We start from the raw sequence: 56,973 nt of genomic DNA, 5'->3' as shown, positions 1-56,973 counted from the left end.
GAACGAGCAGGATGTAAGCCTGTTCGAGAAGATCGCCTTCATGATGCGCCGGGAGGGGCGGGGCGGATAGAGGTCTCGGCCGGCCGAGTATGCGAGAGTGCATTCCGACGAGGTGGTCACCGCTGCGTTGAAAGAATGCGCGTCAAAACCGCGAGCGAGAGGCCCCGGTCTGATGCAATCCGGTCGGGTTCGGCTCTAGGATGTGATTGGCTCCCATCATGTCCGGTGCGGAGGAGGGGGCGTTGGCCGCAGTCGAGCGTATGACGGTCGTCTTTCCCGAGCCCATGGCGACGCAGATCCGTGCGGCCGTCGAAGCCGGCGAATATGCGTCGACCAGCGAAGCCGTTCGGGATGCCGTGCGGCTCTGGTCCGACCGCCGCAAGTTCCGGGACATGGAGACCGAGCGGCTTCAGCAGACCTGGGACGCCGGCAAGGCGTCCGGTCGGCACGGTGCGCTGGATTTCGAGGCGCTGCGCCGCGAAGCACGTGCTCGCCTCACTGGACCGGAGGATGAGGACAGTCGTGCCGGCTGAGGTCGTCTGGTCCCGGCTCGCGAGGGCGGACCTCATCGATATCTACGTGAACATCGGAAGCCAGAACCCGGCCGCCGCCGAGCGGCTCTACGACAGGATCGAAGAACGGGCTCGCCAACTCGCCTTGCAGCCTCGGATGGGTCCGCGGCGCCCGGAAATCCGGCCGAGCACGCGGATTCTCGTCGAGACTCCGTTCCTCATCTTGTACGAGACGATACCGGACACCGACGAAGCGCCCGTGCGCGAGGTCGAGATCGTCCGCGGTCTCGACGGACGGCGTGATTTGAGCGTCGTCTTGCACGCCGGAGAAAATCTCGCGGAACGGTGACGATTCGCGCCGACGCCCCAGGTAGACAGCTCCGACCCGCCTCCGCGTGACCGCCCCCATGCAGACAAAAAAGCTCGGCCGCACCGGCCTCGATATCGCGCCCCTCTGTCTCGGCTGCATGACCTACGGCGAGCCGGAGCGGGGCCCGCATCCGTGGACCCTGCGGGAGGAGGAGAGCCGACCGCTGATCAAGCGGGCGCTCGATCTCGGGATCAACTTCTTCGACACGGCGAACTACTATTCCGACGGCACCTCGGAGGAGATCGTCGGCCGGGCGCTCAAGGACTATGCCGACCGCGACAGCATCGTGCTGGCCACCAAGGTCTACTACCCGCTCAAGAGTCAGCCCAATGCGGGCGGCCTTTCGCGCAAGGCGATCTTTTCCGCGATCGACGCGTCGCTGAAGCGGCTCGGCACCGACTACGTCGATCTCTACCAGATCCACCGCTGGGACTACGCCACGCCGATCGAGGTGACGCTGGACGCGCTCCACGATGTCGTGAAGGCCGGCAAGGCCCGGTATATCGGCGCCTCCTCAATGTTCGCGTGGCAATTCGCCAAGGCGCTCTACACCGCCGACCTGAACGGCTGGACGCGGTTTGCCACCATGCAGAACCATCTCAACCTGCTCCACCGGGAGGAGGAGCGCGAGATGATCCCGCTCTGCGCCGACCAGAACATCCCACTGCTGCCCTGGAGCCCGCTCGCCCGCGGCCGGCTGACCCGCGACTTCGACGCGGGGAGCGCCCGGCAGGAGAGCGACCTCGTCGGCAAGAACCTCTACGACGCCACGGTCGATTCCGACCGGCAGGTGGTCGAGGCGGTGGCCGAGGTGGCGCGCAACCGCGGCGTGCCGCGGGCGCAGGTGGCGCTCGCCTGGGTGATCCAGAAGCCGGGCGTGGCCGCCCCGATCATCGGCGCCTCGAAGCCGCAGCATCTCGACGATGCCGCCGCCGCCCTCGACCTGACGCTGACACAGGACGAGATCGCGCGGCTCGAAGCCCCTTACGTTCCGCACACCGTGGTCGGGTTCCAATGATGCGCCGCCTGCTCCTCCTGCGCCACGCCAAATCCGCCTACCCGCAGGGCGTGGCCGATATCGACCGCCCGCTCAATGGGCGCGGGCGGGAGGCCGCCCCGCTGATGGGTGCTTACATCGCCCGCGAATCGTTGGCGCCCGACCATGTCATGGTCTCGCCGGCCCGGCGCACGCAGGAGACCTGGGCGGCGTTGCGGGCCGAGCTTCCCGAGACGCCGATGGAGACGGTGCCCTCGATCTACGAGGCGCCCGCCGCACGCATTCTCGACGCGATCCGCTCCGCCCCGGCGGACGCGGCGACCCTGCTCGTCATCGGCCACAATCCCGGCCTCGGCGATCTCGCCCTGCGGCTCGTGGGGGAGGGGCCGAAGGACCTGCAGAAGGATCTGCGCGAGAAATTCCCGACCGCGGCACTCGCCGTGTTCGCGTTCGAGGGCGAGGGCTGGGAAGACGTCGCCGCGGGCGCCGGGCGCCTCCTGCGGTTCGTGCGCCCGCGCCAGCTCGCGGCGGACATGGACGACGATTGAGCGGTTTTGGCAGCGAGCGCGTCATCTCGAACACGGCCACGACCTTTCGGGACGATGCGCGGGCACCGAACCCTTCGCCGCCTCGCGCCGTTCCCCCCACATGAACAGCCGAGCTGACACCGCGTGAGGGAAGACCGGCGTGCTCCTCGAAACGCTCCTCGCCCTGACGATGCTGCTGCCGCGGATCGAGCCCGCGCTCGACACGGCGCGGGCGCACCTGCCGGCTCTTCCCCGGGCCACCGACGCGCAGCCAGCGCCCGCGCCGAGCTTCAGCCTCGTGGCGCGGGCCGTCTCGAACTGGCGGGAGCAGGCCGGCGAGAACCTCGCACCGGGCTCGCTCGCCTTCGTGGTCCGGCACGCGGCGACCGAGCCCGGCTTCGTCGCCCGCTGCGTGCGGCTCAACAATTACTGGTGCATCAAGCAGGCGCGCTGGAGCGGTGAACTCGGCGGCGATGCGGAGGGCCATACCGGCTTTGCCACCGCCGCCGACGGTGCGGATGCGGCGGTGCAGCTCCTGCGCCGCTACCAGCGTGATTACGGGCGCCGCTCGGCGCTCGCCATCGTGCGCCGCTGGGCGCCCGCCGAGTGCGGCGCGGCCCGCCCGGTGGCCGCAGCGCCCGTCGGGGGAGGGCCGCGGCGGCCGGCACGACAGGCGGCTGTGGCCGCCGTGTCGACGACGACCGCACCGCGAGGCATCGGCGGCACTTTGCGCGCCCGCTTTCTTGCGCGGCATGGGCGGGGCGGCGTGGCGCGGGCGGCGCCGCGCGCCACCGCGGGGCTGCGGGTGCAACCCTGGTCGGCCCGCGCGCGGCTCGCCGGGCATCCCGGCCGGGTGCCCCGCGCCGTGGCAGGGTCGGCCGTCTCCGTGCCGAGGCCCGCCACCGACATCGCGACGGGCCTGACCGAGGCACCGAAGATCGCGGCCAAGGCTCCGCCGGCGGTCGCCCCGACCCGTGCGACCGTCGCCTCCGGCGCGGCCAATCCCGCCGCCCTGCTGGCGCCCGACCGGCTCGCGGCGGAGGCGGCGGCGCTGCCCTCGATCGCGGCCTCCCTGCCGAAGGGCAGCCTGCTCGATCTCAGCCTTCCGGCCCCCGTCTGCGCCAACGACGAGACGCGCATCCGCAACTACGCCGCGCGGATCGCGGGAAGCGTCGGCCTCAAGCCCGACGACGATCTGCGCCTGTTCCGCGACGACGGCCGGCCGAGCGAGAACCTCCTGCCGGTGGTGCTGGCGATGTCCTCGGTCGAACTCGGCACGCTGCACGCCTCGAAGGCGCTGGTGAGCGCGGCGATCGAGCGGCTCGAGGCGCGGCTCTCCGGAACCGCCTCGTCGGAGACGCGGCCGAACTCCGCACTGTAGAACTTCGCCTCGACGAGAACCGGCCTGCCCCGCGCGATGAACCGCGCAGAGTGGAGAAGCACTACTCCCAAGGAGGCAGATGATCGTCGCCGGCCCGCTGGTATGGTCGTGAGAACGTCGCTCGGGGCTTTGCGGAAAACCGGTCGAGACACCGGTCTCCCCACTTCCGGCGACGCGATGACCCTCCTGCTCGTCACGCGAAGGCAGGTGTGCCTCATCGGACGCCCGATCGCCGAGAGCGCCCGGTTCCAACCCGGCGGCGCGGCTGGCGTCCGGTTAGGGACGCCTGGCCTTCGCCGATGAGCCGCACGGCCAGACGAGGATCGGGATGTCCTGCATCGACGGCAAGGCTGTTTTCCACGCGATCCCGGCCGCGTATGCCGCGCCCGGTTCGGGCGGGGAGGGGCGGCCGGTCGTCCCGCTCGCCACGCCGACGCCGGAGGAGTTGCAGACGGTCTTCCGGCATCAGCTCGATGCCGTGTGCCGCGTGGTGGAGGAGCAGCTTCGCACCCTCGCACTGACCATCACAGCCGCGCGGGTGAGCCGGCCCGAGCCGCAGACCTCGCCGGCTCTGCCGGTGGTGGATCGCGGGGCAGAGCGCCCGCTCACCGACGGCGAGGCCGAGATCTGGCTCGCCGCACAGTTCGGCGCCGACGCCAATGCCGCGATGACCGAGATCGTCACCCTGCGGCTCGACGGCCCCCTCGACGCCGAGCGGCTTCTCTCCGTCGCGAGGGCGGTGCTCGCCCGCCACGGTGCCCTGCGCAGCCGCGTCTCGCCGAGCGGCGAGACCGTGTGGGTCGATCCCGCGGGCCTCGTGCCGGTGCAGTGGGCCGATCTCGCGCGCGAATCCGATCCGGAGGCCGCTCTTGCGGCGCATCTTCACGCGCAGGCGGGCCTCTCGTTCGACCCCGTCGCCGGTCCTGTCGCGCGGGCCGATCTCGTGCGCCTCGGCGAGCGCCTTCACGTCCTCGTCCTCTCGGCCCACCACATCGTCTGCGACGGCTGGTCCTTCGCGGTTCTGGCCGATGAGATCGCGAGCGCCTACCGCGCCGCGCCGGAGCGGCTGGCACCGGCCCCGCAGGCCGATGGACATGCTCCATCGGCGGCGGAGGCGAGCCGAGCGCTGGATTACTGGGCCGGGCTCTATGCCAGCTTGCCCGAACCCCTCGACCTGCCGACCGATCATCCGCGGCCGAAGCTGCGCGGCTTTGCCGGCGATACGCGAAGCGCCACCCTGCCTGGGCCGCTCGTCGCCGCGCTCAAGGTCCTTGCGGCGCGCCAGGGGCAGACGCTGAACGCCGCGCTGCTCGCGGGTTTTCAGGTGCTCCTCGCACGGCTCTCGGGGCAGGACGACCTCGTCGTCGGCATGCCGATGGCGGGCCAACCGCGCCTCGGCGAGCCGGGCCTCGTCGGGCACCACGCCGATTTCCTGCCGCTGCGGGCGCGATTCGATCCGGACGAGCCCTTCGCCGCCCATCTCGCCCGCACCGGCGCGGCCCTGGCCGAGGCCACCGCCCACGCCGATTGCACCCTGGGGCGGCTGCTGCGCCATCTCGACCGGCCGCACGATCCAGCGCGCCCGCCGCTGGCGCAGGTTCAGTTCAACTTCCAGCACTTTGCCGATGCGATCGATTTCGGGGCGGGCCTGCGCGGCACCCTCGCCCCCGCGCCAAAGCGCTTCTCGACCTTCGAGTTCACCGTCAGCCTCAGCGAGACGGCGGACGGACTGACCCTTGATGCCACCTACAACAGCGCCCTGTTCGAGCCGGCCACGATCGAACGCTGGATCGGGCACTACCTCACCCTGCTCGGGCATCTCGCCCGGGATCCCGCGCAGCCGGTCGGGCGCGTTACGCTGCTCGATGCGGCCCAGCGGCAGACCATGCTGGTGGACTGGAACGCGACCGAGACCGCCCACCCGCTCGAAGTCGGGGCGATGCGCGCCTTCAGGCTCCACGCCCGGCGCGACCCGGACCGGATCGCGCTTCGCTTCGGCGAAGAGACCGTCTCCTACGGCGCCCTCGACCGCTGGGCCGATCGCGTCGCCGCGGCCTTGCAGGGATGCGCTCTGCCCGCGGGGGCCCGCGTCGGCCTGCTCATGCGCCGCTCGCCCGGCCTCGTCGCGGCGATGCTCGGCGCGCTGCGCGCCGGCATCCCCTACGTCCCGCTCGACCCGGCGATGCCGTCGGCCCGCCGCGCCGGGATCGTCGCCGATGCCGGGATCGGCGCGATGCTCACCCTTGCCGCCGACAGTGCGCTGGTGCCGGAGGGCGGCCCACGGATCATCGAGGTCGATCGTCTCGACGGGCCGGCGCCGACCCGCTTCCCGCGGGTGCCGGCGGACCGGGCCGCCTACCTGATCTACACCTCGAGCACGACCGGCGCGCCCAAGGGCGTCGAGGTGCTGCATCGCGGCCTGTCGAACCTGCTGTTCTCCATGGCGCGGGCACCGGGGATCGCACGCGACGACCGGCTGCTGGCGGTGACGACGGTGACCTTCGACATCGCCGGGCTCGAATTGCTGCTGCCGCTGATCCGCGGCGCCCAGATCGTGATCGCCTCCGCCGAGGAGGCGCGCGACGGACACGCCCTCCTCGCCCGCCTGGAACACAGCGGGGCCACCCTGCTCCAGGCGACGCCGATGACGTGGCGGCTCCTGCTGGAGGCGGGTTTCCGCTCCCGCCCCGGCTTCAAGATGCTGTGCGGCGGCGAGGCCCTGCCGCTCGATCTGGCCCGGCGCCTCACCGAGGGCGGGGGCGAACTCTGGAACCTCTACGGGCCGACCGAGACGACGATCTGGTCCTCGGCCGCGCGGGTCGATCCGGCGGAGGAGACGATCACGGTCGGGCGGCCGATCGACAACACCAGCCTGTTCATCCTCGACGCGCAGGGCGAGCCGGTGCCGGTCGGGGTCACGGGTGAATTGCTGATCGGCGGCCTCGGGCTCGCCCGCGGCTATCTCGGACGGCCGGACCTGACGCAGCGGAGCTTCATCGCGAGCCCCCTGCCGGAATGCGCCGGGGCGCGGCTCTACCGCACCGGCGACCGCGCCCGCTACCGGCCTGACGGACGCGTCGAGATCCTGGGACGGGCCGACCACCAGATCAAGCTGCGCGGCTACCGGATCGAGCCGGGCGAGATCGAGGCGGCGCTGCTGCGCCAGACCGGGCTGCACGCGGTCGTGGTGCTGCGCCCCGACGCGGCGGGTGAGGATCGCCTCGTCTGCTACTTCGTGCGCCCCGAGAGCGAGGCGGCCCCGACCTTGCGGAACCTGCGCGCCGCGCTCGCCCGCGAACTGCCGGATTACATGATCCCCTCGGAATGGGTCCGGCTGTCGGCCCTGCCGCTGACGCCAAGCGGCAAGGTCAACCGCCGGGCGCTGCCGGCCCCCGAGGCCCGGCCCTACAGCCCCGCCGAGCCGACCGCCGCGATCCCGCTGCCGCTCAAGCCCGCTCCGGTCCCGGCATCCGATGACGGCCTGGAAACGACGCTGGCGGCAATCTGGCGGGAGGTGCTGGGCGTTGCTTCCGTCACGCGCGACGACGACCTGATCGCACTCGGAGCCGACTCGCTCAGCGTGTTCCGCATCGTCGCCCGGGCGCGGCGCGAGAACCTGCCGCTCGGCGCCGGCGACCTGTTCCAAGAGCGCACCATCGCCCGGGTCGCGGCCCTGCTGCACGGGCGGCTCGGGGCGGGTGAGGAAACACCGGCCGCCGCACGCGCGCCGATCCCGTCGATCCGGCGCCCGAAGCCCGCCGACCCCGACCGCGCCGCGGTCGGTCAGGCGTGAGGGCGGGCGGGATGCGGCATTTCACGCAAGAATCGCCGGCCGCGGCCGGAGAGGTTCACGGCGACGCCTTCACCGCCCGCTGCTCCCACAGCCAGACGCGGTTCTGGCTGCTCGACCAGTTGCGGCCGGGCGATCCGAGCCTGCATGTGGCCGCCCGCTGGCGCATCGCCGGGCGGCTCGATGCCGAGATCCTGACCCGCGCCTTCCGCCTCCTGCTCGACCGCCACGAGGCGTTGCGCACCGCGATCGTCGGGGAGGGCGGGCGGCCGGTGCAGCGGATCGCCGGAACGGTGCCGCTGGCGTTTTCCGAAATCGACCTCTCCGGCCTGCCCGGCGACCGCCTCGGCGAGGCGCGCGAGATCGCCGCGTCGGAGGCTGGGAAACCCTTCGATCTCGCCCGCGCACCGCTCCTACGGGTGACGCTGCTGCGGCTCGGGCGCGGCGATTCCCTGCTGCTCGTCACCGCCCATCACAGCGTCTGCGACGGCTGGTCGATGGTGGTGCTGGCCCGCGAATTCGTCTCGATCTACGGCGCCCTGATCCGGGGACAGCTGCCGGCTCCGGCGCCGCCGGCGCTGCATTATGCCGACTTCGCGGAATGGGAGGTCTCCCCGGCCCTCGCCGAGGCGGCGGAACGCGACCTCGCCTTCTGGGCGCAATCCTTGCGCGACCTCACCCCGTTCGAGCTGCCGCCGGATCATCCCCGCCGCCCCGGCCGGGAGCGCCGCTTTGCCGCCGAGACCCGCCAGCTCTCCGCCGATCTCGGCGCGCGGATGGAGGCCTGCGCGCGGGCGCGGGGCGCCACCCCCTTCGTCCTCGCCTGCACCCTCCTGTTCGGGCTTCTGAGCGCGCGCACCGGGCGCAGCGACATCGCCATCGGCACGCAGGTACTGGGGCGTGACGAGATCGAACTGGAGGGGGTCGTCGGCACCTTCGTGAACACGCTGGTGCTTCGGACCCATCTCGGAGCGGAGCAGGGCTTCGCCGAGCGGCTGGCGGCGACGCGCCGAACGATCCTCGACGCCTGCGATCACGCCCTCGCCCCGTTCGACCGGGTGGTGCAGGCCCTGGCCCCCTGCCGCGACGGGCTGCGGCCGCCGCCGGTTTCGGTCAACATCCGGATGCGGCCGACGCCCCAGGCGACGCCGTCCGGCGAGGCCTCAATCGGGGAGCCGGCCCCGATCCGCCTCGTCGATCTCGATTACGCCGCCACCGGCAGCTTCTTCGACCTCGATCTCGAACTGGCGCCGGGCGAGGCCGGCTGGCGCCTGATCTGCGAGTACGATGCCGGTCTCTACAAGGTGGAGACCGTTGCCGGCCTGCTCGCGGATTTCGAGCAGGCCGCCCGCGCAGCGGTCGGGGCACGCCTGCCCGATCCGGTTCCCCTGGCGAGCGGCGGGGGCGGGGTCGCGGCCGAGCGTGAAGCGGCCTCCCCGGGAGCGGGTCAGCCGAAGGCGGAGGAGGCCGCCGCGAGCGCGCCAACGGATGCGGCACCTGACGCCGAGACACCCGCCCCCTCGGCGAGTGAGGGGCCTGACGACCTGCTGCCCATGATACGCGCGATCTGGCGGGAGATGCTGGGTCGCCCCGACCTGTCCGACGACGAGGATTTCTTCGCGGCGGGCGGTCACTCGCTCCTGGCCGCCCGCGTCGTCGCGCGGATCGAGGCGGCGACGGGCCGAACCGTTCCGCTCTGGTCGTTTTTCGAAGCGGGCACGGTGGCGCGGCTCTGCGCCCTGCTCGGCGGCGAGGCGGCGGCGGGCGTGCGGCACCGCTCGCTTCAGGAACCGCCGCCGACGGCGCAGGCGCGGCCGGGCTTTACCGCGATCCACCATGCCGCGGCCGATCAGGAGCTCTACCGGCCCCTGTCCGAGGCCCTGGGGGCGGACCATCCCTTCGCGACGCTGCAACTGGAAAGCCGGGTTCCACCCCACGAGGAAACCCTGGAGCGGCTGGCCGGCGCCTATCGCGACGCGATCGATGCCGCGCAGCCGCAAGGGCCGATCCGCCTCGTCGGGTTCTGCCGCTCGGGCGTCCTCGCCTTCGAGATCGCCCGGCAGTTCGCGCAAGGCGGCCGGGACGTCGCCCTCGTCGTCCTCATCGATTGCTGGGAGCCCGGCTATATCAGGCGCTTCACGCCGCGCGCGCGCGTCCGGGTGATGGCGGCCTATAGGCGCGGCCGGCTCGCCGCGCTGATCCGGCACGTCCGCCGCGACGGCCTCGGCTACCTCGGCTCGCGGGCCCATCTCTGGTTCCGCTCGCATCGCTCCTGGCGTGGGTTGCGGCGTGCCCTGAACCGGGTCGGGCTCGCCTCCCCGAGCCCGGAGGACGCGTTCTGGCAATTGACCGACGAACTCGACGCGCTGGCCCTGGCCTACGAGCCGCGCCCCCATTCGGGGCCGGTGCTGATCGTCCGCAGCGAGAGCGTTCCGGTCGGCCCCGCCCTCGACCCGATGCTCGGCTGGCGGGCCTATGCCGAGAACAGTCAAAGCGTCAGCGTTCCGGGTTTCGGCCACGAGGGCGCGTTCTCCCCCGCCGGCTGCCGGGTGATGGCGGCCAAGATCAGCCTGATGGCGTGCCGGTGACCGGGAGACGTCTCCGACCTGATGGCATCAGGCCGGAATCTCTAGACCTCTGAATTATCCCGCATTCCTCCGACGAACCGGCCACCACTTCGTCGGAATGCGCTCCAGCCTGCTGCCCTTCGCCGCACGCACCAGGGGCGCGTCCTGAACCGCTTGCAACCCCTCGTCGGCCGAATGTAATTTATGTTAATAAGAAGCAGACGCTGCGTGGAGGAGCGATGACGGGTCTGTCGTTGGTGATTTGGGGAGCGATCGGCGTCGGATTTCTCGCGATGCTGTTCCTTCTGCACGAACTCAAGAACGCTCCCTACGACGACGGCCTCGAACCCGAGCAGGTGCTGTCCGAACTGGAAAAGCAGAGGTTGCGCTACCGGTCGCTGGATTAGCGAAGCGCTACGCTTGAGGACGGCACCCATGGTGCGGGCACGACGGGATCGCGCCTCATCCGCGGACCTGTTCGTAGCGGAATAAGGCACGCGGCCCTTCGATGGCGCACGGAGCACGACCGAACCCGCTTCACGCGATGGCGCGCCCGTCCCGCATCCGTGCGGCGAGCGCCGTCCGGTAGACCGACATCAGCGTGGCGGTCGTCGCCGTCTCGGTCCAGTCGCGCAGGTAGGCGGCTCGCGCGGCCACGCCCATCCGACGGGCTTCCTCCGGCCGGGCGCGCAGCCGCTCGATGGCCTGCGCAAGCTCGGCCGGATCGCCCGGCGTCACCAACAGACCCGTCACGCCCTCCTCGACGAGGCCGGCGAGCGCACCGATCCGTGAGGCGATGACCGGCGTGCCCGCGGCGTAGGCCTCGGCCACGACCATCGGCAGCCCCTCGTACCAGAGCGAGGGCACGACGAGGGCGACGGCCCGGCCCATCCGCGCCCGCATCTCCGCGCGGGGCAGGGCTCCGAGCAGGTTGAGCCCCGGCGCCCCCTCCAGCATTTCCCGCAGCGGCCCTTCGCCCGCGACATCGACCGGTGCGCTAAGGAGCGCGCCGGCCCCCTTCAGGACCTCGACGCCCTTCTCCGGGCTGAGCCGGCCGGCAAACAGGATGCCCTCGCGCGGGCCCTCCTTCGGTGGCCCCGGATCGGGCAGGCCGTTGGGCTTCACGAAGATGCGGTGCGCCGGCAAACCCGCCGCGATGAAGCGACCGCGGGCGAATTCGGTCAGCGCGACGAAGGCATCGACGTCCCGCGTCCAGGTGCCGGTGCGGCGGTGCCGGTCGATCATCCGCGCCACGGCAAACGTGCCGAGCCGCGAGCCGCGGTAGCAGCCGTGGCGCACGGCCGCGTAGGAGGAGCCGGTGAGGCAGGTCTCGCAGGGGGCGCCGTCGCGCATCAGCATCGCGCCGGCGCAGGCGAGGCGGAAATTGTGCAGCGTCTGCACCGTCACCGGGCCGAGCGCCCGCACCACCCCGTGCATGGCGGGCGAGACCAGCGGAAAGGTGTTGTGGGCGTGGACCACGTCCGGCTGGAAGCGCTCCACCGCCGCGACGACGCGGGCGATGCCGCGCGGCGCGTGCGGTGCCTCGAAGGCCGTGCGCAGGCGGTCGAGCGGCGTGCGGATATCGTCGTTGTGGAAGGCCAGCGTCTCGACGGTGCAGCCGGCCTCGGCGAGAGCCGCGGCCTCGTGCTCCACCACCGCGTCCTCGCCGCCCCGGATCTGGTAGTGGTTGTGGACGATGAGGACGCGCAACGGATGGCTCCTTACGACCGGCGCGGCTCGGGCTGCCGCGCCATCTTCCACAGGAAGACCGGCGCCATGACGAGATAGCGCCGCCACAGCCGCCGAGGCTCGCTCAGGAGCCGGTGCAGCCATTCGAGGGCGAGCACCTGCATGAGTTTCGGCGCGCGCTTGACCGCTCCGGAATGGAAATCGAAGGCGGCGCCGACACCGATCAGCACCATGCCGGGCAAACGGTCGAGGTGATCGTTCATCCAGATGTCTTGCTTGGGCGTGGACATGCCGACCCAGACGATGTGCGGCTCGGCCGCCTTGATCGCATCGGTGAGCTGCGCGTCGAGATCGGGCGCGACCGCGCCGAAGGGCGGGCAGGCGAGGCCGCAGACCTCGCTGCCGGGATATTTGCGGGCGAAATTCGCCGCGACCTCTTCGGCCACGCCCTCCTTGCCGCCGTAGAGATAGTGGCGGATGCCGGTGTTCTGGGTGGCGGCGAACATCTCCTCCATCAGCGAGGGGCCCGGCACGCGGCCGGTGCCGTGCGCGCGGAAGAACCGGCTGATGATGGTGAGCGGCGCGCCGTCCGGGGTGATCATGCTCGCCCGCTCGTGCGCCGCCCTCAGGTCGGGCTGGTCCTGGGCGCACATGATGCCGTGCACGTCGCGCACGCAGATCATGCTGGTGCGCCGCGCCCGCGCCCAGCCGATGATGGTGCGCACGGCGAACGGCATGTCGATGACGCTCACCGGCACGCCGAGGATGCGGGTCGCCGGAAGGCGGTGTGCCGCCGGCCCGTCCGCCTGGACGAGATAGGGATCGTTCCGGTTGATACGGAGCGCGTAGGGCCCGGAGGCCGGGATGGCCATGGCATCGCTCATGGGCAGGCTTCCCTCGATCTCAGCCATGGGCGACATGCTCCTGGAACCACGCATAGGTCGCGGCGATGCCGTCCCGCAGCGGCACCTTCGGCGCCCAGCCGAGGCCGCGCAGCTTGTCCGCCGACATCAGCTTGCGCGGCGTGCCGTCGGGCTTGCTCGGATCGCGAACGATCTCCCCCTCGAACTCGACGACGTCGCAGACGAGGCGGGTCAGGTCGTAGATCGGGATGTCTTCGCCCGAGCCGACATTGACGTGCTCGGACTCGGAATAGGTCTTCATCAGGTGGACGCAGGCATCGGCGCAGTCATCGACGTGCAGGAACTCACGACGCGGCGATCCGGTGCCCCAGATCACCATTTCCTTGGCGCCGGCACGCTTGGCCTCATGCGCCTTGCGGATCAGGGCCGGCAGGACGTGGCTGGAATTGAGGTCGAAATTGTCGCCCGGCCCGTAGAGGTTGGTCGGCATGGCCGAGATGAAGTCGCGGCCATGCTGCTGACGGTAGGCTTGGGCGAGCTTGATCCCGGCGATCTTGGCGACCGCGTACCACTCGTTGGTCGGCTCCAGCGACCCAGTGAGCAGGCTCGACTCGACGATCGGTTGCTCGGCGAATTTCGGATAGATGCAGCTTGAGCCCAGGAACAGCAGCTTGCCGACATCCGCGCGGAACGCCGCCTCGATGACGTTGGCCTCGATCATCAGGTTTTCGTAGAGGAAGTCGGCCGGGTAGGTCGCGTTGGCCAGAATCCCGCCGACCTTGGCCGCGGCCAGGAATACCGCGTCCGGCCTCCGGTCGCGCATCCAGGCCCGCACGGCGGCCTGATCGCACAGGTCGAGTTCCGCGCGGGTGGCGGTGAGGATCTCGCAATCCTCACGTTCCAAGCGCCGCACCAGGGCGCCGCCGACGAGGCCGCGATGTCCGGCGACGAAGACGGTCTTGCCCGCCAAGCTGTGCATCGGTCGGCCCCTACAGAAGCGGGTTGGAATCGGTCGGCGCCGGGTTCTCGCGGTACCACGCGACCGTGCGCTCGATGCCCTGGACCAGGGAAACGCTCGGCGCGTAGCCGATCGCCTGCATCTTGCCGATGTCGGGGCAGCGGCGCGGCGTCGCCCCGGCGGCGGCCGGTCCGGCGATCAGCTCGACGCGGGTGCCGAGCGCTTCGGCAGTGATCCGGGCGAGATCGCGGATTGCGACCTCTTCCATCGAGCCGATATGGTAGACGTTCATGCTCTCGCCGTCGCGCCACATCCGGACGATGCCGTCGACGACATCGCTGACGTAGCAGAAGGCGCGGGTCTCGCTGCCGTCGCCCTGGAGCGTGATCGACCCGCCGTCCCCGGCCGCGACGATCTTCTCGATGAGCTGCGGCACGACATGCTTCCAGCCCATATCCGGCCCGTAGATGTTGTGCGGGCGGAAGACCTGGACCTTGCGCAGCTTGTCGCGGCAATAGTTGAAGGCGATCAGCTCCGAGATCAGCTTCGACCCGCCATAGGAGTAGCGCGGGTTGAGCGAGTCGGGGATGACCATCTCGATGGTTTCGTCCGTCGGCACCACCCGCGGGGTCTGGTAGACCTCGGCCGAGGAGGCGACGACGAGATCGGGCACGCCGGCCTCGATGCAGGCTTCCGACACGGCGAGCGCGCCGCGCACGCCGACATCGAGCACGAGCTGCGGCTGCGTGTAGAAGTTCTCCGTGCCGTTGACGGCGGCCAGATGGAACACGCACTCGACGCCCCGGAGTGCTTCGACCAGCGCATCCTTGTCACGCACGTCGAGCGTCACGCGCTCGATCGCGCCCTGCGCGTTGGCGAGCCGCGAGGCCTGCCCGCGGATGTAGTTGTCGATCGCGACGACCGCGTGCCCCTCGGCCAGGAGCGCGCGGGTAAGGTGGGCGCCGATGAATCCGCCCGCCCCGGTGACAGCCAGTCTGCTCATTGAAACTTACCCACGAGGTTGCCCACGGTGACGTAGCGATTTTCCAGAACCTCCGCCGGCATCTCGCTGAGGTTGTTCCAGTAATCGTAGACGAAGGCGTCGTCCGACATCGTCCCGATGATCGTCTCGAGATCGATCTTGGAATATTCCGGATGGTTGTTGGCGATCACCAGCACGTCGGCGCCCTCGCAGGCGGCGGCGAGGCTGTCGTATGGCGTCAGCCCCGACGAGATCGCCCGGATGTGGTCCATCGGCACCACGCCGTCATAGACCCGGATTTCCGAGAACTGCTCAGTCGCCATCATCTCGCGGATGACGTGGAGCGACATCGATCCGCGCAGATCGTCGGTCTCCGGGCGGCCCTTGAAGGCGAGGCCGGCCACCACCGCCTTGAACGGTCCGGTTCGGCGCGCCCGCAGCCGTTCGACGAGGCTGCCCACCGTCTCCGCCGGCTGACGCTCGTTGACGAGGCGCGAGGCGGCGGTGATTTCGAGGTTCACGCCCTGGCCCGAGACCGAGGAGAGCAGGATGTGCGGGTCCTTCTCCAGGCAGGGCCCGCCGACGAGGCCGGGTGCCGCGACATTGGTGCGGGTGTAGCCGAGCTTGCCATAGCGGATGACGTCGTTGGCGTTGATGCCGAGGGCGTCGCAGGCCCGCGCCACCTCGTTGGCGAAGGCGAAGTGGACGTCGCGCGAGGTGTTGTCCACCAGCTTGATCATCTCCGCCGTCTCCGGGCTCGCGACCCGGACGATGGTGTGGGTCAGACGGCTGAACAGGGCGGCGGCCGCATCGGAGGCGTCGGGCGTCTCGCCGCCGACGATCTGCGGCAGGTTGATGAGTTCGCGCATCGCGTCGCCTTCGAGCGTCCGCTCGGGGCACATGGCGAGGTGGTAGGGCGTGCCGGTGCGGTCGAGGATCGGCTTGACCACGCCGGTCGTCGTGCCGATCCGCACGGTCGAGCGCAGGATCACCGTCGCGCCGTCAGAGAAGTGCTCGGCCACCTCGCGCGTCGCCTCCTCGATCATGTCGAGACGCGGCTCGTGGGAGCCGGGATAGAGCGGGGTGCCGACCGTGATGATGTAATACTCGGCCCGCGGCACGTCGTGCGTCGTGGTGCTCGCGACGAAGCGGCCCTTCTTCACGACGTCGGCCAGCGCGGCCTGGAGCCCCACCTCGGCGAAATGCGGCACGCCGGCATTGGTCTTCTCGACGACGTCGGCCCGCTTCTCGATGCCGTAGACCTGGACACCGCGGCGCGCCAAGGCGACGGATAGGGTCAGGCCGACGTAACCGAGACCGATGATGACGACGTTGGGAGCTTTTCTCGCGTCCATGACTTGGTCCCGTCTGCGATCGATCGTCGGAATCTCTGACCCGATTTGAAATCCGGCGCGGCGCAAGCGCCCGCCTGTCACCGCGTCATTGCTCCACCCCGGGACGGCAGAAACCGCCGGGATCGAACTCTGATCAGTTCAGCAAAGCCTGTGCCTGAGGAAAACCGTATCAAAACGGGATCAACGGCCCGTCGGCGAACAGAGTGGCCGCGTCTTGTGAAGATTTCGGGACTTTCGCTTGGTGAACGGCCGGAGTCCGACGGGCGGAGCATTTGATCCTTATCGGATCGGCCCGGGGCCGGGATCGCGATCCGTTCACCCGCCGCGCCCTTTCAATCCCGCACCATCCGCGCGGCCCATAGCCTCAGCCCGCCCCGGCGGCGCCCAGGCAACGCTTCGCTCCGCGCTTCGTTCGTCCTGCCGGAGACAGCGGGGGGCGCATCGGGCGCCGCCGGCTTGGAGGGCGATGCGCATGCCGGTTCGGATGACCCAGGAAACGCAGGACGTGATCGACGGCCGGCGGCAGGTGGTGGTGCGAGTTCTGTTCGGCCGGCCGGATGCGGGACGCGACATCGTCGAAGTCTCGGCGACGGTCCGGGTGCCCGCCATCGAATCCGAAACGCAGACGGAGGCCGCCGCGCGGCAGATGGCACGGCGGGCGCTCGAACAGGCGCTGGCGGCCTTCCCGCTCTGAGCGGGCCGCCATCGGTCACGGCGGCACGGCGCCGGCTTTGTGAGAGACCGTGAGGATGGCGCCGCGGCAACCCGCGGTCGTTATCCCCGCATCACGGCGCGCTCGGAGCCGGTGAGGTCGGCGCTTCGGATCCTGCGGCGAGAGTCACGAGGGAGCGCAGGAAGGCGGCCCGCGACGTGCGCAGGACCGCCTGCGCGTCCCGCGCCTGGATCAGCCGCTCGGTCAGGCGCAACACGGTCTCGTCGCTGACACGGGCCGCGATCCGCAGTGCCTCGGTCTGCGCCTCGGGGCCGAACCGGCCGCGGGTGGCGGCGAGAATGGCGCCCACGGTCTGCAGCGGCGGCTGGACGCCGAGGCGGTCCAGATACGCGTTCCAGATCGGATCGCAGGCCATCTCCGTGGCGAGCCAGATCCGTTCGCCCAGCGTCGCCACATCCTGTTCCGACGGGTTCGTCGCCTCACCGGCGGTTCCGACGTTCATACGGCCTGTCCCGAGGCTTCGTTGCGGGAGGGGAGGGCCCGCCCATCGTCGGACCGGCCCACGGGCTCACGTCCATCGCCCACGCCCTCTCCTGACAACGAATGCCGTTCGCGCCTCCATCCGACCGCCGTTCGGTGTCTCCGGGGACAAGGTGCGGATTCTCACGCCGCGCAACCATCGGGCCGATTTCGTCTTTTCCGCACCCTTCCCTTGCGGTCGAACCGTCGGGCATGCCTTAAGTGCATCCGCGAGTGCCGCGCCCACCAGGGCGAGTGGTCTCATCCCAAATCCTGCCGCTCCCGTCGGGATGGCGGATTCGGGTTTCGCTCACGCGCCGCGCGGGCTGGGCGATACGCTTCCCGCTTCGATCGAGCGGAAACCGTATCACTCGCACGCGCCGTCCCTTTTCGTCCTTCAGGCCGCTCCCGAGCCTGCATCTCGCCCGGGTTGATGTCGTCCAACGCCCTTCTCGCCGCCGCCGCGATCCTCCCCTTCGCGGGCTCCGTCCTCGCGGGCGCCCTGCCGAGCCATGCGCGCACCGCCGCGGCCGTGCTCGCCGGATTCGTGATCCTGGCCAGCCTCGGCTGCATCCTCGCGCTCACGCCGCACCTGGCCGAGGGTGGCACCGTCGTCCACGCGGTCGAGTGGCTGCCGAGCCTCGGCGTCAACCTCGTCCTGCGTCTCGATGGGCTCGCCTGGCTATTCGCGGTGCTGGTGCTCGCCATCGGCGCGCTCGTGGTGCTCTACGCGCGCTACTACATGGCCGCCGCCGATCCGGTGCCGCGGTTGTTCTCCTACTTCCTCGCCTTCGTCGGCGCGATGCTCGGCATCGTGCTCGCCGGCAACCTGATCCAGCTCGTCCTGTTCTGGGAATTGACGAGCATCGTCTCGTTCCTGCTGATCGGCTACTGGTACGACAACGCCGCGGCCCGTGACGGCGCGCGGATGTCGCTCACCATCACCGCGGCGGGCGGCCTGTGCCTGCTTGTCGGGACGGTGCTGATCGGGCGCATCGTCGGCAGCTACGATCTGGCGACAGTGCTGGCCTCGGGCGACACGATCCGCAACAGCCCGCTCTACCTGCCGGCCCTGGTGCTGGTGCTCATGGGCGCGCTCACCAAGTCGGCGCAGTTCCCGTTCCACATCTGGCTGCCGCGGGCGATGGCGGCGCCGACGCCGATCAGCGCCTACCTGCACTCGGCCACCATGGTGAAGGCCGGCATCTTCCTGATGATCCGCCTGTGGCCGGTGCTCTCGGGCACCGACGCTTGGTACTGGATCGTCGGCAGCGCGGGCATGGCGACCCTGCTGGTCGGCTCGTGGAGCGCGATCTTCCAGCACGACCTGAAGGGTCTGCTCGCCTACTCGACCATCAGCCATCTCGGGCTGATCACGCTGCTGCTCGGCCTCAACTCGCCCCTCGCCGTGGTCGCCGCGATCTTCCACACGGTGAACCACGCGACCTTCAAGGCCTCGCTGTTCATGGCGGTCGGCATCATCGACCACGAGACCGGCACGCGCGACATGCGCCGCCTCTCCGGCCTGTGGCGGGCGATGCCCTACACGGCCACGCTCGCCATGGTCGCCGCCGCCGCGATGGCCGGCGTGCCGCTGCTCAACGGCTTCCTCTCGAAGGAGATGTTCCTCTCCGAGGCGGTCGACAACATGGGCGACCACCCGATCCAAATCGCCCTGCCGGTGCTGGCGACCTTAGCCAGCGCCTTCACCATGCTCTACTCGCTGCGCTTCATCCGCCAGACCTTCTTCGGCCCGCCCCCGCGCGACCTGCCCGAGACGCCGCACGAGCCGGTGCGCTGGATGCGCATTCCGATCGAGATGCTGGTGCTCACCTGCATCGCCATCGGCCTCGTCCCGAACCTGACCATCGGCCCGGCCCTGGAGCGGGCCGTGAGCGCGGTGTTCGGCGCAAAAACCCCGACCTACAGCCTCGCGATCTGGCACGGCTTCAACGCGCCGCTGGCGCTCAGCATGATCGCCCTCGTCGGCGGCGTGCTGCTCTACGTCCTGTTCGGAAAGCGCATCAACACCAACCCCCGCGGCGGCCCCTGGCTGATGGACCGGCTCGACGGCGGCTGGCTGTTCGAGCGCGCGATGACCGGGCTGACGAAGGGCGCCCGTCTGCTGGAACGGGCCTTCGGCGCCGAGCGACTCCAGCCGCAACTGCGCATCCTGTTCCTCGCCGCCCTGCTCGCCGCCCTGGCGACGGGGATCGCCCGCGAGCTCGACCTCTTCGCGCTCGGCCGGCTGACGCCGTTCGATCCCGCCTTCGCGCTGATGTGGCTCGTCGGCGGCGCCTGCGCGATCGGCGCGGCGGAGCGGGCGAAGTATCATCGCCTCTCGGCTACGATCTTCGTCGGCGGGGCAGGGCTCGTCAGCAGCCTGACCTTCCTCTGGCTCTCGGCGCCGGATCTGGCGGTGACACAGATCCTCGTCGAGATCGTTACCACCGTGATGCTGCTGCTGGGCCTGCGCTGGCTGCCCAAGCGCGACCGGGCCATTCCCGCGCCCGCCGCCGCCAAGGCGCGGGCCCGCCGCCGCCGCATCGTCGATCTCTGCATCGCCGCGTTTGCCGGGCTCGGGCTCGCGGGCCTCGCTTACGCCGTGATGACCCGCCCGGCCGGCGACGGCATCGCGCGCTGGTTCATCGAGGAGGCCTATCCGCAGGCGGGCGGGCGCAACGTCGTCAACGTGCTGCTCGTCGATTTCCGCGCCTTCGACACGCTGGGCGAGATTTCGGTGCTCGGCATCGTCGGGCTCACGGTGTTCGCGCTGCTGCGCCGTTTCCGCCCGGCGCCGGACAGCTTGGGGCGTCCCAAGCAGCAGCACCACCACGACGTCTATGACCGCGCCCGCGAGGGCCGCAAACCCGGCGACACCACCGCCGACGCCCTGTTGGTGCCGCGGGTGGTGATGACGTGGCTGTTCCCGTTCATCGTCCTCCTGTCGCTGCACCTGTTCCTGCGCGGGCACGACCTGCCCGGCGGCGGCTTCGCGGCGGGCATCGCGCTCACCATCGCCTTCATCCTGCAATACATGGCCTGCGGCGCGCAGTGGGTGGAGGAGCGCCTGCGCATCCAGCCGATCTCGTGGATCGGCCTCGGCCTGCTCATCGCGGTGGGTGCCGGCGCGGCCTCGTGGGTGTTCGGGCGGCCCTTCCTCACTGCCTACTTCGCCTATTGGGAGCTGCCGCTGCTCGGCAAGGTGCCGGCGGCAAGCGCCCTGGTGTTCGATCTCGGGATCATGGTGCTCGTGGTGGGCGCGAGCGCGCTGATGCTGGTGGCGCTCGCCCACCAATCCCTGCGCCGCACCCGCAGCGCGGACGCGGATGCCGAACAGGCCGGCGAGGAGACGGCGTAATGGAGATCGTGCTGTCGGCCGGAATCGGCGTCTTCGCCGCCTCCGGCGTGTGGCTGATGCTGCGCCCGCGCACCTTCCAGGTGGCGCTGGGGCTCTCGCTGCTGAGCTACGCCGTCAACCTGTTCATCTTCGCCATGGGCCGGCTCACCGTCGGCGCGCCGCCGGTGCTCGGGGCCGGGCCCGAGACCGTCTCGGTCGATGATCCGGTGCCGCAGGCGCTCGTGCTCACCGCGCTGGTGATCAGCTTCGCGCTCACCGCCCTGTTCCTCGTGGTGCTGCTCGCGGCCCGCGGCATCACCGGCAGCGATCACGTCGACGGCCGGGAGCCGCATCACGCCGAACCGACGCCGGAGAACCCGCATCCATGAACGCGCCCCTCTTGAGCGGCCCCGGCGCGGTCCTGTGGTCCGATCATCTCGTCGTCCTGCCGGTCGTGCTGCCGATCGCGGTGGCCGGGGTGATGTTCCTGATGGACGAGCGGCGCCATCGCCTGAAGGCGGCGATGAGTCTCGCCACGGTGCTGGTGCTGCTCGGCATCGCCCTCCTGCTCGTCGGTCGGGCGGCCGAGGCGCCGGAGGTCTACCGACTGGGCAACTGGGCCGCGCCCTACGGCATCGTGCTGGTGGCCGACCGGCTCTCGGCCGTGATGCTGACCCTGGCGAGCGTGCTGGGGCTTGCCGCCCTCGTCTTCTCCTTCGCCCGCTGGGGCCGGGCGGGCCCGCGCTTCCACGGCCTGTTCCTGCTGCTGCTGATGGGGGTGAACGGCGCCTTCCTCACCGGTGACGTGTTCAACCTGTTCGTGTTCTTCGAAGTAATGCTGGCGGCCTCCTACGGCCTCGTCCTGCACGGCTCGGGCGAGACCCGCATCCGGGCGGGTCTGGGCTACATCGCCGTCAACCTCGTCGCCTCGCTGTTCTTCCTCATCGGTGTCAGCCTGATCTACGGCACGATGGGCACGCTCAACATGGCCGACCTCGCCCGGCGGCTCGCGAGCCCGCCCGCCGAGGCCGCCCTGTTCGAGGTCGGCTGCGCCGTGCTCGGCATCGCCTTCCTCATCAAGTGCAGCGCCTGGCCCCTCGGCTTCTGGCTGCCGACCACCTATTCCGCCGCCACCGCCCCCGCCGCGGCGATCCTGGCGATCCTGAGCAAGGTCGGCGTCTACGTCGTGATCCGCCTCAGCCTGCTCCTGTTCGGGGATGGCAGCTCGGAAGGGTTCGGCCAGAACTGGATCCTCGTCACCGGCCTCGCAACCGTCGCCTTCGGTACCTTCGGCATCTTGGCCGCGCGCCATCTGACGCGGGCGGCGGGCTACGCGGTGATGATCTCGTCAGGCACGGTGCTCGCCGCCCTCGGCACCGGCAGTGAAGCGGCGCTTTCCGGCGCGCTCTACTACCTCGTCGGCTCGACCTGCGCGGCCGGCGCCCTGTTCCTGCTGGCCGAGATCCTCCAGCGCGGCCGTGACCCGGCGGACGCCGCCCAGCCGGTCTTTGCCGACGAGTACCGCGATCCCTTCGACGATGCCGACGCCATCGAGGTCGGCCGGGCGATCCCCGCCGCGGTGGCGATCCTCGGCAGCGGCTTCCTGCTCTGCACGCTGATGCTCGCTGGCATCCCGCCGCTCGCCGGCTTCGTCGGCAAGCTGGCGATGTTCTCGGGCCTGGCCTCCGACACCATGACCGCCTCGGCTTGGTGGCTGATCGCGGCGCTCACGCTCTCCAGCCTCGGCACCCTGATTCCCCTGGTGCGGCTCGGCATCTTCAGCCTGTGGGTGCCGCATGACGACCCGCCCCCGGTGATGCGGACGCCGGAACTGGCGGGCCTCAGCGTCCTACTGGCGGCCTGCATCGCGCTCGCGCTCTGGGGCGGGCCGGCGCTCGCCTATACCGAGGCCACCGTGCGCTGGCTGTCGCAGCCGCAGGACTACGTTCGGGCCGTCCTCGATGCGGGCGAGGGTGAAGCGGGCAAAAGCGGCGCGGACAAGGGCGGTTCGGATAAGGGTACGGCGGGGGCACGCTCATGAACGCGATTCTGCCCCATCCCTTCCTCTCCGCCGGCCTCACCCTGATGTGGCTGCTGCTGAACGCGCCGCCGACACCGGGCAACGTCGTCCTCGCGCTCCTCGTCGGTTTGATCGTGCCGGCGGTGATGCGGGCGCTGCGCCCGCGGCCGGTGCGGGTCCGCCGCCCCGGTCTCGCCGTGCGGCTGCTGTTCATTGTCCTCTACGACATGCTGCGCTCCAACATCGATGTCGCCAAGATCATTCTCGGCCTGCATCGCGGCGAGCGGCGCACCGGCTTCGTCTCGATCCCCCTCGACATGACGACGCCGTTCGGCCTGTCAATTCTGTCGATCATCCTGACCGCGACGCCCGGCACCCTCTGGGTCCAGTACGATTCCCATTCCGGGCGCCTGCTGATGCACCTGCTCGACGACACCGACAGCGAAGGCTGGGTCCGCCGCGTCAAGGACCGCTACGAGCGCCCCCTGATGGAGATCTTCGCGTGAGCGCCGCCACCATCCTCGATTGGGGCCTCGGCCTCGCCCAAGGCATGCTGGTGCTGGCCATGGCGCTGGCCGCGTGGCGGATGCTGCGCGGCCCCCGCGCCCAGGACCGGATCCTCGGCCTCGACACGCTCTACCTCAACGGCATGCTGGCCATCGTCGTCCACGGCATGCGCACCGGCAGCGGGCTCTATTTCGAGGGCGCGCTGATCCTCGGCATGATCGGCTTCACCGCCACCGTGGCGCTCGCCAAGTTCCTGATGCAGGGCGAGGTGATCCAGTGACCGGCGCCGACCTGCCCGCCTGGGCGGCCTGGATCGTCGTGGCGCTGGCGCTCGGCGGCGCCGGCTTCTCGCTGACCGGCGCGCTCGGGCTCATCCGCCTGAAGACCTTCTACGAGCGCGTCCACGCCCCGACGCTCGGGGCCACCCTCGGCGCCTTCCTGATCCTGGCCGGCTCGATGCTGCTGCTGTCGCTGATCGAGGGGCACATCGTCCTGCGCGACGTGCTGATCGGCCTGTTCATCACCATCACCACGCCGGTGACGATGCTGCTGCTGGCCCGCGCCGCCGCCCACCGCGACCGCACCGAGAAGAACCCGAAGGCCCCGCCCGAGCCATGATGCTTTTGGGTTGAGAGCCTCGGCATCGCGGAGGGTCGGGATCGAGGGGCGACGGCCCGCCGCCCTAGCCCTTCGTTGAGATTGCGGCCTCGGCAGCCTATGGATAGCCCCATGGAACTCCGAGCTTCAACTGAGCGATCCTTGGCTCCCGTAGCCCCCTTGGCTCCCGTGGCCCCCCTGGCCTGCAAACCGCCCCCCGGAATGGCTGCGCCGTTCCTGCCGATGAGCCGCGCCGAGATGACGGCGCTCGGGTGGGACGCCTGCGACATCGTTCTGGTGACCGGGGACGCCTATGTCGATCATCCCAGCTTCGGCATGGCGATCATCGGCCGGCTGCTCGAAGCGCAGGGGTTCAAGGTCGGCATCATAGCCCAGCCCGACTGGCAGTCGGCGGAGCCGTTCAAGGCCCTGGGCAAGCCGAATCTGTTCTTCGGCGTGACCGGCGGCAACCTCGATTCGATGGTGAACCGCTACACAGCGGACCGTCGCTTGCGCCATGACGACGCCTACACCGCCGGCGGAGAAGGCGGCCGGCGGCCGGATCGCTGCACCATCGTCTACACGCAGCGTTGCCGCGAGGCCTACAAGGACGTGCCGATCGTGCTCGGTGGCATCGAGGCGTCGCTGCGCCGGATCGCCCATTACGATTACTGGTCCGACAAGGTGCGCCGCTCGATCCTGGCGGACGCGAAGGCCGATCTGCTCCTCTACGGCAATGCCGAGCGCGCCGTGGTCGAGGTGGCGAACCGCCTGGCGGCCGGCGAGGCTCCGCACGAACTCGAGTCGGTCCGGGGCGTCGCCCTGTTCCGCCGCGTGCCCGAGCATTACACCGAGCTGCCCGCCGACGATCTCGACTCAACGGACGAGGCCGCCGCCCGCCGGCCCGGCGACACCGTGATCCGGCTCCCCGCCTATGACGAGGTCAAGGACGACAAGGAGGCCTATGCCCGGGCCTCGCGCGTGCTGCACCGGGAGGCCAATCCCGGCAATGCGCGCCCGCTCGTCCAGCGCCACGGCGACCGCGACCTGTGGCTGAACCCGCCGCCGATCCCGCTGACCAGCGACGAGATGGATGCGGTCTACGACCTGCCCTACGCCCGTGCCCCCCACCCGTCCTACGGCGACGCGAAGATCCCCGCCTGGGACATGATCAAGTTCTCGGTGACGATCATGCGCGGCTGCTTTGGCGGCTGCACCTTCTGCTCCATCACCGAGCACGAAGGCCGCGTCATCCAGAACCGCTCGGAGGGTTCGATTCTGCGCGAGATCGAGCGGATCCGCGACAAGACGCCGGGCTTCACCGGCGTGATCTCGGATGTCGGCGGGCCGACCGCGAACATGTACCGGATGGCCTGCAAGGACCCGAAGATCGAGGCGGCCTGCCGGCTGCCGTCCTGCGTCTTCCCGGACATCTGCCCCAACCTGAACACCTCGCACGACGACCTGATCCGGCTCTATCGCAAGGTCCGCGAGGTGAAGGGCGTCAAGAAGGTGATGGTCGCCTCCGGCGTGCGCTACGACCTCGCGGTCCGCAGCCCCGAATATGTCGAGGAGCTGGTGACCCACCATGTCGGCGGCCGTCTCAAGATCGCCCCCGAGCACACCGAGCGCGGCCCCCTCGACCTGATGATGAAGCCGGGCATCGGCACCTACGACCGCTTCAAGGAAATGTTCGACGCCGCCGCCAAGAAGGCCGGCAAGAAATACTACCTGATCCCGTATTTCATCGCGGCGCATCCGGGCACGACCGACGAGGACATGCTCAACCTCGCCCTCTGGCTCAAGAAGAACGACTACCGCGCCGATCAGGTGCAGACCTTCCTGCCTTCGCCCATGGCGACCGCCACGACCATGTATCACACCGAGATCAACCCCTTGCAGGGCGTGCGGCGCGGCGGCAGCGAGCGGGTCGATGCGATCAAGGGCCTGCGGCAGCGGCGGCTGCACAAGGCGTTCCTGCGCTACCATGACCCCGAGAACTGGCCGCTCCTGCGCGAGGCGCTGCGCGAGATGGGTCGGGCGGATCTCATCGGGCCGAGGCCGGACCAGCTCGTGCCGTTCTCGCAGCCGCCGGGAACGGGTTTGGGCGTGGGCAAGGGGCGAGGCCAGCCGCGCCCCGTACGCGCCGCGGGTGGCGGGCAGCGCTTCACCACGAAGGGCGTACCGATTCGGAAGTGACGGTCTCAGGCGCCTGAGACGCGGGTGGTGCAAACGCGGCTGACGCCCCTCAGCCGCCGACGGCGAAACCCGTCACCCCCGCAGCCGGGCGACCGCCATCTTGCGCACCCGGCTCGCGTAGAACGAGAGAAAGCCGCGCTGGGCGTGGTCGCCGGGGGTGCGCAGGACAAGGCCCGGATCGACCAGCATCCGCCGCCCCGTGGCGGCGGCGATGCGGCGGTTGAGGGTGAGGTGCTCGCAGCGTGCGTAATCGTCTTCGAGATAGGAGCCGAGCCGGTAATCCGCGCCGCGATAGAGCGTCAGCCCGTTGAAGGCCGAGAGGCATGTCGTCTCGCGCTCCCGCGTCAGGGCGCTTTGCGCGGGATAGATCGTGTCGGAGAAGAAGCGGTAATAGCCGAGCGCGCCGCGGCGATGGCGGGCGATGTCGTCGAGCAGATGCTCGTAGCTCACCGCCTCGTCCTCGTAGGCGAGCAGATCGTAATAGTGCGGCTGCGACGCCGCCGAGACGGCGAACAGGCCCGGCCGCTCCAGCTTGGCCAGCGCCGCCAGAACCGCCCCCGCTTCGGGCGGGCGGGCCATGACGTTGTCGATATCGGCGACACAGACATAGGCGGGCGCTGGCCCCTGTCCGTCGAGCACCCGCTTGAGATGTTCGCGGCCGCGGGCCATCCGCGCCAGCCGGCCGCGGATGTCGGCCATGAAGGCGGTGGGGACATGGCTGAGTTCGCCCCGCGCCTGCGCCGCCCAGAGCAGGGCTCCGGTGCCGTCGCGGGAATCGTTCTCGCCGACGAGGGCGCGGCAATCGAGCCCCGCCGCCCTCAAGGAGGCCAGGAAGCCGAGGAAGGCGGGGAGGGTGGCCGCGCAATTGCGCGCCAGCGCCAGCACCACGATGTCGGGGCGCTCCGCATCGACCGGCTCTTGCAAGGAGTCTTGCACACGGCCTCGCACCGGTTCGCTCATCGCGCGGCTTCCTTCGGGCTCTTGGGGAGGGCGGGGGATGCGGCGGTACGCCCGGCCGTCCGGCAGGCGCAGGCCGGCTGAGCCGCGATCTCGCGCTGCGGATCGAGGGTAAGCGTCCGGTTGAGGGACCAGAGCGTGCCAGCGCAGTTCTTGGCGTCCCACCATGGGTTGGGCCGGCCGGTGCGGGCGCGCCAATCGACGCTGTTTCCGCTCACCGTCACCGTGTGACAGGGCTCGGCGTACTGGTTCCAGACCGAGATGCCGACATTGGTGAAGAGCTGCGGCCGGGCGATCACCACGTTGCCGGCGATCGTCATGTGGCTGCCGCTCGCCACCGCGATCCCGTACTGGCCCGGATCGATCAGCAGGTTGTCGCGGGCTTCCAGATAAGCGCCGCCGCCGTCGCCGAGCATGATCCCGCCGCCGGACTGGCTCGGGCCGCCGCCGACGAGGCGGTTGCGGCTGACCAGGATCGGCCGGCCCGGCTCGCCGCGCGATTGGAACAGGCTGATCGCGTCCTCCGGCACACCGCGGCCGGGCTCGTTCTCGCCGATGTTGCAGGCAATGCCGTTGCCGGGCCCCGTCACCTTGTCGAACTGAACGAACTGGCCGGCGGGGATCGGCCCGCGCACGTTGCGCACGCTGTTGCAGCGAACCTCGACCCCGGTGGAGGAGAGCGCGCGGATGCCCGAGAGGGTGTTCTCGATCCGGTTCTCCTCGATGGTGATGCCCTCGCTGCCCTCGATGTAGATGCCGACATCCCCGGTGTCGCGGATCGTGAGATTGCGGATCGTCACGTTGCGCGAACGCTCGATCCGCACCCCCTCGGCGCCGCAGGGCCCGAGGTCGAGACCTTCGATCGTCCGGTCGGAGACGTCGCGCAGCACGAGGCAGGGGCCGGACGGGTCGCTGACGGTGCGGCGGGTCTCCTCGGCACGGGCAGGTGCGGCGGGCCAGGGGGCGAGGAGCGCGAGACCGACAAGCGCCCCCAAGGACAATCCCCGCACCCGTCGGGGGCGGACCGGCGTGGCGGAGGGGAGGGCGTCGACCTGCGCCCGAAAGATCATCGCGCCGCCGATGCCGATGCCGATCAGCGTCCAGAACGGAATCGCCAGCATCGGCCCTTCCAGGGCGACGTCGAAGCTCGCATCGATGATGATCGAGGCGACGTAGCAGGCGATGAACAGGAAGAAGCCCTCCCATTTCCGCTCGCCCATCCGGCGCGCCCGCCAGAAGGCGGCGATCATCGCCACCATCCAGACGGCGCAGGTGAGGAGCCACAGGGCGAGGCCCGGCACGCCGCCGCGGGCGAGGTAGGTCATGTGGATGCTGTGCGGGCTGCGCAGGGTCGGCCCGCCATTCTCCAGCCCGACCACGTAGCCGTCGGCCTCGGCCAGATTCGGCCCGAACCCCTTGCCGGTCCAGAAATAGGGGCCGTGCACGGTGTAGCCGACGATGGTGTTCCACCAGCGCAGCCGCCACTGCTTGGTGTCGTCGAGGTTGCCGCCGGTGCTCGGTGCAACGATGCTGACGATGTTGTTCACCACCGCCGCGGCGCTGACCGGCCGGTCGCTGTTGGGCAGTTCCACCTCGAGATCGAGGGCGGCGGCGGCGCCCAGAAGGCCGGCGCCGACGATCAGCGTCGCGGCCATCCGCTTCCATTGCCCGACCGCCAGGAGGGCGAGGCAGACCGGCACGGCGATCGCCAGCATCGAGCCGCGGTTCTGCGCGGCGGCGAGCACCGCGCCGAGGCCGACGAAGGCGATCCAGCCCGGCCCGACCCGGACGAGGCCGACCAAAGCCAGCACGCAGGCCCCGGCCAGATGGGCCGAGAGTTCGCCGGCCCGCGCGGCAAAGAACGGCACGTCGCCGAGGATGAAGGCGATGATCGCCAGCGGGATCACGATGCGCGCGAGCCAGCGGAACATCCGCAGCAGGCTCCCAAGCCGCCGCGGATCGTCCAGCAGGAGGGCGATCAGGACGAAGGCGTAGCCGCCATAGAGCGCGACCGCGCCGTCGCGCAGGGCATCGACCCGGTACTCGCGCAAGCCCGCGAGCGTCCGCAGCAGCACCCAGCCCATCAGCGCGGCAAGGCAGAGGGCCGGTGCGGTGGCGAGCCCGGCCGCGAAGTTGAGGCCCGATCGCGCCCGCAGCGCGGCCAGCAGCCCCAGCAGGAACAGCAACTCGCCGGCATAGAGCGGCGGCAGGCCGAGATAGGCGAAGCTCTTGCCGAAGATCATGTACCCGGCAAACGCGATGCCGAGTGCTCCCAGGAACAGTTCGGCGAGGCGGCTTTCCCGCGACAGGGCCTGGATGGTCGTCGTCGCTGCCATCAACACTCGCCCATCGCCGCCGGTTCGATCGGGGCGGAGTCTTGCGGGCGGCGTGCGTCCTGACAATCGAGGCCGGCGGCGCATCGGGAGCGCGCCGGCCCGTACTTCCGACGTACCCCGAACGATCGAGGAATCGCCGCCGCCTCTCCCGATGTCCGCGTGGTGCCGGCGCCCGCCTCGTCTAGGGTCGCCGGGCCATCCTTCCGGCCGCCTTTTCCATCACCTCGCCCTCACTGGGACACCGCATGCCTGCCCTCCCGCGCGACCTCCGTGCCCTGGCCGGCGCCCGCCGCGCGGCTCTCGGGCGAAAGGTTTCCGGGAAAGGGGTGACCGGGCCGGCGCTCTCGGTGGGCGATCAGGCGCTGGTGAGTGCGTGCAACTTCGCCACCACCATCGTGCTGGCGCACGCCCTCGGCCTGGAGGCCTTCGGCCTGTTCTCGACCGCCTGGATCGCGGTGCTGCTCACCGTCAGCCTGCAGCTCGGCCTCGTCGTCTGCCCGATGATCAGCATTGGGCCGGGCCTGAGTGACGAGGCGCGGCCGGCCTATTACGCCATCGTCCTCGTCCATGAGGCCGCCTTCCTGGTGCTCGCCGGCGGGGCCGTCGCGATCGGGCTCGCCCTGGCCTTCGGCGACCGGGCGCTGGCGCTCGCGGCAGGCGCCGCCTGCGCGGCCCACCTCGCCCAGGACTTTTGCCGCCGCTACCTGTTCGCCCGTGGCCGGCCGCCGGTCGTGCTGGGGATCGATGGGCTCAACCAGGGCGTCAAACTCGCGGGGCTGATCCTGCTCAGCCGGGCGGGGATGCTCACGCCGGCCCGCGCCCTGGAGGTCGTCGGGGCCTCGGCCGCCCTGTCCTGCCTGTGCGCGATCCCGTTCCGGGGGGCGCTGGCGTGGCGCGCGGGCGAATTCGGCGCGGCGAGCCGGCGGCAATGGCATTCCGGCCGCTGGCTGGTGCTGACCGGGCTGATGCAATGGCTGAGCGGCTATGGCGGCCTGCTCGTCGCCGGGGCCCTGCTCGGGGTGACGCTGATCGGCGTGCTGCGCGCGGCGCAGAGCATCCTCGGGGTTCTCAACCTGATCCGCGATGCCCTCGAGAACATCGTCCCGCCCATCGCCGGCCGGGCGCTGTCGCGAAGCGGCCTCGACGGTCTGCGGCCGGTCATCGGCATCACCGCCGCCATCGGCTTTGCCGGGGGCCTGAGCTTCACGGCGCTACTCGCGCTCACCGGCCAAAGCCTGCTCGCGGCGGCGTTCGGGCCCGACATGGCGGCCTATGCCTGGGTGGTAGCGTGGTACTCGCTGCTGTTTCCGGTCTCGCTCGTCTCCTTCGCCCAGATCTGCGCCTTCCGCGCCCTGGAACGGACCGGTGCGGTCTTCGCCGCGACAGCGGTGGCCGCGGCCCTCAACCTCGCCTTGGTCTACCCGGCGGTGCGCGGGTTCGGCATCGAGGGCCTGCTCGGCGTGGCGATCACGAGCGAAGTGCTGGTCTGCCTCGTCCTCGCCGGACTGCTCCGACGCGTTCTGCGAGCCCCGTCAGGGCCGCTCGGCAGCCTGCAACCGGCCTGACGATCGGGTTTCGAAAGGGATCATCCCTTTCGCGGGTCCAGGGCAGAGCCCTGGTTGAGGGAAGCCGGGGCGCTGCCCCGGCGCCCCGCCAAAGGGATGATCCCTTTGGGAACCCAGGTCACAGCCGGAGCCGGCCCCCGGCGATCTCCGCGTAGAGCGCCGCGTCGATCCGGCGGTAGGCGCCGTCGCGGTCGATGTAGAGCGGGTCGTCGGTCCGGTCCGGGTCGAAGCCGTCCTCGGCCAGGGCGACCTTCTTCTGCTTGAAGGTCTCGGTGTGGCCGAGTTCGTCGCTCAGGCGCAGGAACAGCGGCCGGGCATAGGCCGGAAGCCGGGATTCCATCTCGGCGTGCAGATGGGCGAGGTCGAAGTCCGGCCCGACCGCGAGTGCCGCCATGCCGGCGCGGCCCTCCGCCCCTGGCACCGACACGCCGTAGACGTTGGCCTCACGCACGCCGGCCACCCGGTGGAGCGCATCGGCGACCTCGGTGGTGGCGACGTTCTCGCCCTTCCAGCGGAAGGTGTCGCCGATCCGATCGACGAAGGTGAAGAAGCCCTGCGCGTCCCGGCGCATCAGGTCGCCGGTGCGCATCCAGGCGTCACCGGGCTCGATCACGTCGCGCAGCACCTTGCGCGCACTCTCGGGGGCGCTGGTATAGCCCTCGAACGTGTACTCCGCCCGCTCCGAGAGCCGGCCGAGCAACTCGCCGGCCTCGCCGAATTCGGCCGGGATGCAGCGCCCCTGCGCATCGCGCGCGGGCAGGCCCGTGGCGACGTCGTGGCGGACGATCAGGGCCGGCGAGCGCCGGGCCATGAAGGAGGGCACGCGCCCGACCGCGCCGACCCGGCCCTCGACGTTGTAGAGCGAGAGCGTGCCTTCGGTGGCGGCGTAGAATTCGAGGATGCGGGGGATCGCGAAGCGCGCCTGGAACGCCTCCCAGACCTCCGCGCGCATGCCGTTGCCGGTGCAGAGCCGCAGGCGGTGCCGGCCCTCGGCGGGGTCGGGCGCGGCGAGCGTGAGGTAGCGGCACAGCTCGCCGATATACTGGAACAGGGTCGCGCCGCTCTCGGCCACGTCGGCCCAGAACCGGCTGGCGGAAAACTTTTCCCGGATCACCACCGAGCCGCCGCCGAGCAGCACCGAGCCCGGTGCCACCACGCCGCCGACGCTGTGGTAGAGCGGCAGGCAATCGTACATGCGGTCATCCGGCGTCGGGTCGATCAGGCCGGCGAACCAATGGGTCCACATCATCACCCGGTGGTGGCTCACTCGCGCAGCCTTCGGCAGGCCGGTGGTGCCGGAGGTGTAGATCAGCAGCGCCGGATCGCGCAGCGTGATGGAGGGCGCCTCGTCGGGCCCGAGCGGAGCCGCGTCGAAACCTGCCGACGCGGCGGCGAGCGTGTCGGTCGCGTCCGACCCCTGCCACACGATCTCCGGCCGCTCGGTGAGATGGGGCAGGGCCCCGTCCAGCACCTCGGCGAGATCGGCGGCGGCGATGATCAGCCGGGGGGCGGCGACCGCAAGGCAATGGGCGAGGCCGGCGCCGCGCAGATGGGTGTTGAGCAGCGCGACGCAGACGCCGACGCGGGTGAGCCCGAGCCAGACCGCGAGATAATCCGGGCTGTTGCGCATCAAGAGGGCGACGGTGTCGCCCTTGGCGAGCCCGCGCGCCTGCCCCCAGCGAGCGTAGCGGTTGCGGCGGGCGGCGAAGGCCCCATGGCTCAGGGTCTCGTCGTGGCCGATCAGGGCCGGCGCGTGGGGGCGCTCGGCGGCCACCGCATCCAGCACGAGGGGGAAGATGCGCTCCGGGCTCGCGTCGATCCGCGCCGTGCGGGCCAGGGCCCCGAGCCAGCCCGCCGTGGAGGAGGGGCGAGGCGGCGAGGCGGCGGCGTCCGAGGAGGGCGCTACGGCGAGAGACTGGTCCATCGCGGGCGCCCTCACGCGGCGAGCACGGTGCGGGCGGAGATCAGCGCGAGCCAGTTGCGGAACAGCCCGGCAGCACCCTCCTGCCAATCGGCGGGCCGGGGCGGGGTCTCGGCCATGGTCGGGAAGTCGGCGTGCAGGGCCGGCGAGCGATAGGCCCGCGCCACCGCGGCGAAGGCGTCGAGGCGCAGGGCAGCCCCGTCGGCGTAGTAATTCTCAGGCAGCGCAGGCGCGGTGTCCCGCTCGCCATCGAGGAAGCGGCCCATATCCCGGCGGTACTCGCGGGCGAGCGTGTCGCCGTCATATTCCGGGTGGCCCTGGAGGAAGACCATCGGCGCGCCGCCCTCGCGGACGAACAGATCGACGCCGACCTGCTCGGAGCGGCGCAGGATGCGGTAGCCGCGGGCGGTCAGCGCCTGTTCGGGCAGGTCGTTCCAGCGCGAATGCGGCACCGCCACGCGCGCCGGCATCCCGGCGAGCAACGGATGGTCGGCAACCGTCGTGCAGGCATAGACGCCGGAATGCTTGGTCGGCAGCGGCTGGCGCTCGATTCCATCGAGGTGCAGCACGGCCGCATGCGCGGCCAGGCACGAGAACAGGGTCGGGAGGCCGCTGGCCTCCGCCCAATCCACCACCGCCGCGAGCGCCGGGAAGAACGCCTCGTCGGCCAGACGCTTGGCCTTCGGCTCGGCCCCGGTGACGACGAGGGCATCGAGTCCGGCCCCGGCCAAAGCATCTTCGGCCCGCTTGCCGTGCGTCCCGTAGAAGCGGTCGAGATGGGCGCGGGCGAGGGGACCGCGCGGCACCGTGTCGAGGCTGAACAGGCGCAGCTCGACGCCCGGACCGATCAGGCGCCGGAACTGCCGCTCCGTCTGCACCAGGGCGCTGTCGGGCATGTTGTTGAGGAGGCCGACGCGAAGCTTGGGCCGCACCGGCGCGGGCCACGCGACGCCGCCGTCCCGGCCACCGTGGCCGAGATCCAGCTCCGCCGACGACAGGCTCGCGGGTTGGATCGGAGTGCCGTGGTCCAGCATGGCGGGTCTCCTCCGGAACGATGGGGAAGGGGTCAGGCCGCGAGCGCGGCGGGAGCCACGGCGGCGAGCGCCTGGTCGAGGTCTTCGAGGATGTCGTCGATATGCTCGATGCCGACGCTGAGCCGGATCGCCTCCGGCAGCACGCCCGCGACCCGCTGCTCGTCGGGGGTCATCTGCCGGTGGGTGGTCGAGGCCGGATGGCAGGCGAGCGACTTGGCGTCGCCGATATTGACGAGGCGCTTCACCAGCTTCAGCGCGTCGTAGAACGTCTTGCCGCCCTCGAACCCGCCCGCGACGCCGAAGGTCAGGAGCGAGGAGCCCTCCCCCTTCAGGTATTTGCGCGCCATCGGGTGGTTCGGGCTATCCTCGAACCCGGCATAGTTCACCCAGGCGATCTGCGGATGCGCCCGCAGGTGCTCGGCGACCTTGCGCGCATTCGCGACATGGCGCTCGACCCGCAGCGCCACCGTCTCGATGCCCTGAAGCAGCAGGAAGGCGGACATCGCCGGCAGCACCGCGCCGGTGGTGCGCTGGTAGACGCTGCGCGCCCGCGCGGCGAAGGCGCCGGGGCCGAAATGGTCGGCATAGACGAGGCCGTGATAGGACACGTCCGGCTGCGTGAACATCGGAAAGCGCGCGCCTTGCGCCTTCCAATCGAAGCGCCCGGAATCGACGATGATGCCGCCGAGCGTGGTGCCGTGGCCGCCCATGAACTTGGTGAGCGAGGCGATGACGATGTCGGCGCCGTAATCGATCGGCCGCATCAGGATAGGGGTCGGCACGGTGTTGTCGACCACGAGCGGCACGCCGTGGGCATGGGCCACCGCCGCCAGCGCCTCGATATCGCAGATATTGCCGGCCGGATTGCCGATGGATTCGCAATAGACGGCGCGGGTCTCGCCATCGATCAGCGCCGCGATGTCCTCGGCCCGATCGCTCGCGGCGAAGCGGCAGGTGATGCCCTGGCGCGGCAGGACATGGGCGAGGAGCGTGTGCGTCGTGCCGTAGAGCTGGGGCACCGCGACGATGTTGCCGCCGTGATCGGCCAGGGTCGCGATGGCGTAGTGCAGGGCCGCCTGCCCCGAGGCGACGGCGAGCGCCGAATGGCCGCCCTCCAGCTCCGCCACGCGCCGCTCCAGCACCGCGACGGTCGGGTTGGCGATCCGGCTGTAGCGGAAGCCCTCTTCCTCCAGGTTGAACAGGGCGGCGCCGTGATCGGCGCTGTCGAAGGCGTAGGCGACGCTCTGATAGATCGGCACCGCGACCGCGTGGGTCGTCGGGTCGTGGTCGAAGCCGGCATGAAGGGCGATCGTTTCGCTGCGCATGTCTTGTAAGCCGTCCCGAAACCGCGGAGTTGGGGCTTTGTGCGCAAGGCCTGGACCAGACTTTGCCGTGCCGGAACGGGATGACAGCTTGCGAGACTTGGTGAAGGCGAATCTTCGTCAAGTCTTGGCTGTTGACAGCGAAGACGCGGAAAATCACCTCCGGGACACGGGCGGCGGCTGCACGGCCCGTCTTTCCGTCTCAATCGCTGTCTTGCCGCCCGTGTCCCGAAACGGTGCAAGCGTGCCAAATCGACCATAGTCTTTATACGATGGCCGACCGGCCAAACTTCGACAGTCTTCGCTCGGCCCTGCGTTAGTCATAACCGCACAATCGACTTGTCATCCGATCGGAACCGTGATTTCCGATAAGCTCGGCGCTTGCGGAATGGTCCCGATCGCCTGCTCCCTTTGTCATCAACGCCTTCTCGTGCGCCGAACCGGCGCCCCGTTTCGGCGAAGAGCGCTTCAGCGAGGATGCCGTGTCGACCACAGCGATGATTCCGTCCGTGACCTCGGGCGAACTGCGCGCCGCCCCGATCGAGCCGAGCTGGATCCACGAGGGACAGCCGGTGGCGCGCAACACCATGCTCTCGCGCAGCGCCGACGGCATGGCCTGGACCCTCGTCTGGGACTGCACCGCCGGCCGGTTCGAGTGGCATTACGACATCGACGAGACGATCCACTTCATCGAGGGCTCGGCCACGATCAGCGACGGCGTCTCCCCGGCCAAGACCTTCCGGGCCGGCGACGTGCTGTTCATTCCCCGCGGCGCGGTCTGCCACTGGCATGTCGAGAGCTACGTGCGGAAGGTCGCCTTCTGCCGGAAGACGCAGCCGAAGGTCGTGGCGCTCGCCCTGCGCGCCGCCGGCAAGGCCAAGCGGATGCTGAGCCGCCGCTCCGGCTCCGGCGGACAGCTCGAAGCCGCTTAAATGGCACCCTGAGAGGCTCGGCCGCGATGACGTTTCCCGATCACGATACCTGGACCTTCTTCGAGGGCGCGTGGCACCCCGGCAACGTCCGGATCATGGGGCCGCGCACCCACGGCGCGTGGCTCGGCTCGACGGTGTTCGACGGCGCCCGCGCCTTCGAAGGCGTTACGCCCGACCTCGACCTGCATCTCGCTCGGGTCAACCGCTCGGCCACCGCCCTCGGGCTCACGCCGAAGGTTGCGGTCGAGGAATGGGCTCGCCTCGTCGCCGAGGGGCTGACGCGCTTTGCGCCTGAGGCCGAACTCTACATCCGGCCGATGTACTGGGCCGAGAGCGGGTTCGCCGGCGGCGTGCGCTTCGATCCCGCCTCCACCAATTGGTGCCTGTCGCTCTACACGGCACCGATGCCGCTGCCCTCGGGGGTCAAGGCGACGCTCTCGCCCTTCCGCCGCCCGTCGATCGAGGTCGCCCCCGTCGATGCCAAGGCCGGCTGCCTCTACCCCAACGGGGCGCGGGCGCTCACCGAGGCGCTGTCGCGCGGCTTCGGGAATTGCCTGATGCTCGACGGGCTCGGCAACGTCGCCGAGTTCGCCAACGCCAACGCCTTCTTCGTGCGGGACGGCATCGTCTACACGCCGGTCCCGAACGGCACGTTCCTGGCAGGCATCACCCGCGCCCGCGTCCTCGCGCTGCTGCGCGGGGCCGGCGTCACGGTGGTGGAGAAGACTTTGCGCTACGAGGACTTCCTGGGCGCCGACGAGGTCTTCACCGCCGGCAACTTTGCCAAGGTCGCCCCGGTCACCGGACTCGACGAGGTCCGCTTCGAGCCGGGGCCGGTGTTTCGACAGGCGCGCCAGCTCTACTGGGATTTCGCCCACGGGCGGCTGTCGTAGCGGGACGAAGTTCAAGCTTCGCACCCGCTACCACGGGTAAATCCCGGTCAGCAGCTCAGACGTCTGCGCTCACGGCGACCGAAGGTCTGGTAGTGCGCGGCTCCGGATTCCATCTGGCCCCGTCGGACCGCGCGGAGCACGTCCGGATTGCAGCGCAGATACTCGCGCTCATCGAAGCCATAATCACGGCTGCCGGAATCGCGGCGGCCATAGCCCCCACGACCATAGCCACGGCCGCGCTCCTCGTAATCGTCATCGCGGCCGCCATATCCTCGGCCGCGGTCTTCGTAGCCATAGTCACGGCTGCCGTAGGGCTGAGCCGAGACCGAGGCGATGGAGCCCATCAAGCCCAGGCCTACCGCCGCCACTGCATAGATCGCCTTCATGTCGGGTCGTCTCCTCATCAGCCGCTAGGAACGCGACGAAACGAATTTTGGTTCGCGCTCGGGGCCGAACGGCCGTGCTTGTCTCTCGCACCCCGCACCTGAACGATTGTGGAGCGGCTTCGATGTTTCAGGAGCCGGCCAGCGCCTTCTCGCGGATCGCCGTGAGGCTCAGGCCCGGCGTGATCGCATCGACCGAGAACTTCACGTGGATGATCGCCGGGCGCTGCGCCGCCAGGGCTGCCTCCAACGCCGCCGGAAAATCCTCCGTCCGCTCCACGGTGAAGCCGACGCCGCCGAAGGCGCGGGCATAGGCGGCAAAATCCGGGTTCACGAGATCGGTGGCGAGGACGCGGCCGGGGAAATCCCGCTCCTGATGCATGCGGATCGTGCCGTAGCTCGCATTGTCGGCGATGATGCAGACGATGTTCAGGCCGTACTGCACGGCCGTCGCGAATTCCTGGCCGTTCATCAGGAAGTCGCCGTCGCCATTGATCGCGATCACCGTGCGGTCGGGGAAGATCCGCTTCATCGCCACGGCCGCCGGCACGCCGTAGCCCATCGAGCCGGAGGTCGGCGCCATATGGGTGGCCAGCCTGCGGAAGCGGTAGAAGCGGTGGATCCAGGCGGCGTAGTTGCCCGCGCCGTTGCACAGGATCGCATCCTCCGGCAGCGTCTCGCGTAAATGCACCATCACCTGCCCGAGATTGACCGGGCCGGGCTGCGGCGTCGGAATCTGCGACCACGCCAGATAGTCGTCATGGGCCGCGCGGGTCTCCGCCGCCCACGGGACGGAGGCCGGCGCATCGAGCCGCGCCAGAGCCGCCGCCATCCGGGCCGGTGCGGCGGTGATGCCGAGATGGGGCACATAGACCCGGCCGAGTTCCTCCGCGCCGGGATGGATGTGGACGAGCCGAGTGCGGGGGGCCGGGATGTCGAGGAGCGAATAGGTCTGGCTCGCCACCTCGCCGAGGCGACCGCCGAGCACGATCATCAGGTCGGCGGCCTTGGCCCGCGCTACCAGCTTCGGGTTGGCGGCAAGCCCGAGATCGCCCGCGTAGTTCGGGTGCAGCGGGTCGAACAGCGGCAGGCGGCGGTAGCTCGTGGCCACCGGCAGATCGAAGGCCTCAGCAAAGCGGCGGATGTCGGCATAGGCCTGCTCGGTCCAGCGGCTGCCGCCGAGCACCAGCAAGGGGTTTTGGGCCTGCGCCAGCAGGGCGGCGAGACGCTCCAGATCCTCCGCGCCGGGCGCGGCCTCGATGGCGGCGAAGGGCGGGGCCAGCGGCCCGTCCGCGGCGTCCTTCAGCATGTCTTTCGGCAGCGCCACCACCACCGGCCCCGGTCGCCCGCCGGTCGCGGTGTGGAAGGCGCGCGAGACGTATTCCGGCATCCGCGCCCCGGTCTCGACCTCGGTGGCCCATTTCGCGATCGGCCCAAAGGCGGCGCGGTAATCGACCTCCTGCCACGCCTCGCGGTCGCGCAGACCCCGCTCGATCTGGCCGACGAACAGGATCATCGGCGTCGAATCCTGCTGGGCGATGTGGATACCGGCCGAGGCATTAGTGGCGCCGGGCCCGCGGGTGACGAAGCAGATGCCGGGCCGCCCCGTCGCCTTGCCATGGGCCTCCGCCATCATCGCCGCGCCGCCTTCCTGGCGGCAGACGGTGAGCGCGATGCCCGATTCGTAGAGCGCGTCGAGCACGGGCAGGTAGCTCTCGCCCGGCACCGCGAAGACATGGGTGACGCCGTTGGCCGCGAGCTGATCCACGAGCGCCTGGGCGGCGTTCCGCCCGCGGCTTCGGGCGGGGAGGGCGGCGTCGGGGCTCTGGGACATCGCTTCGATCTCGCTTGACGGCAGGACGCGTCCCGGTTCGGGACCGCCCCTCGGCACATCCTGCGGTTCGTGCCGGAACTGAACAGTTTCCGGCCCGTCCAGCCGGGCCCTGGACTTGCACAGACGAGCCGCAAGGACAGGCAACGACATAGAGATGAACCGATAACGTCCGGTTTCGACCGGCGCGGGACGGGCAGGTTTCACAAGATCCCATTTCAGATCGACGAACGGATTGCGATCCATGCTTGCGCACCGGAGATCATCGACACCCCGCACCGTGACCGCCCCGTTCGGCGGAGGGTGGGCGTGATGGCCGCCGCCGCGCTGGCGCCGGAGCCCGCCATCGACGGGGGGCTCCTCAAGCTGGCGATGCGCCGCCTCGTCGGCGGGGTCGTCGTGATCACCGCCGGGATCGGCGAGGACCGGGTGGGGCTCACCGCCACCTCGGCGGTCTCCCTCTCCGTCGAGCCGCCGACCATGCTGGTCTGCGTCAACCGCGCCTCCTCGACCTGGCCGGTCATCGCCCGGCGGCGGCATTTCTGCGTCAGCATCCTCGCGGCCGGGCAGCAGGGAATCGCCGAGCGCTTCGCCGGCATCGGCGGGCTGCGGGGCGCCGCCCGCTATCGCGGCGCGGAGTGGACGATCATGGACTCGGGCGCCTCCGGCCTCACCGAGGCGCAGGCCATCGTCGATTGCACGCTGGAAGAGGTCATCGAGCGGCACAGCCACGCGATCCTGCTCGGCGCGGTGCGCGAGGTGCGGCTGAACCGGATCGAGCGGCCCGCCCTGGCCTATGGCGGCGGGCGCTTCATCGGGATCTCACCGGATGCGGCGGCCCCCGGCACCGGCCACCTTCACGATGCTGCCGGCTCCAAAGCAGGTTAACCACCAACACACTTAAGATCGATAAACGCTTTTTCTGCGTAATCAGTACGAGTATTTGTAAAAATCAGGCTGTACTGAATTCGAACCCGTCACAGATCAATCCAGTCGCCACCGGCCAAAGGGAAAGAGGACAATGTCGCAAGCGGTGACAGCCAGCGTCGCGGATCGCACCATGGGCCTCGCCTACGCGATCGCCGCCCGCCACGCGATCAAGCCGGCATTCGACAAGGCCGACGCCCTGGTCGATGTCGGGCTCTCGTCGCTCGATCTCGTCAACCTGATGGTCGCGGTCGAGGCGGAGTTCGACATCATGATCCCGCCCGCGAGCCTGACGCCGAAGAACTTCTACTCGATCGAGACCATCGCCCGGATGGTCGAGAGCGTGCGCGGCCCGAGCGCCTGACCGGCCAAGCCCTGACCAGCCCGGACTGCGCCACCCCTCACGAACATCTCTGACGTGCCGCCGGCCCGGCCGGCTTCAGTCCAACGGAGCCCCGCCATGACGATGCAGCCCACGCCCCAGCCGGACAGTCGCGCCGGCGATGCCGCCGACCTCCTGACCCGCGCCGCTGCCGCCGCCGCGATCGCCGCCACCCACGCGGACGCGGTGGACTGTGACGGGCGCTTCCCCGAGGAAGCCGTCGCCGCCTTCCGCTCGCAGCGCCTGCTCGGCGCGGCGGTGCCGATCGAACTCGGCGGGGAGGGCGCCTCGGTCCGGACGCTCGCCGAGATCGCCTACGTGCTGGGCCGCGCCTGCGCCTCCTCAGCAATGATCTTCGCCATGCATCAGACCAAGATGGCCTGCCTGATCCGGCATGGCCGCGGCGAACCCTGGCAGGACGGCCTCCTGCGCCGCATCGCCGACGAACAGCTCCTGATGGCCTCCTCGACCACCGAGGGCCAAGGCGGCGGCAATGTCCGCTCCTCCTCTGCGGCGATCCAGGCCGACGGCGCGGCGGTCACCCTGGAACGGGCCGCGACCGTGATCTCCTATGGCGCGCAGGCCGACGGCGTCGTCACCGTCGCCCGCCGCTCGGCCGAGGCCGGCCCCTCCGACCAAGTGCTCTGCGTCTTCCTGAAGGAGGATTACACCCTGGAGCGCCTGAGCGGTTGGGAAACGCTCGGCATGCGCGGCACCTGCAGCAGCGGCTTCCGCCTCGTCGCCCGCGGCCGCCCCGAGCAGGTGCTCGCCGCCCGCTACAGCGACATCCACAACCAGACCATGACGCCGGTCTCGCACATCCTCTGGTCGAGCGCCTGGGCCGGCATTGCGGCCTCCGCCGTCGATCGCGCCCAGGCCTTCACCCGCACGGCGATGCGCGGCGCGGGCGGCGTCGCCCCGCCCGGCGCGCTGCATTATGCCCGCGCCGTCTCCAGCCTGAAACAGGCCCGCGCCCTGATCACGCAGGCGCTCGACACCTTCGAGGGCGCCGAGGGCGACCCGGCGGCTTTGGCCGGCCTCGACGTGCAGACCGCGCTGACGATGCTCAAGGTCGAGGTCTCGGAACTCGCCGTCGCCACCGTGTCGAGCGCCCTGCGCGCCAATGGGCTCGCCGGCTACCGCCAGGACGGCGCGTTCAGCATCGGCCGGGCGCTGCGCGACATCCTCTCGGCGCCGATCATGATCCACAACGACCGGATCACCGCCAACCTCGCCACCGCGACGCTGATGTCACCGGTTGCCGCCTCGCTGAGCGCCTGAAGGCGGTCAGCGACGTTCTTTTCTGCCTCAAACGCCGGCGGTCGCCTCCGCGACCTTGGCTTTCGCTACGCTCGAAGCCTCGGCTTGGCCGAGGCCCGCTCCGCGGGGCGCTCTTCGCGCCCGACAGGCGGAGCAAAGGCTCCACCTGCCTCCATTGCCGAAGGACTGCCCGCCATGAACATGCCCGTGATGAACGCGCCGGCCTCACCGCCCGCTTCCGACCCGCTCGACGCCCTGTTCGACGCGATGTTCAAGCCGATGAACGCGCAGGGCGTCTACGCCCGCACCGGCGCCTATGAGTCGGTGGTGGAGGCGCTGGCCGCCTTCATCTCGGCGCGGCGCGAGACCGACACGGAGGTGTTCCGCTTCCCGCCGGTGATGAGCCGGGCGCATCTGGAGCGGCACGGCTACCTCAAGAGCTTCCCTAACCTTCTCGGTTGCGTCTCCTGCCTGGAGGGCACCGAGACGGAGATCCGCACCTCCGCCGACAAGCATCTGGAGGGCGGCGACTGGACCGCGGACCTCGAGACCGCCGACCTCGTGCTGACCCCGGCCGCCTGCTACCCGGTCTACCCGATCGCCGCCGCCCGCGGCGCGGTGCCCGCCACCGGCTACCGCTTCGACGTCGCCTGTGACTGCTTCCGCCGTGAGCCCTCGCGCCATCTCGACCGGCTGCAATCCTTCCGGATGCGCGAATACGTCCGCATCGGCACGCCGGAGCAGATCGTCGCCTTCCGCGAGAGCTGGATCGCCACCGCCACCGCCATGGCCGACGAACTCGGGCTCCCCTACACGGTCGAGACCGCGAGCGATCCGTTCTTCGGCCGGCTCGGCCAGATCATGGCCTTCAGCCAGCTCGAACAGGCGCTGAAGTTCGAGCTGCTGATCCCGCTCCGGGGGGCGGCCGCCGGCACCGCCTGCATGAGCTTCAACTATCACCGCGAGCATTTCGGCACGACCTGGGGCCTCAACCTCGAGGACGGCGAGCCCGCCCATACCGGCTGCGTCGCCTTCGGCATGGACCGCCTCGCGGTGGCCCTGTTCGCCACCCACGGCGAGCGCATCGACGCGTGGCCTGCCTCGGTCCGCGCGGCGCTGAAGCTCTGACGTTAAGGCGCCGTCCGATGCCGCTCGATCCGCATGTCAGCCGCTTCCTCGACATGATGGCGCTTGGACGCTCGGACGGCATCACCCTCGACGCCCGCCGCGAGGGGATGCGCGGGCTCGCGCGCCTCGCCGGCCTGACCGCCGAGAGCGTCGCGACCCGCGACCTCGTCCTGCCGGGTCCGGCCGGGCCGCTCGCCGCGCGGCTCTACGTGCCGGAGGGTAGCGCGGGCGGCCCCGGCCTCGTCTACCTGCACGGGGGCGGCCTCGTGACCGGCGGCCTCGACACCCATGACGGGATCTGCCGGGTGCTGGCCGAAGCCGGCGCCCTGCGCGTCGTCTCGGTCGATTACCGGCTCGCGCCCGAACACCCGTTCCCGGCCGCCCTCGACGACGCGCTCGCGGCGCTGGACGGGGTCGCCGCGCAGGCGGACGCACTCGGGATCGATCCGGCCCGGCTCGGCATCGGCGGCGATTCCGCCGGGGCCGGGCTCGCGGCACGGGTCTGCCAGGAGCGGCGCGGCGCGATCCGGGCGCAGCTCCTGATCTGCCCGGTGCTCGACGTGCACGGCAGCCACCCCTCGCGCCGCGATTTCGCGCAAGGATACTTCCTCGACGAGGCGACGATCCGGTGCGACCTTGCGGCCTGCGGTCCCGAAGCCGCCGCGCCGTCGCCCCGTCTCTGCCCCCTGCGCGAGGCGGATCTGACCGGCCTGCCGCCGGCCCGCATCCACACCGCGGAATACGATCCCGTCCGCGACGAGGGTGGGGCCTATGCCGAGCGTCTGGAGCAAGCGGGCATCGAGACCGCCCACACGGTGCATGCCGGCATGATCCACTTCTTCTACGGCCTCGGGCGGCTGGTGCCGCGCGGCCGGCCGATCCTGTCCGAGATCGCCCGCGACTTCGGCGCATGCCTGCGCGGCGCCTCCTAACCCCACCCCTTGCCCAACCCATCCTTGAGGAGAGCCCCCATGTCCCTGCGTGAGACCGTCTTCGCCGAGATCGCCGCCATCGCCGCCGAGCAGGAAAAGGCGATGCCGCCGATCACCGACGACCTCGTGATGCTCGACACCGAGTTCGACTCGCTCTGCTTCGCGCTCCTCGTCGCGCGGATGGAGGATCTCACCGGCGCCGACCCGTTCAGCGAGATGGATGCCTCCGACCTGCCGGTGACGGTCGGCGACCTCGTCGCCCTCTACGACCGCGCCGCGGCCCGGCAGGCGGCCTGACCCCGATGATCCTGCGCGAGAGACTTACGGCGGCGGGCGGTCTCGACGGCCTGTTCCTGTCCGACCACCGCAGCCGACAAGATCTCGCCGGGATCGTCTCCGGCGATCCTGACGCCGCCGTGACCGCGGCGCTCGCCGGCCGCCGGGTGCTGCTCGCCGTCGGCGGGCAGATGGCGGCGGCCCGCGCCATGATCGCGCTCGACGGCCTCGCCGCCCGGCTCGCCCTCGTTCCGCCGAAGCTCGCGCCGGAGCACATCGCCCGGATTGCGCACGATTCCGAGGCCGAGATCTGCGTCAGCGATGCCGAGGGTCTTGCCCCCGAGGCGCTGCCGGGCTTGGCGCGCATCGATGCGGCCGACGCCGTCCGCGCGGGCGCCGAGACGCCGCGGGAGACGGAATGGGCTTTGGCCACCTCCGGCACCACCGGCGCACCGAAGCTCGTCGCCCACACCCTCGAAGGCTTGGCCGGCGGCATCAACACCGCCGCGGCGCCGGAGCCCGGCACCGTGTGGAGCACCTTCTACGACATCCGCCGCTACGGCGGGCTTCAGGTCTTCCTGCGGGCGATGCTCGGGCCGTCCTCGCTCGTGCTCTCCGATGCGGGCGAGCCGGTGCGCGACTATCTCGTCCGCGTCGGCACGGCGGGGGTCACCCACATCCTCGGCACGCCCTCGCACTGGCGCCTCGCCCTGATGAGTGCGGCCCTCGACCGGCTGAGCCCCCGCTACGTGCGGCTCTCGGGCGAGATCGCCGACCAGAACATCCTCGATGCCCTGCGCGACGCCTTCCCTGAGGCGCGCATCGCCCACGCCTACGCCTCGACCGAGGGCGGCGTCGGCTTCACCGTCGAGGATGGGCAGGAGGGGTTTCCGGCCTCGCTGATCGGCACCCGCGCCGGGATCGAGATCACCGTGCGCGAGGACAGCCTGTTCGTGCGCTCCGGCCGCACCGGGCGGCGCTATCTCGGCGCGGCCCCCGAGGCGCTGATCGACGCGGACGGCTTCATCGATACCGGCGACCTCGTGGAGCTTCGCGGCGAGCGCTACCACTTCCTCGGCCGGCGCAGCGGCGTGATCAATGTCGGCGGCGCCAAGGTGCAGCCGGAAGAAGTCGAGACCGTTATCAACGTCTTCCCCGGCGTCTCGATGTCCCGCGTACGCGCCCGCCCCAACCCGATTCTCGGCGCAGTGGTCGAGGCGGAGGTGGTGTTGCGCGCCGATGCGGGCACGGATCAGGCGGCGCTGAAGAAGGCGATCATCGCCCATTGCCGCCCGCGCCTGGCCGGCCACAAGGTGCCGGCGAGCGTGAGGTTCGTGGACACGCTGCCGATCACGTCGGGCGGCAAGCTGGTGCGGAGGGGCGCGTGAGCGACGTTTCCAAGGACGACCTTAAGACCGGGCGCCTCGTCGTTGTCACGGGCGCGAGCCGCGGCCTCGGCCTCTCCATGGCCCAGACGCTTGCCGGCGACGGGTTTCGCGTGGTGGCGCTCGCCCGGCGCCCGAGCGAGGCGCTGGAGGCGGCGCAGAACGCCGCCGGCCCCGGCCGGATCGCCTTCATGGCTGCCGATCTCGGCGAGATCGACGCGCTCCAGCCGCTCGCCCAGAAAATCCGGGCCGCGCACGGCCCGGTCTACGGCCTCGTCAACAACGCCGCGCTCGGCACGCCCGGTCTGCTGACGACGATGCCGGCTTCCAAGATCGCCGAACTCGTCCACCTCAACACCCTCGCGCCGATGGTGCTGACCAAGTACCTCGCCCGCGGGATGATGACGGCGGGCGCCGGCCGCATCGTCAATGTCAGCTCGATCATCGCCTTCACCGGCTACAACGCGCTGTCGGTCTACGCCGCGACCAAGGCCTCGATGATCGGCTTCACCAAGTCGCTCGCCCGCGAGGTCGGGCGGCTCGGCGTGACGGTGAACGCGGTGGCGCCCGGCTTCATCGAGACGGCGATGACCGGCGAGATGGACGAGGCCGAGCGCGGGCGCGTGGCCAACCGCAGCGCCCTCAAGCGGCTGGCCGAGCCGCAGGACGTGGCCGACGCCGTCGCCTACCTCATGTCGGATCGCGCCCGCAACGTCACCGGCACGGTGCTCACCATCGACGCCGGCAGCACCGCCTGACGCCAGACGGCGGCCCTGAGCCGAGACGTGCTTCGACAAAATTGGCGGAAAATCAATAGAGTCCGGCTTGTCCGGGCGGAAAACGAACGACGAGACTAACTCAGACAAAAAGACCGGCAATCCCGAAACGGCATCAGCCGGCTGGCATTGATTTCGCTCTGTTTTCGAGCGCGTCTCCGAGCGGGACGATCACGCGCCTTGCTCACGGTTCGATCGCGCGGAGCCGTGGGACGAAAACGGGTGCCGGACAGCACGACGAGCCGAAGGGGGCCGCCGATGAGTGGGGTGAACGAGACCGTGGAAGACGTCCCGCCCGCGGGGGAGGGCGTCCGCAGCGCGCGGCCCAAGGTCCGCTGCCGCACCATCGAGGAGGATGACCTCGCAGCCGTGGTCCGGCTGCTGCAGGTCGGCTTCCCCGATCGCTCCGAAACCTACTGGCGGACCGGGCTCGACCGGCACCGCACCCAGCCGCTGCCCGACGACGTGCCGCGCTACGGCTATGTGCTGGAACGGGACGGGGCCATCGTCGGTGTCCTGCTCGCGCTCTACCGCATGGTGACGGACGAGGCCGGCACGCATCTGCGCTGCAACCTGTCGAGCTGGTTCGTTCTGCCGGAATTCCGGGCGCTGGGCACCCTGCTCGACGGCTTCGCCATGCGCGACCAGCGGGTGACCTACACCAACGTCTCGCCCGCTCCGCAGACGTGGCAGATGCACAAGGCGCGCGGCTTCAAGCCGGTCTGTTCGGGCCAGATGCTCGTCATGCCGCTGCTCGCCGGTTTCGGCCGGGGGCGCCGCGTCCGTGCGGCCACGCCCGAGGCCCTGCGCCTGCTGCCGGAGGCGGAGGCCCGGCTGGTGGCCGACCACATCGCCTATGGCTGCATCGGCCTCGTCTGCTCGGACGAGGAGAAGGCCTGGGCCGTCCTCTTCCAGCGGCGCGCCATCAAGCTGCGGCCGGGGGAAACCCGGTGGCCGCGCCTGCCCTGCCTCCAGCTCGTCTACCGCTCGACCGCGCTCGACCTGTCCGCCTTCCTCGGCGCGATCGGCCGGCATCTCATGCTGCACCACGCCATGCCGTGGTTCGTGCTCGATGCCGTGGGCAAGCTGCCCGGCCTCGTCGGACATTTCTTCGAGGGCCGCGCTCCGAAATACGCCCGCGGCCCGAACCCGCCGGCCACCGGCGACCTCACCTATACCGAGGTCGTCCTGTTCGGATCCTGAGGGCGCTCGCCGCCGAAGCGGCGGCCGCCTAAAATCAGGAGAACGGATCGACACGGGGACGGATGAGGTTCCCGGTCGATGTCATCGCGAGCCTCAAAGCCGATCCGCCCGGCGCTCAGCGTAAACCGACATTCCGATCGAGCCGCAGCGAGATCAATCCGGCGTCATTCCGAGTGGTCACGGAGTCGCGCACGCGCCGCACAGCCTGAAAGACGCCATAAACCAAGACTCCACAGAGTGTTGGCTCCCACGGGATCGGAGGGGCACGAGATCGGCTTTCTCGACACCCGGCCGAGGCTGAGACGACGCTCCATGGAATCGCCGGAATGCTGAACTTCCTCTTGGTCGTCGCGGTGGTGGTCTGGTTCGCGCTGCTCTACCCGCTGGCGCGCCACAAACTCGAGACCCGGATGGGGCCGCTGAACGGCCCGGTGGCGGTCCCGTTCGCCCTGACGACGATCTTCGCGCTGCTGCCGCTGGTCTTCAACGTCCCCCGGGAGGACGGCAACGCGGTGCTGGAGCAGGGGCTGACGGCCTCCAACCTCGCTCTTATCGTCATGACCGGGCTGACCGGGCTCTATCTCATGGCCCGGGTCGCGGTGGACCGGCGCGTCCTGCTGGTGGCGTTCTCGATGCCGTACCTGCCGTTCACGCTGATGATCCTCGTGAACGGCTTGAGCACCGCGTGGTCGATCGTGCCGAGCTACACCGTCTACCGGACGGTCGAGCTGGCGATCTTCACCCTCGCCGCGATCCTGATCTTCGACCGCAGCGATATCGAGCGGCGGCTCGCCAACCTCTTCGCGCTGTTCACCGTCGCGTGGCTGCTCGCTACGGCGCCGGTCATCCTCGACAACTTCGCGCATGGGATCGTGTTCTCGTCGGCCAAGCACAACCTGATGCCCTATCTCTGCGCCGCGCACGCCTTCCTCGTTCTCTTCGACGCTCGCATCCCCCACCGGCGCGCCCATCTCCTGCTCGCCTTCGTCGGCTTCGTCATCGCGGGCTCGGCCGCAAGCACCGCCTCGCTCGTCGCGGCAGCCCCCGGCATGATGGTGGCATCGCGCCACCGCCGGCTGCGCCGCCTCGGCTACTCGGCCTTCACCGTCTACCTGATCCTGTTCGTGGTGCTGATGGTCGGCCTGTCGGCCTTCCCCGCCCTGCTCGACGTGGTCTCGGTGGTGCTGCAGAAGCCCACGGAGGAGCTGGCCGACGCCACCGGGCGCGGCACCTTCTGGCCGGTCTTCATCGAGGCGACCAAGGACCGCTTCGTCGGCGCCGGCTACGCAGCGGGCGACCGCTTCATCCAGCTTCTCATTCCCACCACGGCCTTGGCGGAGACGCTGGCGCGGGACGCCGTGTTCATCTCCAGCTCGCACAACATGCTGCTGAGCGCCTGGGCCGGCACCGGCCTGATCGGGCTCGGCCTCTGCGCGATGGTGCTGGGGGCTGCCCTGCGCTGGGGGATGAAGCTCGACCTTGCCGGACGCCGCCTCGTCGCCACCTGCGTGTTCTTCCTGATCCTCAACGGCATGACGACGCCGGGCATCTTTCAGGACTGGAACATCAATGTCCTCACCTTCGTGGGGCTGCTGGCCTATGCCCGCATCGGCGCCCTGCGCCGCGAGCCGGTGGGCGCGGCCACGCCCGTTCCGGCGGCCACCGCCTTCGGTCTCCCGGTTGCGGCGCCCGCGTGATGCGCATCCTGGCCCACATCTTGAAGCATGAGACCCAAACCACCTCCGGCCCGCGGCCGCTGTCCCAAAACGGGAAAAATCGTCCCCGGACGACCCAATCGGGGACGAGACTGACGGACCGGACCGGTTGCTGCGGGTCGATGAGACCCGCAGGCGCGTATTGTTCGAGAGTTCTGCGATGACGATGATCGAGCGGATGCCTTCGCGATTCTTCGTCGGCGCGGAGCCGGGCAAGCCGGACGTGACGCCTGAACCCTGGTTCCTCGACCCGCGTGAGATCGGGCGGGCCCTGCGCGCGCGCTGGGCGCTGGTGCTGGCCCCGGCGGTGCTGCTCGTGGTGGCAGCGGCGGCGTGGCTCGCCCTGGTGCCGCCGCTCTACGCCGCCGTGACGCAGATCCTGATCGACCCGCGCGGCATCCAAGTGGTCAAGGACGGCGTGACGCCCTCGGATCAGGCGAGCGATGCGAGCCTGTTCCTCGTCGACAGCCAGATCCGCGTCCTCATCTCCGACGACGTGCTGCGGCAGGTCGTGAATCGGTTCAAGCTCGATCAGGATCCGGACTTCGTCCGCCCCGCCTCGCCGCTGGAGGCGCTCAAGAGCCGCGTCTCCTCTCTGCTCGTCACGGCCGGCGGCCCGGTCGACGACACGCTCACCGCCCTGCGCACCCTGCGCGATCGCACCACCGCGCGTCGGCTAGAGCGCAGCTTCGTGGTCGAGCTTGCGGTCGCCAGCGAGGAGCGCCGGAAATCCGCCGAACTCGCCCAGGCCATCGCCGAGACCTACCTCACCACCGTCTCGCAGGCGCAGGCGCAGCTCACCCGCAAGGCCGGCGAAGCGGTGTCGAGCCGGCTCGGCGAGTTGCAGGACGACCTCCGCCAGGCCGAGGACAAGGCGCAGAAGTTCCGCGCCGCCAACAACCTCGTCGGCACCCGCGGCCAGCTCGTCAGCGAGCAGGCGCTGACCCAGCTCAACCAGCAGCTCGGCGCGGCGCGGGCCCGGGCGGGCGAGCTGCGCGGGCGGCTCGCTCAGATCGAGGCCGTCGCCAACGGGCGGGCCGACCTCAACTCGGTGACCGAGATCGTCCAGTCCACGACCGTCGCGCAATTGCGCGCCCAGCTCGCCCAGATCGAGGCGGCGCGGGCCGACACCCTGTCCAACCTCGGCCCCCGTCACCCGACCCTGCGCACCGGCGAGCTGCAGGTGCAGACCCTGCGCGCCGACATCAACGCCGAGATCCGCCGCATCGCCGCGGCCACCCGCAACGACTACCGCTCGGCGCAGGCCAACGAGGCCTCGCTCGCCGCCACCCTGGAGAGCCGCAAGAAGGAGGCTCTGTCCGTCGATAAGAGCTTCGTGCGCCTGCGCGAACTGGAGCGCCAGGTCGAAGCGAGCCGCGCGGTCTACGAGGCCTTCCTCATCCGCGCCCGCGAGCTTCAGGAGCAGCAGCGCCTCGACACCTCGACCTCGCGAGTCATCTCGCCCGCCTCGCTGCCGGAGCGCCGGCTCGGCCCCCCGATCCCGGTGATCTTCGCCGCGGCACTGGCGGCCGGGCTCGGCCTCGGCACCCTGCTTGCCCTGCTCGCCGTGCCGGCCGCGGGGCGGATCGGTTCGCGCCGCCGGCTTCAGCAGATTGCGGGGCTCCCCGTCATCGCCGCCCTGCCGACCAAGGTGCCGACCCGGACGCGGAGCAAGGCGGGCAGCGAATCCCTGCGCGCCGACACCGCCTACGACGTGGCCGTGGCCCGTCTCGGCAGCCGCCTTCATCGCGATTTCGGCGCCACGCGGCCGACGGTGGTGCTCGTCACCTCGGCGGACGACCGGAGCGGCAAGTCGGAGCTGGCGCGCAGCCTCGCCGCCTCGGCCGCGCTCGACGGCCAGCGGGTGCTGCTCGTCGATGCCGACCCGGAGGCGATGATCTCGCGCGATCTCCGGAGCAAGGCCAAGCGCGGCGCCGCCGAGGTGCTGCGGACCCATGCGGGGCTCGGTGACGCGCTGGTCGAGGGGCCGACCGGGGTCAAGATCCTGCCCTTCGACGACGCCGCCCTGCGCCTCGGCACGGCGGCCTATACCGGTGCGATCCTGACGGCGGCATCCGCCTTCGACACCGTCTTCGTCGATATCGGGCTGATCGGCACCGACATCGCCGCCGAGCGTCTCGCCCAGGACCAACGCTTCCCGGCCCTGCTGCTGACGGCCAGCGCCCGCCGCAGCGGCACCGCTCCGCTGCGGCGGGCGCTCGACGCCATCGGCCGCGACGCGCGGGTGCAACTCGTCATGACCGACGCCGAGACCGAGGCGTGAGCCTCGGTCCGCTGCGGAGCGCCGCCGCCGTCCTCGCCGCCCTCCTCGTCGGATCGCCGCTCCTCGGCGCCACCGCGGAGGTTCGGGGCGGCGAGGCGAAAGCGCCGCTGGTCCTGCGGGTTGCGCCGACCGGAGACAGAGGCGCCCGACGAGCCGACCGCTTCGCGGATCTGCCGCTGGCGCTCGCCCGCGTCGCCGCGCTGCGCCGTCAGGGGGAGGGGCGGGCGATCGTGGTCGCGCTGGAACCCGGAACGCACCGGATCGCGGCGCCCGTCCGGATCGGCCCCGACCATGCCGGCACGGCCGCAGCCCCCCTGATCCTGCGCGGGGCGGCCGACGGATCGAGCCGGCTCGTCGGCAGCGTGCCCCTGGCGCCGGCATCCCTGCCGCCGCGCTTGCGCGCGCGGCTGCCGGTGGCGGCCCGCGACGCGGTGCGCGCGTACCAACTGCCCGAGGCCTTGCGCCGGGAGCCCGCCTACCGCGCGCCGCGGCGCTTACGCGAAACGCATCCGCGCGTCACCGAGATCTTCGATGCCGGCGGCGCCCTGCGCCCGGCGCAGTGGCCGAATCCGGGGCTAAACTCCGGCTGGACGACGGTCGCCGCTGCCGAAGCGGGGGGCCTGGACTTCACCCTGAAGGACACACCGGGCCTGCCCGATCTCTCCCTGGAGCACGACCTGTGGGTGGAGGGCTTCTGGCGCTGGGATTGGCTGCTGGAAACGCTTCACGTGGCGCAGGTCGATCAGCGCCGCCGCCGGCTCGAACTGGACGCGCCGCCCTACGAGGGCATCCGCGACGGCGCCCGGATGCGGCTGGTTCACGCGCTCGGCGCCCTCGATGAACCCGGTGAATGGTGGCGCGACGGCGAGAGCGGCCTGCTGCTGGCATGGCCGTCTCCCGGCGCGACCGATCTCGAAGTCAGCCTCGCCGAGACCCTGATCCGGGCCGAGGGCGCGCGGCACCTGCGCCTCGAGCGGCTTCGGCTGGAGCGCGCGCGCGGCGATCTGATCGTCGTTCGGGGCGGCGAGGATGTCGAGATCCGCGCGAGTGAACTGGCCTGGGCGGCGGGCCGTGCGGCGGTGTTCGAGGGAGTGGCCGGGGGCGGTGTCTCCGGCAGCACGGTCCACGATATCGGCGCGAGCGGGGTCCGCCTCGTCGGCGGCGACCGCGCCACGCTCCAGCGCGGCGGGCTGTTCGTGCGCGACACCCGCTTCACCCGCTTCTCGCGGCTGAGCCAGACCCAGAGTTCCGCGATCGAACTCGACGGCGTCGGCGCGGAGGCGAGCGGAAACCTCATCACCGACGCGATCGGCTACGCGATCTACCTGCGCGGCAACGACCATGTGTTTCGCGGCAACGAGGTGGCGCGCCTCATTCATGGCCTGAGCGATACCGGCGCGATCTATGCCGGACGCGATTTCACCGCCCGCGGCTCGATCATCGAGGAAAACTACATCCACGACATCCGCACCGGGCCGGGAAGGGAGGTGAAGGGCGTCTATCTCGACGACATGGCGAGCGGCTTCACCATCCGCCGCAACCTGTTCGTCGATGTGCAGCAGCCGGTCTTCATCGGCGGCGGCAGCGACAACATCGTCACCCGCAACGTCTTCGTCGCCTCAAGCCCGATGGTCGCCCTCGATGCGCGGGGACTGACATGGATGAAGCCGTCCCTGAACGAAGCGGATTCGGAGTTCCGCGCCGCCTTCGCCGCGATGCCGCTCGACTCCCCGCCCTGGCGGATGCGCTACCCGAAGCTCGCGGAGGCGCTGACCGATGAGCCGGGCGTGGCGCGCAACAACCAGATCGTCGACAATGTGAGCATCGGGAGCGAAGACCTCGCGCTCACCGACAAGGCGGAGGCGGGCCGCCAGATCATCCTGTTCAACACCCGCCTCGACGGCCCGGTCCCGAAGCCGGGCGACCTCGGCGCGCTGGCCCGCTTCGCTGCCGAGCGCGGCATCACGCTCCGCCTCGACCCGTCGAAGATGCGGCGGGACGGGCTACCGGCCTCGCCGTTCACGGACACGCGGCGCTGACAGCGTGACCAAGCGAGACGGGAGCCGATCGATGACCGGCTTCTGTGCGTCCGGCTTCCGGCAATTGCGGAGGTCTCACGCCGCCTTGGACGGCACCTCGGTGAGGGTCGAGAACTCGCTGACGATGGCCTCGTGCACCTGCTTCAGCCAATCCTCGGCGATCCGCGCGCGCTCCTCGGCGGCCTCGGCCCGCTCTTCCGCCGCGCGGATGCGCTGCTCGGCCTGGGCCTGAACGTTGGCCGCCTTGGTCTCCGCGGCCCGGACGCGCTCGCTGGCGAGCTTCACGTCGTCACGAACGCGCTCCAGCAGTTCGTGCACGCGCTGCTCCTGCTCCTGGGCCTGCGCCTCCACTTCGCGCGTCCGCTGGGCGGCCGCCCGCACGCGGTCGATCAGGTTCGCCCAATCCTGAGAGGAGGAGGGCGACGCAACCGCCGCGGAGGCGTTCGCATCGGCATCCGACTGGACGAGACGCAGGATACTCGTCAGGCTATCGACCGGCTTCGGAGCATCGTGAGAAGCGACAGTCATGTGCGGAGCCTCGGCGCGATCAAGGTCAAGTGGACGCTCCCAGCGCATTTTCTTGATTATGTCCATTGTGAAACGCTTCCAGCGAGACATGGATGCCAGGCGGACACAAGCGGGCGAGGAATGATCCGCAACAACACAATCGTGCAAAATAAACAGCCGAAGCAAGTCAAATTTTTAAGGATGATATTGCCGAGTTTACCTTCCAACATGATGTTGTAAAAATATCACTAATAGGGTCTATGTATTATCGATTTGATATAGAATGTTAATCGCTTCCGTTCGAGACGCTTCCTAGTTCGATAGAGGTAGGTCTTACCCTTGTCGGACTATCGACCAAGGATTGGCGCTGTGACCTTCGATGACAGCGAGACTCTACGCGCCCGCGATCCAATGTAGCCTCCGCCCGAAGCGGCTGCAAAGCGCCTCCCTCCGCTCGGCGCCTCGAACAAGACCGTGTACAACTTCGCGTCGAGTGGCTCAGATCGAACGGCCCGGTCAGGTGCGATCCGTCAGGATGGGTTCGAGGGCCTCGAGATATCCCGCGACGGCCGCCTCCACCGTGAAGTGCGGGAGCGCGCGCTCCGCCGCCTGTCGCAGGTCCCGGCGGTGGCCCTCGTCGTCGAGGAGCCGCAGGGCCGCCTCGCCCCAATCCGCCACCGCCATCGGCCGCACCTCGCCGCAGCCATAGGCTTCCAGAAGGCCACGGGCCGCGCCGGAATGGGGTGAGGCGAGCACCGGGGTCCCGCTCTGGAGCGCCTCCTGCACGACGATGCCCCACACGTCGCCGCGGCTCGGAAACAGGAAGAGCTTGGCCGAGGCGTAGACCTCGGGCAGCGCCTCCTGGCCCAGAAAGCCGTCGAATCGGGCGGAGAGGCCGGCCTGCGCGAAGCGCGCCTCCATCTCCCCCCGCAGCGGGCCGTCCCCCGCGACCCGGACCGACAGACGCCGGCCCTGGGCGCAGCAGGCGAGCACCATGTCGGTGAAGAAGCGTGCGCCCTTCACCTCCTCGTTCAGCATGCCGCAGAACAGGAGATCGTAGGGCCGCTCGGTGTCGGGCGGGGGCGGGGCGGAGGGCGTCCAGGCCGGAAAGAGCGGGCTGAGGACGAAGTTGCGCGCCGGCAAGCCGTAGCGGGCGAGCACCGCGCCGCTGCCCTCGCTCGGTCCGATCCCGGCGGAGGCCCCCGAGACGATGGCACGGCGCAGCCAGCGATGCGGGGCGGAGCGCGCGCCGGGATCGGTCTCGGGCACCCCGTCGGTGCGGATCAGGGTGGGGATGCGCCGCACGCGCGCGGCACCGGCCGCGAAAAGCATGGTCGGCGAGAAGTCGTTGAGCACCACCGCCGCGGGACGCAGAGCGGCGAGCCGCGGCACCACCGCCGGGTTGATGTAGAGGTTGCGGATCGAGGAGCGGTGCCAGCGCAGGCCCGGCAGCACCGCGTGCCGGTAGAGGCGCGGCGGCGGCATCACCCATTGCCGGGCGCTTTCGCGCGGCGTGCAGGACAGGACATGCAGGGCCCGGCCATCACGGCCGGCGAGCCGTTCCGCCAGATGCTCGTAGAGAACATGCGTGTAGGGCGCGAGCGCCCCGGTCACGACGACGATCGGGCGCATCGCACCGGTTGCCATGGATGGGCGACCTCAGGTCAGGCGCCGCGGGCTCGAACCGGCCCGGCACCGATCCGTTGGGATAGAGCATCGCCCCGAACGGTGGCCACCGGCTTTTGGGATAATGCGGACAAGAGTCCCGCGCAAAAGTCCTCTCAAGCCGTTCCCCGCGCCCGCCATCCCGTCCAGCGGCCGCCCATGAGGGCCTCGAAATCGGAGACCGGCCAATGCGGCTCGACCACGTGGCGGGGCATCGCCGGCAGGTCCGCGGCGCTCAGCGCCCGGCCGCGCCGCGTGGTGAAGAAGGTCCGGTAGCCGCTCTCCAGGGCCAGCGCCGGATCCTGCTCCGGGTCGAAATCGTGGTCGGCGACCCCCCAGGGGCAGGCGAAATGGCGGATCTCCCGGCCGGTGAGGGCGGCGAGGTCGCGCCGGGAGCGGGCGATCTCGTCGGCGACCCGCGCGCGGTCGAGCCGGCTCAGGCGCTGGTGCGTGGCGGTGTGGGAGCCGATATCGAGACCGTCGGCGCACCAGGCCGCGATCTCGGCCCGTCTCATGTAGAGGCGCCCGCTCGGCGCCAGGGACATCGCCCGGTCGAGGCCGGGCGGCGTGTTCGGCGGCGCGTCGATCCAATCGCTGATCAGGAAGACGATACCGGGAATGCCCAGGGCCCGCAGAACGGGGCGCGCCACCTCGAAGGTGTCGGCATAGCCGTCGTCGAAGGTGACGAGGAAGGCGCGGTCGCGGGCCGGCCAACCGGCGGTGAGGCGCTCGGCGGCCCCATCGGCATCGATGAAATCCCCGTACCGGCCGAGATGGCGCAGTTGCGCGGCGAAACGATCCTGCTCGGCTTCCGGCACCTGATGGTAGCACAGGGTGTAGAGACCGGGCTCGGCACAGGCCAACGACTTGAACAGGGCGCTCCCGCGCAGGGCGAGGGCGCGCAGGGCCGGCGCGCGGCGCAGCGTCGTCTTGACCCAATGTTTCATCCGCGCCTCACCCTCCGATGCCCGCCTCTATCACAGGGATAAGCTGATGGCATCTGCACAAATCATCCCGATCGACCATGGTTAAACTCGTATATTGGTTTCATTATTGCTGACGCTGCGCTGGCTCGTCCCTTGCTGAGCTGCGTCAGGCAGGCCATGCCCTGTCCCGCGCCGGAACGGCCGGCACGGAAAGGATGTTCGAAGGTGGGGCAACTGACGGTCGTCGACGTGACGGACGATCCCGATTGGGACGAGGCGGTCTGGCAGCAGCCGGGCGCCAACCTCTACGCGTCGCGCCGCTGGGGCGAGTACAAAAGCTGCATCGGCTGGGACGTGCGGCGGCTCGCCATCCGCGCGCGTGACGGGCAGGCGCTCGCCTACGCCCAGGTTCAGCGCCGCCGCCGCTGGCTCGGCCACATCGTCCTGGCACAGGGATGCCCGGTCCTGACACGGCTGGGGGAGAAGCGGGCGGAGGCGGTGTTCCGCGCCTTCCTCGGCCATCTCGAACTCGGCCGCCTCGATCTGCT

Annotated in this window: 49 protein-coding genes (2 of these 49 only partly in view); 33 read left to right on the top strand and 16 right to left on the bottom strand. The window is 70.4% G+C overall.

Features of this window, described 5'->3' with window-relative positions:
- From ASF53_RS10985 to ASF53_RS26295, 9 genes are all read left to right on the top strand, one after another.
- On the top strand, window positions 1–70 hold the 3' portion of the coding sequence (locus ASF53_RS10985; protein WP_056197855.1) for an AAA family ATPase. Its footprint begins 782 nt before the window's first position; only the last 70 of its 852 coding nucleotides appear in the window; its start codon lies beyond the left edge, outside the window; the stop codon is at window positions 68–70.
- A gap of 172 nt (window positions 71–242) precedes the next feature.
- Window positions 243–533, top strand: coding sequence for a ribbon-helix-helix domain-containing protein (locus ASF53_RS10980; RefSeq protein WP_056197854.1), 291 nt, complete (start codon window positions 243–245; stop codon window positions 531–533).
- Window positions 523–861, top strand: a complete 339-nt coding sequence (locus ASF53_RS10975; protein ID WP_056197852.1) for a type II toxin-antitoxin system RelE/ParE family toxin — start codon at window positions 523–525, stop codon at window positions 859–861. Before ASF53_RS10980 ends, ASF53_RS10975 begins: the two co-directional genes overlap by 11 nt.
- A 58-nt stretch (window positions 862–919) precedes the next feature.
- Window positions 920–1,900 carry an aldo/keto reductase gene (locus ASF53_RS10970; RefSeq protein WP_056197850.1) on the top strand — a complete coding sequence of 327 codons (981 nt, stop codon included), beginning with the start codon at window positions 920–922 and terminating at the stop codon, window positions 1,898–1,900.
- Window positions 1,897–2,427, top strand: a complete 531-nt coding sequence (locus ASF53_RS10965) for a SixA phosphatase family protein (RefSeq protein ID WP_082482640.1) — start codon at window positions 1,897–1,899, stop codon at window positions 2,425–2,427. The genes ASF53_RS10970 and ASF53_RS10965 overlap by 4 nt, the downstream gene beginning before the upstream one ends.
- 139 nt (window positions 2,428–2,566) lie before the next feature.
- On the top strand, window positions 2,567–3,787 hold the full coding sequence (locus ASF53_RS10960; RefSeq protein ID WP_056197848.1) for a hypothetical protein: 1,221 nt from the start codon (window positions 2,567–2,569) through the stop codon (window positions 3,785–3,787).
- A gap of 328 nt (window positions 3,788–4,115) precedes the next feature.
- Entirely contained in the window at window positions 4,116–7,580 is a 3,465-nt protein-coding gene (locus ASF53_RS10955) for a non-ribosomal peptide synthetase (RefSeq protein WP_056197846.1), read from the top strand.
- An 11-nt stretch (window positions 7,581–7,591) separates the two neighbouring features.
- Window positions 7,592–10,165, top strand: coding sequence for a condensation domain-containing protein (locus ASF53_RS10950; protein ID WP_056197844.1), 2,574 nt, complete (start codon window positions 7,592–7,594; stop codon window positions 10,163–10,165).
- A 218-nt stretch (window positions 10,166–10,383) separates the two neighbouring features.
- The gene (locus ASF53_RS26295; RefSeq protein ID WP_200943211.1) at window positions 10,384–10,551 is read left to right on the top strand and encodes a hypothetical protein; all 168 of its coding nucleotides are present in this window, start codon (window positions 10,384–10,386) and stop codon (window positions 10,549–10,551) included.
- A gap of 130 nt (window positions 10,552–10,681) precedes the next feature.
- Here ASF53_RS26295 and ASF53_RS10945 read toward each other — a convergent pair whose 3' ends face one another.
- From ASF53_RS10945 to ASF53_RS10925, 5 genes are read right to left on the bottom strand one after another with little or no spacing between them, the layout of a single operon-like run.
- A complete protein-coding gene (locus tag ASF53_RS10945) occupies window positions 10,682–11,854 on the bottom strand; it encodes a glycosyltransferase (protein WP_056197842.1) in 1,173 nt (390 codons plus the stop codon).
- Between the two features lie 11 nt (window positions 11,855–11,865).
- On the bottom strand, window positions 11,866–12,744 hold the full coding sequence (locus ASF53_RS10940) for a WecB/TagA/CpsF family glycosyltransferase (RefSeq protein ID WP_056197839.1): 879 nt from the start codon (window positions 12,742–12,744) through the stop codon (window positions 11,866–11,868).
- Window positions 12,737–13,675, bottom strand: coding sequence for a GDP-L-fucose synthase (gene fcl, locus ASF53_RS10935; RefSeq protein WP_056197837.1), 939 nt, complete (start codon window positions 13,673–13,675; stop codon window positions 12,737–12,739). The genes ASF53_RS10940 and fcl overlap by 8 nt, the downstream gene beginning before the upstream one ends.
- A gap of 10 nt (window positions 13,676–13,685) precedes the next feature.
- Complete coding sequence (locus tag ASF53_RS10930; protein ID WP_056197836.1) at window positions 13,686–14,657, bottom strand: NAD-dependent epimerase/dehydratase family protein; 972 nt, start codon at window positions 14,655–14,657, stop codon at window positions 13,686–13,688.
- Entirely contained in the window at window positions 14,654–15,991 is a 1,338-nt protein-coding gene (locus tag ASF53_RS10925; RefSeq protein ID WP_056197834.1) for a nucleotide sugar dehydrogenase, read from the bottom strand. The genes ASF53_RS10930 and ASF53_RS10925 overlap by 4 nt, the downstream gene beginning before the upstream one ends.
- Window positions 15,992–16,463: 472 nt before the next feature.
- On the opposite strand from ASF53_RS10925, the gene ASF53_RS10920 reads away from it, so the two are divergent.
- Entirely contained in the window at window positions 16,464–16,685 is a 222-nt protein-coding gene (locus ASF53_RS10920; RefSeq protein WP_056198431.1) for a hypothetical protein, read from the top strand.
- 91 nt (window positions 16,686–16,776) lie between these two features.
- Here the strand turns inward: ASF53_RS10920 and ASF53_RS10915 are convergent, their stop codons facing one another.
- Window positions 16,777–17,166: a hypothetical protein gene (locus tag ASF53_RS10915; protein ID WP_056197832.1), complete on the bottom strand. Its 390-nt coding sequence runs from the start codon at window positions 17,164–17,166 to the stop codon at window positions 16,777–16,779.
- A 450-nt stretch (window positions 17,167–17,616) separates the two neighbouring features.
- On the opposite strand from ASF53_RS10915, the gene ASF53_RS10910 reads away from it, so the two are divergent.
- The 7 genes from ASF53_RS10910 to ASF53_RS10880 all read left to right on the top strand — a co-directional run bounded on the left by ASF53_RS10910 (window position 17,617) and on the right by ASF53_RS10880 (window position 25,846).
- Entirely contained in the window at window positions 17,617–20,544 is a 2,928-nt protein-coding gene (locus ASF53_RS10910; protein WP_056197830.1) for a monovalent cation/H+ antiporter subunit A, read from the top strand.
- Complete coding sequence (locus ASF53_RS10905) at window positions 20,544–20,912, top strand: Na+/H+ antiporter subunit C (RefSeq protein ID WP_003600887.1); 369 nt, start codon at window positions 20,544–20,546, stop codon at window positions 20,910–20,912. Before ASF53_RS10910 ends, ASF53_RS10905 begins: the two co-directional genes overlap by 1 nt.
- A complete protein-coding gene (locus tag ASF53_RS10900; protein WP_056197828.1) occupies window positions 20,909–22,564 on the top strand; it encodes a monovalent cation/H+ antiporter subunit D in 1,656 nt (551 codons plus the stop codon). Before ASF53_RS10905 ends, ASF53_RS10900 begins: the two co-directional genes overlap by 4 nt.
- A complete protein-coding gene (locus tag ASF53_RS10895) occupies window positions 22,561–23,049 on the top strand; it encodes a Na+/H+ antiporter subunit E (protein ID WP_056197826.1) in 489 nt (162 codons plus the stop codon). Before ASF53_RS10900 ends, ASF53_RS10895 begins: the two co-directional genes overlap by 4 nt.
- Window positions 23,046–23,330: a K+/H+ antiporter subunit F gene (locus ASF53_RS10890; protein WP_012255673.1), complete on the top strand. Its 285-nt coding sequence runs from the start codon at window positions 23,046–23,048 to the stop codon at window positions 23,328–23,330. Before ASF53_RS10895 ends, ASF53_RS10890 begins: the two co-directional genes overlap by 4 nt.
- Window positions 23,327–23,668: a monovalent cation/H(+) antiporter subunit G gene (gene mnhG / locus ASF53_RS10885; RefSeq protein ID WP_003600883.1), complete on the top strand. Its 342-nt coding sequence runs from the start codon at window positions 23,327–23,329 to the stop codon at window positions 23,666–23,668. Before ASF53_RS10890 ends, mnhG begins: the two co-directional genes overlap by 4 nt.
- A gap of 111 nt (window positions 23,669–23,779) precedes the next feature.
- Window positions 23,780–25,846 (top strand): YgiQ family radical SAM protein, encoded by a 2,067-nt coding sequence (locus ASF53_RS10880; protein ID WP_056197824.1) that lies wholly within the window; start codon window positions 23,780–23,782, stop codon window positions 25,844–25,846.
- 72 nt (window positions 25,847–25,918) lie between these two features.
- Here the strand turns inward: ASF53_RS10880 and ASF53_RS10875 are convergent, their stop codons facing one another.
- Together ASF53_RS10875 and ASF53_RS10870 are read right to left on the bottom strand one after the other, a co-directional pair.
- Entirely contained in the window at window positions 25,919–26,806 is an 888-nt protein-coding gene (locus tag ASF53_RS10875; protein ID WP_056197823.1) for a glycosyltransferase family 2 protein, read from the bottom strand.
- Window positions 26,803–29,139 (bottom strand): right-handed parallel beta-helix repeat-containing protein, encoded by a 2,337-nt coding sequence (locus ASF53_RS10870; protein ID WP_056197821.1) that lies wholly within the window; start codon window positions 29,137–29,139, stop codon window positions 26,803–26,805. Before ASF53_RS10870 ends, ASF53_RS10875 begins: the two co-directional genes overlap by 4 nt.
- A 245-nt stretch (window positions 29,140–29,384) precedes the next feature.
- Here ASF53_RS10870 and ASF53_RS10865 point away from each other — a divergent pair, with 245 nt between their 5' ends.
- Window positions 29,385–30,704, top strand: a complete 1,320-nt coding sequence (locus tag ASF53_RS10865) for a lipopolysaccharide biosynthesis protein (RefSeq protein ID WP_056197819.1) — start codon at window positions 29,385–29,387, stop codon at window positions 30,702–30,704.
- 118 nt (window positions 30,705–30,822) lie between these two features.
- Here the strand turns inward: ASF53_RS10865 and ASF53_RS10860 are convergent, their stop codons facing one another.
- The 3 genes from ASF53_RS10860 to ASF53_RS10850 are packed head-to-tail and all read right to left on the bottom strand — an operon-like array spanning window position 30,823 to window position 34,984.
- Window positions 30,823–32,628, bottom strand: coding sequence for a long-chain-acyl-CoA synthetase (locus ASF53_RS10860; RefSeq protein WP_056197817.1), 1,806 nt, complete (start codon window positions 32,626–32,628; stop codon window positions 30,823–30,825).
- Between the two features lie 11 nt (window positions 32,629–32,639).
- The gene (gene metA, locus ASF53_RS10855; protein ID WP_056197815.1) at window positions 32,640–33,659 is read right to left on the bottom strand and encodes a homoserine O-succinyltransferase MetA; all 1,020 of its coding nucleotides are present in this window, start codon (window positions 33,657–33,659) and stop codon (window positions 32,640–32,642) included.
- 32 nt (window positions 33,660–33,691) lie between these two features.
- Window positions 33,692–34,984 (bottom strand): O-acetylhomoserine aminocarboxypropyltransferase/cysteine synthase family protein, encoded by a 1,293-nt coding sequence (locus tag ASF53_RS10850; protein ID WP_056197814.1) that lies wholly within the window; start codon window positions 34,982–34,984, stop codon window positions 33,692–33,694.
- A gap of 494 nt (window positions 34,985–35,478) precedes the next feature.
- Here ASF53_RS10850 and ASF53_RS10845 point away from each other — a divergent pair, with 494 nt between their 5' ends.
- Entirely contained in the window at window positions 35,479–35,913 is a 435-nt protein-coding gene (locus ASF53_RS10845) for a cupin domain-containing protein (RefSeq protein ID WP_056197811.1), read from the top strand.
- Window positions 35,914–35,939: 26 nt separating this feature from the next.
- Window positions 35,940–36,806, top strand: coding sequence for a branched-chain amino acid aminotransferase (locus tag ASF53_RS10840; protein ID WP_056197809.1), 867 nt, complete (start codon window positions 35,940–35,942; stop codon window positions 36,804–36,806).
- 47 nt (window positions 36,807–36,853) lie between these two features.
- Here the strand turns inward: ASF53_RS10840 and ASF53_RS10835 are convergent, their stop codons facing one another.
- Both ASF53_RS10835 and ASF53_RS10830 read right to left on the bottom strand, forming a co-directional pair.
- Window positions 36,854–37,192, bottom strand: a complete 339-nt coding sequence (locus tag ASF53_RS10835; protein WP_056197807.1) for a hypothetical protein — start codon at window positions 37,190–37,192, stop codon at window positions 36,854–36,856.
- A gap of 127 nt (window positions 37,193–37,319) precedes the next feature.
- Window positions 37,320–39,023 carry a thiamine pyrophosphate-binding protein gene (locus ASF53_RS10830; protein WP_056197805.1) on the bottom strand — a complete coding sequence of 568 codons (1,704 nt, stop codon included), beginning with the start codon at window positions 39,021–39,023 and terminating at the stop codon, window positions 37,320–37,322.
- 309 nt (window positions 39,024–39,332) lie between these two features.
- Here ASF53_RS10830 and ASF53_RS10825 point away from each other — a divergent pair, with 309 nt between their 5' ends.
- The 12 genes from ASF53_RS10825 to ASF53_RS10770 all read left to right on the top strand — a co-directional run bounded on the left by ASF53_RS10825 (window position 39,333) and on the right by ASF53_RS10770 (window position 53,327).
- Window positions 39,333–39,908, top strand: coding sequence for a flavin reductase family protein (locus ASF53_RS10825; protein WP_056197802.1), 576 nt, complete (start codon window positions 39,333–39,335; stop codon window positions 39,906–39,908).
- Window positions 39,909–40,041: 133 nt separating this feature from the next.
- Window positions 40,042–40,311 carry a phosphopantetheine-binding protein gene (locus tag ASF53_RS10820; RefSeq protein WP_056197800.1) on the top strand — a complete coding sequence of 90 codons (270 nt, stop codon included), beginning with the start codon at window positions 40,042–40,044 and terminating at the stop codon, window positions 40,309–40,311.
- Between the two features lie 96 nt (window positions 40,312–40,407).
- A complete protein-coding gene (locus tag ASF53_RS10815) occupies window positions 40,408–41,610 on the top strand; it encodes an acyl-CoA dehydrogenase family protein (RefSeq protein ID WP_056197798.1) in 1,203 nt (400 codons plus the stop codon).
- Window positions 41,611–41,784: 174 nt separating this feature from the next.
- Entirely contained in the window at window positions 41,785–42,717 is a 933-nt protein-coding gene (locus ASF53_RS10810) for an amino acid--[acyl-carrier-protein] ligase (RefSeq protein ID WP_056197796.1), read from the top strand.
- 17 nt (window positions 42,718–42,734) lie between these two features.
- Window positions 42,735–43,649 carry an alpha/beta hydrolase gene (locus tag ASF53_RS10805; protein WP_056197794.1) on the top strand — a complete coding sequence of 305 codons (915 nt, stop codon included), beginning with the start codon at window positions 42,735–42,737 and terminating at the stop codon, window positions 43,647–43,649.
- Between the two features lie 39 nt (window positions 43,650–43,688).
- Window positions 43,689–43,946: a hypothetical protein gene (locus tag ASF53_RS10800; RefSeq protein WP_056197791.1), complete on the top strand. Its 258-nt coding sequence runs from the start codon at window positions 43,689–43,691 to the stop codon at window positions 43,944–43,946.
- A 5-nt stretch (window positions 43,947–43,951) separates the two neighbouring features.
- A complete protein-coding gene (locus ASF53_RS10795; protein WP_056197789.1) occupies window positions 43,952–45,313 on the top strand; it encodes a class I adenylate-forming enzyme family protein in 1,362 nt (453 codons plus the stop codon).
- Window positions 45,310–46,068, top strand: a complete 759-nt coding sequence (locus tag ASF53_RS10790; RefSeq protein WP_082482638.1) for an SDR family NAD(P)-dependent oxidoreductase — start codon at window positions 45,310–45,312, stop codon at window positions 46,066–46,068. Before ASF53_RS10795 ends, ASF53_RS10790 begins: the two co-directional genes overlap by 4 nt.
- 276 nt (window positions 46,069–46,344) lie before the next feature.
- The gene (locus ASF53_RS10785) at window positions 46,345–47,289 is read left to right on the top strand and encodes a GNAT family N-acetyltransferase (protein WP_056197787.1); all 945 of its coding nucleotides are present in this window, start codon (window positions 46,345–46,347) and stop codon (window positions 47,287–47,289) included.
- Between the two features lie 326 nt (window positions 47,290–47,615).
- Window positions 47,616–48,986, top strand: a complete 1,371-nt coding sequence (locus ASF53_RS10780; protein ID WP_056197784.1) for an O-antigen ligase family protein — start codon at window positions 47,616–47,618, stop codon at window positions 48,984–48,986.
- A gap of 178 nt (window positions 48,987–49,164) precedes the next feature.
- Window positions 49,165–51,288, top strand: coding sequence for a GumC family protein (locus ASF53_RS10775; protein WP_056197783.1), 2,124 nt, complete (start codon window positions 49,165–49,167; stop codon window positions 51,286–51,288).
- Window positions 51,285–53,327, top strand: a complete 2,043-nt coding sequence (locus ASF53_RS10770; RefSeq protein ID WP_056197781.1) for a right-handed parallel beta-helix repeat-containing protein — start codon at window positions 51,285–51,287, stop codon at window positions 53,325–53,327. Before ASF53_RS10775 ends, ASF53_RS10770 begins: the two co-directional genes overlap by 4 nt.
- Before the next feature lie 75 nt (window positions 53,328–53,402).
- On the opposite strand, the gene ASF53_RS10765 is transcribed toward ASF53_RS10770, so the two are convergent.
- The 3 genes from ASF53_RS10765 to ASF53_RS10755 all read right to left on the bottom strand — a co-directional run bounded on the left by ASF53_RS10765 (window position 53,403) and on the right by ASF53_RS10755 (window position 56,446).
- The gene (locus ASF53_RS10765) at window positions 53,403–53,855 is read right to left on the bottom strand and encodes a hypothetical protein (RefSeq protein WP_286134322.1); all 453 of its coding nucleotides are present in this window, start codon (window positions 53,853–53,855) and stop codon (window positions 53,403–53,405) included.
- 495 nt (window positions 53,856–54,350) lie between these two features.
- Window positions 54,351–55,481, bottom strand: a complete 1,131-nt coding sequence (locus ASF53_RS10760) for a glycosyltransferase family 4 protein (protein WP_056197777.1) — start codon at window positions 55,479–55,481, stop codon at window positions 54,351–54,353.
- 134 nt (window positions 55,482–55,615) lie between these two features.
- A complete protein-coding gene (locus ASF53_RS10755) occupies window positions 55,616–56,446 on the bottom strand; it encodes a polysaccharide deacetylase family protein (RefSeq protein WP_056197776.1) in 831 nt (276 codons plus the stop codon).
- A gap of 204 nt (window positions 56,447–56,650) precedes the next feature.
- Between ASF53_RS10755 and ASF53_RS10750 the strand changes: the two genes are divergently transcribed.
- Window positions 56,651–56,973: the 5' portion of a lipid II:glycine glycyltransferase FemX gene (locus tag ASF53_RS10750; protein WP_056197774.1), read on the top strand. The gene runs 676 nt beyond the window's last position; the window shows 323 of its 999 coding nt (coding positions 1–323); its start codon is at window positions 56,651–56,653; its stop codon lies off the right edge, out of view.

Source organism: Methylobacterium sp. Leaf123, assembly GCF_001423405.1.
Classification (GTDB): Bacteria; Pseudomonadota; Alphaproteobacteria; order Rhizobiales; family Beijerinckiaceae; genus Methylobacterium.
Note: the sequence above shows the minus strand (reverse complement) of the source record. Positions and strands in the feature narration are given on the sequence as shown.

Excerpts from the sequence above, each read along its gene's own strand:
- ASF53_RS10970 (WP_056197850.1), top strand. The coding sequence starts at position 920 with ATGCAGACAAAAAAGCTCGGCCGCACCGGCCTCGATATCGCGCCCCTC.
- ASF53_RS10965 (WP_082482640.1), top strand. The coding sequence starts at position 1,897 with ATGATGCGCCGCCTGCTCCTCCTGCGCCACGCCAAATCCGCCTACCCG.
- ASF53_RS10955 (WP_056197846.1), top strand. The coding sequence starts at position 4,116 with ATGTCCTGCATCGACGGCAAGGCTGTTTTCCACGCGATCCCGGCCGCG.
- ASF53_RS10950 (WP_056197844.1), top strand. The coding sequence starts at position 7,592 with ATGCGGCATTTCACGCAAGAATCGCCGGCCGCGGCCGGAGAGGTTCAC.
- ASF53_RS26295 (WP_200943211.1), top strand. The coding sequence starts at position 10,384 with ATGACGGGTCTGTCGTTGGTGATTTGGGGAGCGATCGGCGTCGGATTT.
- ASF53_RS10940 (WP_056197839.1), bottom strand. The coding sequence starts at position 12,744 with ATGGCTGAGATCGAGGGAAGCCTGCCCATGAGCGATGCCATGGCCATC.
- fcl (WP_056197837.1), bottom strand. The coding sequence starts at position 13,675 with ATGCACAGCTTGGCGGGCAAGACCGTCTTCGTCGCCGGACATCGCGGC.
- ASF53_RS10930 (WP_056197836.1), bottom strand. The coding sequence starts at position 14,657 with ATGAGCAGACTGGCTGTCACCGGGGCGGGCGGATTCATCGGCGCCCAC.
- ASF53_RS10925 (WP_056197834.1), bottom strand. The coding sequence starts at position 15,991 with ATGGACGCGAGAAAAGCTCCCAACGTCGTCATCATCGGTCTCGGTTAC.
- ASF53_RS10920 (WP_056198431.1), top strand. The coding sequence starts at position 16,464 with ATGCCGGTTCGGATGACCCAGGAAACGCAGGACGTGATCGACGGCCGG.
- ASF53_RS10915 (WP_056197832.1), bottom strand. The coding sequence starts at position 17,166 with ATGAACGTCGGAACCGCCGGTGAGGCGACGAACCCGTCGGAACAGGAT.
- ASF53_RS10910 (WP_056197830.1), top strand. The coding sequence starts at position 17,617 with ATGTCGTCCAACGCCCTTCTCGCCGCCGCCGCGATCCTCCCCTTCGCG.
- ASF53_RS10905 (WP_003600887.1), top strand. The coding sequence starts at position 20,544 with ATGGAGATCGTGCTGTCGGCCGGAATCGGCGTCTTCGCCGCCTCCGGC.
- ASF53_RS10900 (WP_056197828.1), top strand. The coding sequence starts at position 20,909 with ATGAACGCGCCCCTCTTGAGCGGCCCCGGCGCGGTCCTGTGGTCCGAT.
- ASF53_RS10895 (WP_056197826.1), top strand. The coding sequence starts at position 22,561 with ATGAACGCGATTCTGCCCCATCCCTTCCTCTCCGCCGGCCTCACCCTG.
- ASF53_RS10880 (WP_056197824.1), top strand. The coding sequence starts at position 23,780 with ATGGAACTCCGAGCTTCAACTGAGCGATCCTTGGCTCCCGTAGCCCCC.
- ASF53_RS10875 (WP_056197823.1), bottom strand. The coding sequence starts at position 26,806 with ATGAGCGAACCGGTGCGAGGCCGTGTGCAAGACTCCTTGCAAGAGCCG.
- ASF53_RS10870 (WP_056197821.1), bottom strand. The coding sequence starts at position 29,139 with ATGGCAGCGACGACGACCATCCAGGCCCTGTCGCGGGAAAGCCGCCTC.
- ASF53_RS10865 (WP_056197819.1), top strand. The coding sequence starts at position 29,385 with ATGCCTGCCCTCCCGCGCGACCTCCGTGCCCTGGCCGGCGCCCGCCGC.
- ASF53_RS10860 (WP_056197817.1), bottom strand. The coding sequence starts at position 32,628 with ATGGACCAGTCTCTCGCCGTAGCGCCCTCCTCGGACGCCGCCGCCTCG.
- metA (WP_056197815.1), bottom strand. The coding sequence starts at position 33,659 with ATGCTGGACCACGGCACTCCGATCCAACCCGCGAGCCTGTCGTCGGCG.
- ASF53_RS10850 (WP_056197814.1), bottom strand. The coding sequence starts at position 34,984 with ATGCGCAGCGAAACGATCGCCCTTCATGCCGGCTTCGACCACGACCCG.
- ASF53_RS10845 (WP_056197811.1), top strand. The coding sequence starts at position 35,479 with ATGATTCCGTCCGTGACCTCGGGCGAACTGCGCGCCGCCCCGATCGAG.
- ASF53_RS10840 (WP_056197809.1), top strand. The coding sequence starts at position 35,940 with ATGACGTTTCCCGATCACGATACCTGGACCTTCTTCGAGGGCGCGTGG.
- ASF53_RS10835 (WP_056197807.1), bottom strand. The coding sequence starts at position 37,192 with ATGAAGGCGATCTATGCAGTGGCGGCGGTAGGCCTGGGCTTGATGGGC.
- ASF53_RS10830 (WP_056197805.1), bottom strand. The coding sequence starts at position 39,023 with ATGTCCCAGAGCCCCGACGCCGCCCTCCCCGCCCGAAGCCGCGGGCGG.
- ASF53_RS10825 (WP_056197802.1), top strand. The coding sequence starts at position 39,333 with ATGGCCGCCGCCGCGCTGGCGCCGGAGCCCGCCATCGACGGGGGGCTC.
- ASF53_RS10820 (WP_056197800.1), top strand. The coding sequence starts at position 40,042 with ATGTCGCAAGCGGTGACAGCCAGCGTCGCGGATCGCACCATGGGCCTC.
- ASF53_RS10815 (WP_056197798.1), top strand. The coding sequence starts at position 40,408 with ATGACGATGCAGCCCACGCCCCAGCCGGACAGTCGCGCCGGCGATGCC.
- ASF53_RS10810 (WP_056197796.1), top strand. The coding sequence starts at position 41,785 with ATGAACATGCCCGTGATGAACGCGCCGGCCTCACCGCCCGCTTCCGAC.
- ASF53_RS10805 (WP_056197794.1), top strand. The coding sequence starts at position 42,735 with ATGCCGCTCGATCCGCATGTCAGCCGCTTCCTCGACATGATGGCGCTT.
- ASF53_RS10800 (WP_056197791.1), top strand. The coding sequence starts at position 43,689 with ATGTCCCTGCGTGAGACCGTCTTCGCCGAGATCGCCGCCATCGCCGCC.
- ASF53_RS10795 (WP_056197789.1), top strand. The coding sequence starts at position 43,952 with ATGATCCTGCGCGAGAGACTTACGGCGGCGGGCGGTCTCGACGGCCTG.
- ASF53_RS10785 (WP_056197787.1), top strand. The coding sequence starts at position 46,345 with ATGAGTGGGGTGAACGAGACCGTGGAAGACGTCCCGCCCGCGGGGGAG.
- ASF53_RS10780 (WP_056197784.1), top strand. The coding sequence starts at position 47,616 with ATGCTGAACTTCCTCTTGGTCGTCGCGGTGGTGGTCTGGTTCGCGCTG.
- ASF53_RS10775 (WP_056197783.1), top strand. The coding sequence starts at position 49,165 with ATGACGATGATCGAGCGGATGCCTTCGCGATTCTTCGTCGGCGCGGAG.
- ASF53_RS10765 (WP_286134322.1), bottom strand. The coding sequence starts at position 53,855 with ATGACTGTCGCTTCTCACGATGCTCCGAAGCCGGTCGATAGCCTGACG.
- ASF53_RS10760 (WP_056197777.1), bottom strand. The coding sequence starts at position 55,481 with ATGGCAACCGGTGCGATGCGCCCGATCGTCGTCGTGACCGGGGCGCTC.
- ASF53_RS10755 (WP_056197776.1), bottom strand. The coding sequence starts at position 56,446 with ATGAAACATTGGGTCAAGACGACGCTGCGCCGCGCGCCGGCCCTGCGC.